General features: G+C 53.7%; 50 protein-coding genes and 1 pseudogene. 13 read left to right on the top strand and 38 right to left on the bottom strand.

Features of this window, described 5'->3' with window-relative positions; genetic code table 11:
- Positions 1–154: 154 nt before the first annotated feature.
- Positions 155–751, bottom strand: a complete 597-nt coding sequence (locus M4I36_RS03140) for a tetratricopeptide repeat protein (protein ID WP_258110207.1) — start codon at positions 749–751, stop codon at positions 155–157.
- 269 nt (positions 752–1,020) lie between these two features.
- On the opposite strand from M4I36_RS03140, the gene M4I36_RS03135 reads away from it, so the two are divergent.
- Positions 1,021–3,690 (top strand): O-antigen ligase family protein, encoded by a 2,670-nt coding sequence (locus M4I36_RS03135; RefSeq protein WP_258110206.1) that lies wholly within the window; start codon positions 1,021–1,023, stop codon positions 3,688–3,690.
- Positions 3,691–3,877: 187 nt separating this feature from the next.
- Here the strand turns inward: M4I36_RS03135 and M4I36_RS03130 are convergent, their stop codons facing one another.
- The gene (locus M4I36_RS03130) at positions 3,878–4,222 is read right to left on the bottom strand and encodes a hypothetical protein (RefSeq protein ID WP_258110205.1); all 345 of its coding nucleotides are present in this window, start codon (positions 4,220–4,222) and stop codon (positions 3,878–3,880) included.
- 151 nt (positions 4,223–4,373) lie between these two features.
- On the opposite strand from M4I36_RS03130, the gene M4I36_RS03125 reads away from it, so the two are divergent.
- On the top strand, positions 4,374–6,011 hold the full coding sequence (locus tag M4I36_RS03125) for an IS1634 family transposase (protein ID WP_258110204.1): 1,638 nt from the start codon (positions 4,374–4,376) through the stop codon (positions 6,009–6,011).
- A 131-nt stretch (positions 6,012–6,142) separates the two neighbouring features.
- Here M4I36_RS03125 and M4I36_RS16780 read toward each other — a convergent pair.
- The 6 genes and pseudogenes from M4I36_RS16780 to M4I36_RS03095 all read right to left on the bottom strand — a co-directional run.
- Positions 6,143–7,645, bottom strand: a pseudogene (locus M4I36_RS16780) (IS701 family transposase); the annotation flags it as partial.
- Between the two features lie 293 nt (positions 7,646–7,938).
- A complete protein-coding gene (locus M4I36_RS03115) occupies positions 7,939–8,787 on the bottom strand; it encodes an RnfABCDGE type electron transport complex subunit D (protein WP_258110203.1) in 849 nt (282 codons plus the stop codon).
- Positions 8,732–9,817 (bottom strand): FAD:protein FMN transferase, encoded by a 1,086-nt coding sequence (locus tag M4I36_RS03110; RefSeq protein ID WP_258110201.1) that lies wholly within the window; start codon positions 9,815–9,817, stop codon positions 8,732–8,734. Before M4I36_RS03110 ends, M4I36_RS03115 begins: the two co-directional genes overlap by 56 nt.
- A 21-nt stretch (positions 9,818–9,838) precedes the next feature.
- Positions 9,839–10,378 carry an FMN-binding protein gene (locus M4I36_RS03105; RefSeq protein WP_258110200.1) on the bottom strand — a complete coding sequence of 180 codons (540 nt, stop codon included), beginning with the start codon at positions 10,376–10,378 and terminating at the stop codon, positions 9,839–9,841.
- A 147-nt stretch (positions 10,379–10,525) separates the two neighbouring features.
- Complete coding sequence (locus M4I36_RS03100; RefSeq protein ID WP_258110199.1) at positions 10,526–12,010, bottom strand: hypothetical protein; 1,485 nt, start codon at positions 12,008–12,010, stop codon at positions 10,526–10,528.
- 29 nt (positions 12,011–12,039) lie between these two features.
- The gene (locus M4I36_RS03095; protein WP_258110198.1) at positions 12,040–12,720 is read right to left on the bottom strand and encodes an HAD family hydrolase; all 681 of its coding nucleotides are present in this window, start codon (positions 12,718–12,720) and stop codon (positions 12,040–12,042) included.
- A gap of 101 nt (positions 12,721–12,821) precedes the next feature.
- Between M4I36_RS03095 and M4I36_RS03090 the strand changes: the two genes are divergently transcribed.
- Positions 12,822–13,880 (top strand): ABC transporter substrate-binding protein, encoded by a 1,059-nt coding sequence (locus tag M4I36_RS03090; RefSeq protein ID WP_258110197.1) that lies wholly within the window; start codon positions 12,822–12,824, stop codon positions 13,878–13,880.
- 121 nt (positions 13,881–14,001) lie between these two features.
- Here the strand turns inward: M4I36_RS03090 and M4I36_RS03085 are convergent, their stop codons facing one another.
- The 3 genes from M4I36_RS03085 to M4I36_RS03075 all read right to left on the bottom strand — a co-directional run bounded on the left by M4I36_RS03085 (position 14,002) and on the right by M4I36_RS03075 (position 18,567).
- The gene (locus M4I36_RS03085) at positions 14,002–14,961 is read right to left on the bottom strand and encodes a sensor domain-containing diguanylate cyclase (RefSeq protein ID WP_258110196.1); all 960 of its coding nucleotides are present in this window, start codon (positions 14,959–14,961) and stop codon (positions 14,002–14,004) included.
- A gap of 24 nt (positions 14,962–14,985) precedes the next feature.
- A complete protein-coding gene (locus M4I36_RS03080; RefSeq protein ID WP_258110195.1) occupies positions 14,986–16,761 on the bottom strand; it encodes a sensor domain-containing protein in 1,776 nt (591 codons plus the stop codon).
- A gap of 345 nt (positions 16,762–17,106) precedes the next feature.
- Entirely contained in the window at positions 17,107–18,567 is a 1,461-nt protein-coding gene (locus tag M4I36_RS03075; RefSeq protein WP_258110194.1) for a hypothetical protein, read from the bottom strand.
- 487 nt (positions 18,568–19,054) lie between these two features.
- Here M4I36_RS03075 and M4I36_RS03070 point away from each other — a divergent pair, with 487 nt between their 5' ends.
- Positions 19,055–22,183, top strand: coding sequence for a peptidoglycan-binding protein (locus tag M4I36_RS03070; RefSeq protein WP_258110193.1), 3,129 nt, complete (start codon positions 19,055–19,057; stop codon positions 22,181–22,183).
- Positions 22,184–22,281: 98 nt separating this feature from the next.
- On the opposite strand, the gene M4I36_RS03065 is transcribed toward M4I36_RS03070, so the two are convergent.
- The 3 genes from M4I36_RS03065 to M4I36_RS03055 all read right to left on the bottom strand — a co-directional run bounded on the left by M4I36_RS03065 (position 22,282) and on the right by M4I36_RS03055 (position 24,450).
- Complete coding sequence (locus tag M4I36_RS03065; RefSeq protein WP_258110192.1) at positions 22,282–22,983, bottom strand: J domain-containing protein; 702 nt, start codon at positions 22,981–22,983, stop codon at positions 22,282–22,284.
- A 127-nt stretch (positions 22,984–23,110) separates the two neighbouring features.
- The gene (locus tag M4I36_RS03060) at positions 23,111–23,872 is read right to left on the bottom strand and encodes a hypothetical protein (RefSeq protein ID WP_258110191.1); all 762 of its coding nucleotides are present in this window, start codon (positions 23,870–23,872) and stop codon (positions 23,111–23,113) included.
- A 38-nt stretch (positions 23,873–23,910) separates the two neighbouring features.
- Positions 23,911–24,450, bottom strand: coding sequence for an NAD(P)H-dependent oxidoreductase (locus M4I36_RS03055; protein WP_258110190.1), 540 nt, complete (start codon positions 24,448–24,450; stop codon positions 23,911–23,913).
- A 213-nt stretch (positions 24,451–24,663) separates the two neighbouring features.
- Here M4I36_RS03055 and M4I36_RS03050 point away from each other — a divergent pair, with 213 nt between their 5' ends.
- The 3 genes from M4I36_RS03050 to tatC all read left to right on the top strand — a co-directional run bounded on the left by M4I36_RS03050 (position 24,664) and on the right by tatC (position 26,913).
- Positions 24,664–25,785, top strand: a complete 1,122-nt coding sequence (locus tag M4I36_RS03050) for a molybdopterin-dependent oxidoreductase (protein ID WP_258110189.1) — start codon at positions 24,664–24,666, stop codon at positions 25,783–25,785.
- A gap of 81 nt (positions 25,786–25,866) precedes the next feature.
- Complete coding sequence (locus tag M4I36_RS16775) at positions 25,867–26,169, top strand: twin-arginine translocase TatA/TatE family subunit (protein ID WP_374985302.1); 303 nt, start codon at positions 25,867–25,869, stop codon at positions 26,167–26,169.
- A gap of 12 nt (positions 26,170–26,181) precedes the next feature.
- On the top strand, positions 26,182–26,913 hold the full coding sequence (gene tatC, locus M4I36_RS03040) for a twin-arginine translocase subunit TatC (RefSeq protein WP_258110188.1): 732 nt from the start codon (positions 26,182–26,184) through the stop codon (positions 26,911–26,913).
- A gap of 153 nt (positions 26,914–27,066) precedes the next feature.
- On the opposite strand, the gene M4I36_RS03035 is transcribed toward tatC, so the two are convergent.
- From M4I36_RS03035 to M4I36_RS02985, 11 genes are all read right to left on the bottom strand, one after another.
- Entirely contained in the window at positions 27,067–27,426 is a 360-nt protein-coding gene (locus M4I36_RS03035; protein WP_258110187.1) for a VOC family protein, read from the bottom strand.
- The gene (locus M4I36_RS03030; protein ID WP_258110185.1) at positions 27,423–28,976 is read right to left on the bottom strand and encodes a sensor domain-containing diguanylate cyclase; all 1,554 of its coding nucleotides are present in this window, start codon (positions 28,974–28,976) and stop codon (positions 27,423–27,425) included. The genes M4I36_RS03035 and M4I36_RS03030 overlap by 4 nt, the downstream gene beginning before the upstream one ends.
- 246 nt (positions 28,977–29,222) lie before the next feature.
- On the bottom strand, positions 29,223–29,555 hold the full coding sequence (locus M4I36_RS03025) for a hypothetical protein (RefSeq protein WP_258110183.1): 333 nt from the start codon (positions 29,553–29,555) through the stop codon (positions 29,223–29,225).
- 98 nt (positions 29,556–29,653) lie between these two features.
- Positions 29,654–30,592 (bottom strand): heme o synthase, encoded by a 939-nt coding sequence (gene cyoE, locus M4I36_RS03020; protein ID WP_258110182.1) that lies wholly within the window; start codon positions 30,590–30,592, stop codon positions 29,654–29,656.
- A gap of 5 nt (positions 30,593–30,597) precedes the next feature.
- Positions 30,598–31,572, bottom strand: coding sequence for a hypothetical protein (locus M4I36_RS03015; protein WP_258110181.1), 975 nt, complete (start codon positions 31,570–31,572; stop codon positions 30,598–30,600).
- Positions 31,573–31,574: 2 nt separating this feature from the next.
- Positions 31,575–31,805, bottom strand: a complete 231-nt coding sequence (locus M4I36_RS03010) for a hypothetical protein (protein WP_258110180.1) — start codon at positions 31,803–31,805, stop codon at positions 31,575–31,577.
- 157 nt (positions 31,806–31,962) lie between these two features.
- On the bottom strand, positions 31,963–32,562 hold the full coding sequence (locus M4I36_RS03005) for a hypothetical protein (RefSeq protein WP_258110179.1): 600 nt from the start codon (positions 32,560–32,562) through the stop codon (positions 31,963–31,965).
- A 30-nt stretch (positions 32,563–32,592) separates the two neighbouring features.
- A complete protein-coding gene (locus M4I36_RS03000; protein ID WP_258110178.1) occupies positions 32,593–34,440 on the bottom strand; it encodes a cytochrome c oxidase subunit I in 1,848 nt (615 codons plus the stop codon).
- Between the two features lie 42 nt (positions 34,441–34,482).
- On the bottom strand, positions 34,483–35,295 hold the full coding sequence (locus M4I36_RS02995; RefSeq protein WP_258110177.1) for a cytochrome c oxidase subunit II: 813 nt from the start codon (positions 35,293–35,295) through the stop codon (positions 34,483–34,485).
- 70 nt (positions 35,296–35,365) lie between these two features.
- Entirely contained in the window at positions 35,366–36,004 is a 639-nt protein-coding gene (locus M4I36_RS02990) for a cupredoxin domain-containing protein (protein WP_258110176.1), read from the bottom strand.
- A gap of 16 nt (positions 36,005–36,020) precedes the next feature.
- Complete coding sequence (locus M4I36_RS02985; RefSeq protein WP_258110175.1) at positions 36,021–36,581, bottom strand: sulfocyanin-like copper-binding protein; 561 nt, start codon at positions 36,579–36,581, stop codon at positions 36,021–36,023.
- A 452-nt stretch (positions 36,582–37,033) separates the two neighbouring features.
- Here M4I36_RS02985 and M4I36_RS02980 point away from each other — a divergent pair, with 452 nt between their 5' ends.
- The gene (locus tag M4I36_RS02980) at positions 37,034–38,167 is read left to right on the top strand and encodes a redoxin domain-containing protein (protein WP_258110173.1); all 1,134 of its coding nucleotides are present in this window, start codon (positions 37,034–37,036) and stop codon (positions 38,165–38,167) included.
- Positions 38,168–38,383: 216 nt separating this feature from the next.
- Here the strand turns inward: M4I36_RS02980 and M4I36_RS02975 are convergent, their stop codons facing one another.
- Together M4I36_RS02975 and M4I36_RS02970 are read right to left on the bottom strand one after the other, a co-directional pair.
- Positions 38,384–39,022 (bottom strand): hypothetical protein, encoded by a 639-nt coding sequence (locus M4I36_RS02975; RefSeq protein ID WP_258110172.1) that lies wholly within the window; start codon positions 39,020–39,022, stop codon positions 38,384–38,386.
- A gap of 83 nt (positions 39,023–39,105) precedes the next feature.
- Positions 39,106–39,573: a hypothetical protein gene (locus M4I36_RS02970; protein WP_258110171.1), complete on the bottom strand. Its 468-nt coding sequence runs from the start codon at positions 39,571–39,573 to the stop codon at positions 39,106–39,108.
- A gap of 262 nt (positions 39,574–39,835) precedes the next feature.
- Here M4I36_RS02970 and M4I36_RS02965 point away from each other — a divergent pair, with 262 nt between their 5' ends.
- Positions 39,836–40,675, top strand: a complete 840-nt coding sequence (locus tag M4I36_RS02965; RefSeq protein ID WP_374985322.1) for an aldo/keto reductase — start codon at positions 39,836–39,838, stop codon at positions 40,673–40,675.
- 353 nt (positions 40,676–41,028) lie between these two features.
- On the opposite strand, the gene M4I36_RS02955 is transcribed toward M4I36_RS02965, so the two are convergent.
- The 8 genes from M4I36_RS02955 to M4I36_RS02920 all read right to left on the bottom strand — a co-directional run bounded on the left by M4I36_RS02955 (position 41,029) and on the right by M4I36_RS02920 (position 51,113).
- Positions 41,029–41,628: a putative iron-sulfur cluster-binding metallochaperone gene (locus tag M4I36_RS02955; RefSeq protein ID WP_483860616.1), complete on the bottom strand. Its 600-nt coding sequence runs from the start codon at positions 41,626–41,628 to the stop codon at positions 41,029–41,031.
- A 109-nt stretch (positions 41,629–41,737) separates the two neighbouring features.
- Complete coding sequence (locus M4I36_RS02950) at positions 41,738–42,457, bottom strand: cytochrome c biogenesis CcdA family protein (RefSeq protein ID WP_258110168.1); 720 nt, start codon at positions 42,455–42,457, stop codon at positions 41,738–41,740.
- Positions 42,458–42,470: 13 nt separating this feature from the next.
- Positions 42,471–42,932: a hypothetical protein gene (locus M4I36_RS02945; protein WP_258110167.1), complete on the bottom strand. Its 462-nt coding sequence runs from the start codon at positions 42,930–42,932 to the stop codon at positions 42,471–42,473.
- A gap of 245 nt (positions 42,933–43,177) precedes the next feature.
- Positions 43,178–46,339, bottom strand: a complete 3,162-nt coding sequence (locus M4I36_RS02940; protein WP_258110166.1) for an efflux RND transporter permease subunit — start codon at positions 46,337–46,339, stop codon at positions 43,178–43,180.
- Between the two features lie 54 nt (positions 46,340–46,393).
- The gene (locus tag M4I36_RS02935) at positions 46,394–48,169 is read right to left on the bottom strand and encodes an efflux RND transporter periplasmic adaptor subunit (protein ID WP_258110165.1); all 1,776 of its coding nucleotides are present in this window, start codon (positions 48,167–48,169) and stop codon (positions 46,394–46,396) included.
- A gap of 29 nt (positions 48,170–48,198) precedes the next feature.
- Positions 48,199–48,669 (bottom strand): MarR family winged helix-turn-helix transcriptional regulator, encoded by a 471-nt coding sequence (locus tag M4I36_RS02930; protein ID WP_258110164.1) that lies wholly within the window; start codon positions 48,667–48,669, stop codon positions 48,199–48,201.
- A 145-nt stretch (positions 48,670–48,814) separates the two neighbouring features.
- Positions 48,815–49,387 carry a hypothetical protein gene (locus M4I36_RS02925; RefSeq protein WP_258110163.1) on the bottom strand — a complete coding sequence of 191 codons (573 nt, stop codon included), beginning with the start codon at positions 49,385–49,387 and terminating at the stop codon, positions 48,815–48,817.
- Positions 49,388–49,604: 217 nt separating this feature from the next.
- Positions 49,605–51,113, bottom strand: coding sequence for an aminotransferase class V-fold PLP-dependent enzyme (locus M4I36_RS02920; RefSeq protein ID WP_258110162.1), 1,509 nt, complete (start codon positions 51,111–51,113; stop codon positions 49,605–49,607).
- A gap of 333 nt (positions 51,114–51,446) precedes the next feature.
- On the opposite strand from M4I36_RS02920, the gene M4I36_RS02915 reads away from it, so the two are divergent.
- The gene (locus tag M4I36_RS02915) at positions 51,447–52,106 is read left to right on the top strand and encodes a SurA N-terminal domain-containing protein (protein WP_258110160.1); all 660 of its coding nucleotides are present in this window, start codon (positions 51,447–51,449) and stop codon (positions 52,104–52,106) included.
- 125 nt (positions 52,107–52,231) lie between these two features.
- On the opposite strand, the gene M4I36_RS02910 is transcribed toward M4I36_RS02915, so the two are convergent.
- A complete protein-coding gene (locus M4I36_RS02910; RefSeq protein WP_258110159.1) occupies positions 52,232–53,593 on the bottom strand; it encodes an outer membrane protein assembly factor BamB family protein in 1,362 nt (453 codons plus the stop codon).
- 273 nt (positions 53,594–53,866) lie between these two features.
- Here M4I36_RS02910 and M4I36_RS02905 point away from each other — a divergent pair, with 273 nt between their 5' ends.
- The gene (locus M4I36_RS02905) at positions 53,867–54,916 is read left to right on the top strand and encodes a hypothetical protein (RefSeq protein ID WP_258110158.1); all 1,050 of its coding nucleotides are present in this window, start codon (positions 53,867–53,869) and stop codon (positions 54,914–54,916) included.
- Between the two features lie 75 nt (positions 54,917–54,991).
- Here M4I36_RS02905 and M4I36_RS02900 read toward each other — a convergent pair whose 3' ends face one another.
- On the bottom strand, positions 54,992–55,558 hold the full coding sequence (locus M4I36_RS02900; protein WP_258110157.1) for a hypothetical protein: 567 nt from the start codon (positions 55,556–55,558) through the stop codon (positions 54,992–54,994).
- A 93-nt stretch (positions 55,559–55,651) separates the two neighbouring features.
- Here M4I36_RS02900 and M4I36_RS02895 point away from each other — a divergent pair, with 93 nt between their 5' ends.
- A complete protein-coding gene (locus M4I36_RS02895; RefSeq protein ID WP_258110156.1) occupies positions 55,652–55,777 on the top strand; it encodes a hypothetical protein in 126 nt (41 codons plus the stop codon).
- Positions 55,774–57,135: a C1 family peptidase gene (locus M4I36_RS02890; protein WP_258110155.1), complete on the top strand. Its 1,362-nt coding sequence runs from the start codon at positions 55,774–55,776 to the stop codon at positions 57,133–57,135. The genes M4I36_RS02895 and M4I36_RS02890 overlap by 4 nt, the downstream gene beginning before the upstream one ends.
- Positions 57,136–57,288: 153 nt before the next feature.
- Here M4I36_RS02890 and M4I36_RS02885 read toward each other — a convergent pair.
- Positions 57,289–57,671 (bottom strand): SDR family oxidoreductase (locus M4I36_RS02885; RefSeq protein WP_258110154.1); only part of this gene is annotated, 383 nt, incomplete at its 5' end.

Here is a 57,671-nt window from a genome sequence, read left to right as displayed (position 1 = left end):
ACACCCTATATCATTTTCATGCGTATCTATTTTTTATTGCTAGTCTCAGCGGGGCTTTCCGATGAATTGGCCAATGCTCTTGGACAGACTCTCCGTCGGAACGTTGCAAAGGAGGCCTCACCCTAAGGTGAGGCCTCCTTTCGATTTCTGGAGTTCATTTCATCTTCTTTAGGGCTGTTTGCAGCGACGAATAGTATGCATTCGACTTCGGCACGACTTTCAGTGCTTCGACCGCATATGATTTGGCGGCACTGTTGTGTCCCAGTGTCCCTTCTACGTCAACCAGATTCAGCCACGCTACGCCTTCTTTAGGATTGATTTTGACGGCTTTTTGATAGTAGGGAAGTGCTTTCGCCGGCAACTTCATGGCCCGGTAATAAACATTCCCAATATTGTTGACTGGCGTAGCCGCGGATGGCTTGAGCTTCGCCGCTTTTTCGTAATAGTGAATCGCGAGTGTCAATTTGCCATTGTCAAATGCACTCACTCCGGCATCCAACTGGGCTTTGTAGTCTGTTGAGTGTGCCTTCGCCTGTTTCTCGAATTTGTCCAAGTTGCCAAGACCAGAATACCCGCTGGCCCCAACCATAACGGTATGGTCTGGTGTCGTCGTCTTGGTCGATTGGGTCGACGCTGTGTTCGACGTATTCGCACTGCTATTTCCCGTCGAGGTGGCATGATTGGCGGAACCGCACCCGGTCGCCAACAACATACTCGCGGCAACTGCTGCAATCAGAAGTCCTTGCTTCACATTCATCACCTCATCCTGAGTTCGTTACCCCCACCCCAAACGCATGTCCACTATACAGGACAAGTCGTCCCTTGACAATCCAATTCATGGCATGCGGTAGACAAATTACAGCAAATTTCGATGCTCCCCGAGCGTGGCCATGCTAGAATACTAATGTTCGGAGTTGGCTCCCAAGAGAAGCCATGAATCCATTCGCCGAGTAAATACGCAAGACGCGAACCACGAACGGATACACGATGGATTGATTATTCATTTGGAGGAGTTGTCACTTGACACGTACATCCACTTCACGTCTGTGGACCAACATCGCCTGGATTCTCTTTGCCGGGCTCATCAGTTGGTTGCCGTTTTATAACAACGGAGTCTTCTTCCCACACGGACAAACGATTGCCGACCTCATCTTACTGTCACTCCTTGCTTTTTACGCGATTGTCCGCGCCATCACCGTATTCACGGCGCGCTCGGCGGACAGGACTACGCAGACACCTGTGGCCTCTTTTGCAGCACCTACCGCCGCGTCCACGGCCGATGCGTCTGAGGCCGATGAGATGGACCGAGGCATGCCGACCGCTGGAGGAGACGTTTCCTCCATCCCATCTCGTCTGCTGGCCGAATTCACATGGTTTGATGCAGCGTTTTCCGTTTATGTCATCTTGTACGCCTTGTCCCTGTTTTATGCGGCGAGTTTACCGCTTGCCGTGGAAGGAGCGCTCAACACCGTCGCCCTGCTCTTCCCGTTCGGGATCGTCCGCCTTTACGGCACAAGCTCGGACGGTCTTTTCTGGGTCGTCTTAGGCCTCGCTGCCTCGTCGCTGTACATGACCGCCATCGGCGTGGCCAATGGCTGGGGGCAGCTGACCTTCCCAAGTGCCATCGTAACCTCACCGCACATCCAAGTCTCTTCCGTGTTCCAATATCACAACGCCTATGCCGCTTACGCCGCTGCCATCACCATCGGCATGCTAGTATTCGTCAGCCTCTACCCCCGCTGGCCTGTGTTGCGCGCGCTGCTCACGGGCGTAGCAGGGTTGAACATGGCTGGGTTGTTTTTATCGGGATCTCGCGGGGCATTGCTTTTTTGGGTGGTCGTCCTCGTGCTCGTGATGATTGGGCTGCGCGGACACGTCCCAACGGGTCACGAGTCGGTGCCGGGTGCGGTAGAAACGTCCTCCGGGGAGCATAGCCAGCCTGCCTCGTGGAACAGCCCCTATGCTTCGCGTAGTCGCTTTCTACTCTACTTCGGGGCGGCTGCAATTGGCGCTGCCTTTTCCTATTTATTGTTGCATCTCGCCATCGTCAATCATTCCGCAACCACCGGCTGGGCTGGTTTTGCTCTCGGATTTCTAATCCCTACAGTGGCCGTCTTGGCACTGTCTCTATCGTTTGGTAGCGTCGCTCCCGTTTTCTTCGGCGCACGGCGCACGTTTCCTACCCTCCTCATCGTCTATGCCATACTGTTCTTGCTCGCTGCTCTCGCCAAATCGCACAGCCTGCTCGCCAAGTTACACAGCTACCACATTCACCAAATGTCGGTCATTCAGCGCTTCATCTTCTGGCTCGACGGCCTTCGAATTGTGGCCCGCAACCCCGTCACCGGGAACGGATTTGGCGCTTGGGCTGCCATGTTTAAGAAAATCGAATCGTATCCTTACTACAGTACTCAAGTTCACTCATTCTTGGTGGATACGTTGATGGACATCGGCATCCTCGGTACCATCGCCTTGCTTCTCATGGTTTGGCCCATGGTTCGCAGCGTGGTGTGGCCATGGAAGTCGATTCTCACGCCAAACCCGCGCTACGCCACTTTGCGAAGCGTGGCCGCTTTTGGCCTGATGCTGTTTGCGCACTCTCTGATGGACTGGGACTTTGCCTTTTTAGCTCTGCTCATCCTCTTTTTCGTGGGTATGGGCAGCGGCTTTGCGCTGCGCAAAGAGGCCCTCTGGCAATCGGCTCAGGCAAAAGCCGCCGCCAGCATATCCGAGGACACAGACACTCCGGCTGTAGGCAATGCTCGCGAACCCCTCGACGCAACCACCGTCGACCGTCCGCGTAAAATCGAGCGGGTCGATCCCGCTGTCGTCCACGCACCTTTCCTGCGCCCGTCGGTGCTGACGCGCGTAGTCCTTGCGGCAACCGTGGTGACGTCCCTAGCTGCGCTCTACTTCGATGCGAATGCCGTTCGCGGCGAGCGTATCGTTGCTGCCGCCAATGCGACCTCGTCGTTCTCTACTCGACTAGCCTTGTTCAAAGAGGCGCACCAAGTGGTGCCGTACAATCCGAATTATTTGGTGGACGAAGCCAACACCGTACTCGACAGCCCGAGCGGTAACGCAAAAGAACACTTTGACCAAGGCGTGCACCTCTTGCAGCAAGCCATCGCGCTCGACCCATACAACGCCACTCTAGAAGCGCAAATGGCCACCATTGCGTTTGATGCCAGCCGGTATCATCTCGCTTACGTGACGGCCCTCGAGGCTTATCACAATGCACCTTACTTCCCAACAAATTTGAGCCTCGCCATCAATGCAGCCGTCATTGACGGAATGCAGACGGCAAAGACCAACTCCGCCACGGCGGTGAGCAAGTTCAAGCGTGTACTCCGCCTATACGCGGACTATCAACAGCGGTTGAAAGTGGTGCATAGCTTGCCATCCTACTTGCCGCCCATCGGCCCATATAAGCTGCAAGCCTTTTGCTACGATTCCGTCGCGACCGCAGAACTCGCGCTCGGCCACAACGCCAAGGCAGAACAGTTTGCGGGCACCGTGCTGAACAATCCGAACGCCCACACAGCGCAAGTCGCGAAGATGCTGACTCTCATCGCCAAGGATGGAGGATTGTCAGCACTGTCTGCCGCAAACGTTCGACAGTACGTGTCCTCGCATCCATCAGTGGGTAGCAGCTACCAGCTGTTGCTCAACTTGCAGAACCTAACTTAGCACTACAACGTAGTTTGGTCTTGAAAGCAATTAGCTTAAGCAGCATTTTTCAGGCGTCGTTTCTTGTGTGAACGATAAGCCTTGGCATTGGATTTTTGGTAGTATGCGACGTTCCGCACGGCTCTTTGGATAGTGTAAGGTTGTGGTGGCATTGCGGCTTTGATCAAAATGAGTGCTTGGGGCATTGTTAGGACGGCAGTACGATCTCCGCGTTCGTTTTTTTTTGAAATCGAAGTCGAACTTCCAAAACGAACAGGTGCGAGACCATCACGAGTAGCATGTGCCGACGCCATCCTATGTAAGAGCGGGTTTCATAGTCGGCCATACCCAGGAAACTCTTACACTCTTGAAAACTTTGCTCGATGGGCCAACGCAAAGTGGCTGCATGATGAAGGTCTTGGATGTCAGCGCTCCCCGGCGCGTTGCTCACCGCATATTTGATCCGGCCATCTTCATATTTGCGGATGTAAAGCCACACTTCGTCTCCATCGCGGTCACCCTGCTGTTCCACGACACGGCAATTCTTCACCATGGTGTGCACGGGCCCCTTGGAACCGTCCATTAACCGGAAGTTCACTGAGCGTTGAGCCCTTGATGCCTTGAATGACAGGGCATCAAGGGTGTTTTCTACCATATTTTGTAGCCACTAAAATATTATTTGTAGAGAAGGACTTTTGTTATGAATGTCGAATATGAATGCTATGAAAACTCACTCAAAAGCAATGCACGTAGCCATAACCAATCGAACCTATAAAGGCAAGACCTACTCCTCCACCCTCCTGCGCCAAACCTACCGCGAAGACGGTAAGGTGAAGCACCGGACTTTGGCCAATTTGTCTGCTCTTCCTGAGGATGTTGTTGACATCATTCGACGGGCACTGAAAGGGGAAGCCTTCATCTCCGCTACGGACGTGTTGAAAATTACATCGTCTAAGTCTCACGGCGCTGTGTGTGCGATACTTTCCGTGATCCGTAAGATTGGTTTAGATAAAATGCTTGGCGGTGATGCGTTGTGGCGTTCCATCGTACTTGGGATGATGACAGCCCGTTTGGTTGAACCAGGTTCAAAACGATTTACTGCCGCGTATTGGCAACAGACGACCCTTGGCTCCCTGCTATCACTGCCGGAATCTATATCTCCCAATGCCTTGTATGAAGCCATGGATACACTGTTTGCTCGCCAATCAATCCTTGAGAAAAAGCTGGCGAAGAAACATCTGGAAGAAGGCGCGTTGGTTCTGTATGATTTATCGTCGTCTTACCTGGAAGGTACACACTGTCCCCTCGCGGCCTTTGGATACAGCAGGGACAAGAAGCGCAGTAAGAAGCAATTCACATATGGACTGATGACGAATAAAGACGGATGCCCAGTTGCTGTCGAAGTCTTTCCGGGGAATCGTACGGATGCAAAAACCCTGGAAGACCAGATGACTCGCCTGCGTGAGAAGTACGGGCTGCGCAGGGTGGTATTGGTCGGCGACCGAGGAATGATCACCAAGACTCGAATCATTGACCTGAAGAATGTGGGCTACGACTGGATTACGGCACTTCGGGCCAGGGACATCCAACATCTATATGAGGATGGCGCGTTTCAGTTGTCGCTGTTTGATGAGCGGGATGTTGCTGAAATTGAGCATCCTGATTACGAGGGAGAACGGTTGGTGCTCAATCGCAATCCACTGATGACAGAGGAACGACGTCGTAACCGTCAAGACCTCCTGTTGGCCACGGAGCGAAACTTGGAAAAGATCCGCGTTCGCGTTGAGACTGGTAAGTTGGTTACTGCCGATAAAATCGGACTGGCGGTTGGCAAGGTCATTGACAAGCACAAAATGGCGAAACACTTCATCCTGGAAATCTCAGACGGGACATTCCAATACAGACGAGACGAAGCACGAATCGAGAAAGAATCACGACTGGATGGGATCTACATCGTCCGCACGGATGTTCCTCACGAGGAGATGTCCATGGACGAAGTGGTGAAAACCTACAAAGGGTTGCAACAAGTGGAGCAGGCATTTCGGAATATGAAGAGTCTGCAATTGGAGTTGCGTCCGGTGTTTCATCGCCTGGAAGATCGGGTTCGAGCGCATGTATTCTTGTGCATGTTGGCGTATTACGTGCAATGGCATATGGTAAGGAGTCTCCGTACATTGAAGGAACAGGATGCAGAAACATACGGTAGTTTCCGGCTGGTGATGGAGCGTTTAAAATCGCTCCAGCGGAACACCGTGGAATGTGCGGGGAAAACATTTGAACAAGTCACACAGCCGGACGCGTACCAGCAAAAAATCTTGGATGCACTGGGTGTGGTTTTGTAAAGTAGCCAGAATCGCTTTGTTCCACAGGGACCAAAACCCTTGCTGGGACTGCGATCCTGGCTGTTTTTAAACAGTGAACTTCCGATTAACACAATTTCTTCCCACGGTGCAGATTCGTCCTCTGCGATTGCGGACACCGGCTCAGCTGGAACAGAAGGTACCATCTTGGTTGGTCGTCGGCCACGCCCCTTTCGTTCTGGCAGTATCCAATTGGGGCGTTCCCGGAAGACACGTTGAGTACTATGGACATCCGCGAAGAATAACAAAGATTCAGGTAGACCCTTGCGGAATTCTGCGTCACAACCAAATGCGCCGTCGCAGCCGACCCATTTGAACCGAAAATCGTGCTCTCTGACGACTTCCTGAATCATCTCGAGCGCCAACTGTGGTTTGGTGCGAAATTCCGTGGTTTCGGGAATGTCGCATTTCGGCCAGAGTTCTTTGTGCTCCTCGTCGAACCATACTTGGGGAAGATAGAGTTTGGAATCCAGCAATCCGTAACCACTCGCTCCGGCGTAACCAATGAATACGCCCGCCTGGCAGTTTTCAACCTTCCCTTTACTTCCGCAATACTGGCGGTGAACGCCGGCAGAGTTTTTTCCCTTCTTTGCAAAATCGGAGCCGTCTACCGTAATCATGCCATTTGGATCATTGGCCAGCATGCGAACCCGGTTCTGATAGCACTGTTTCATCTGCTGTTCATCCCACGGCGCATCTTTCAGAAAGAGTTGCATCGTACGAACTGCCTTTTCGTCCCGATACCGCAGGGCAATTGGTTCGATACTCTTGCGATCCAAATCGCAAAGCAATCCCTTGATATACGTTTCACCGTTTTCTTGCTGTTCACTACGAGAATAACAGGACGAATAGGTGTTCAGGTAATCAGCCAGAGCGGGCCCCAGTTCGGCAACGGATTGCTCATTCAATCCAATTTCGTCAAACAATTCTGGACTCCAGTCCGGTGCGCTAAGCATCATATCCCATGACCTCACACGAACCAAATTGGGATTCGGTCGCTCTGGTTTTGGGAGTCGGGAAATCATCCGTAGCAGCTTACGGTTCAATATGTAAAGAAATACGCCCTTGCGGTTTCCATGGTACACAAAGACTTTTCCAACCTTACCAAATCCGCGGGTCTCGCCGAGATAGCTCCAGTTGGCAGCTGTATAGCAAATCCCCTGATAACGATTGAAATCTACGAAGGTCTCAACCGCATATGGCTCTACATCGTACAGTCTGGTCCAATCGTTCTTGAGCATTCGAAGGGACTTCGCCAAAATATGAGAAGCCAGGTTCTTGATGCGAACCCATGGCAAAATGAGAAATCGGTTGTTATTGACCACATGGGGAAGGAGTTCTTTCCTACCTTCTTCCTGCCATTCTAACCAAGCATCCCGCACACCTACACGAAATGCGGCCCGGTTAAAGCTGATAGCAGCAATAGGAACGTTTCGAGAATACACCAAATATTTTAGCCTTTGACCAATCATCCTGTCGTAGCCAAGATAATGCCACGTGCGAACCATATGATCCCAAACCCCTTCATCTTTGGTGCCATTCACCAAGACAAAAGAAAGAGGTTGGAAGTCGCTTAAGGTGCCGACAAAAGACTGGTCAGTCCATAAGACGTCCATTCGATGCTCATCCTATCTCCCAAAAGTGCCCAACAACCGAATCCCACCTTCACTGTACCACGACTTTTCGTCCACGTCCAGCGTTATTTTATACTACGTTGTAGTGTTAGTCGAGACCAGAGATTTCGTTACTTCACCCGCAAGGATGCCTAGGTTCGGCTGGACGAGTCTTCTCAACTAGCCAACCTTGGCACCTTTCACGGACGCCCGAAATCCGGATGTGTGTCCTACAGCCACGTCCACTCAACCAGCCAACCTTGCCCCATTCTGCCCGGGAAAGAGACCTTCATTCGTCAACGGGTTGGACTCTTCGGCCTCCTACTCACCCACGCTTTCCAAACATTGGCGGCCAGCAGTCCAATGAGCAGGTACGAAAGTCCCCCGTGGACAGCGAAGAAAGTAACACCCACCGCGGCCGCAAAGAAACCAAAGAACACCTGGTGGCGAAGAGTGGGGGGAGACGTCGGCGGATCGGTCAACATAAAAAACGCGAGGTAGAGCGCCGAATTCACAAACGGAGCGCGCAGTGCATCGCCGGGTGAATCGGACGGCAAGCCAATGTGCAGCATTGCAAAGAGAAGCAACAGCGTGAAGTAGGTACCTAGGAATGCGAGTGTCTGCGGCACCTTCTTTACACGCTGAGCCACTAACAGCCCCCCAACTAGAAGAAAGATAGCGCACCACCAAGGAAGCATGGACAAACTTCCCCACCAACTCTGACCGCTATGAAAAAGCATTAATGCAAATAACAATCCAACAGCCGCCGGATTGAAAATCGGCTTACGACCCACTTTCAGGACATGTTTCGAGGTGAGCGCCAGTGCAGTGATGACCACAACCTCGTACCACGCCGTGTTCGAGTTGAGAATATCGGCCACGAGCAACCCTGTGACAAGACCGCCGTCCGAGAACCACTTCTTTCTCCGCTGGAGTATGGCGACCGTGCCGTCCACCACCACAGCGGTGCCCATACCTATCAACACATTGCGCAGTCCACCAGCGTCTTGACGATGCAGCATGGCGAGCAAAGTCAAGACAGACAATACAGCAAAGACATATCTCTTTGGCGTCTTCAGATAGGAAAATTTAAGGGGTCTGGTAGTCGTTCTTTTGTCGATCCGCTGCCGAAACTGCACGCCCATGTTCGATTCTCTCCTTCATTGCCTCAGTCCATTGAAGAGTTCCTGTCTCACTGACGAGAATGCCCGGTATACCCTGTTCCCCAAGCAAGCGCGTTCCGTCGGCCATACCGAGCAGCAAGGCCGCCGTGGAAAACGCATCCGACATCATGCAGTACGGACTGAGCACGGTACTGCTCACCACTTCCGAGCAACATTCTCGTCGATGCCCGTGAACCAGATGATGCCCTCTGGGATGGACGGGGCTACGCCGTTCGTACGTGCCCGAGGTGCACATGGACTCGTCGTGTAGCTGCACCGTGAACAGGGGTCCGCCCGCGGGGTCAAAGGGATTTCGCACGCCTACCCGCCACGGTTTTCCACAGGCATTTTGCCCCAACGCAGCGATGTCCCCGCCCGCATTGACGAGAACGCCCGGAAGCGACCTCAACTCGCGCAAGGCCAAATCCACCGCGAGCCCTTTCGCCACTGCCCCGAGGTCGAGCAGCAGCGGCTTGTGGAGCCGCACCGATTGCGCTTCATGGTCCAACTCCACATCTCGATAGGTCGCACAATCCACCGATGCGTCGGATGCGTCGATGGAAGCGCACATCCCGCCGAATGGCCGGCCTTCATCCATGGAACCCGCGAGCCCCGAGGGTTGACACGCATTCTCTCCGAGACTTTCGCCGTGTGAATCTCGCTCGAGGCGCACGTCTTGACCCGTCAGATAATGCGTAGTGAAGCCTAGTTGCTCTAAGGTCTGGCCCACGGTCGGATCGAACACGCCATCCGTGGCCATGGCCATCTCCAAAGCGAAGTGGAGCGCACTAAACAGCAGGGGGGAAACGCGCACAGAGTCTCCCACGCGATGCGTCAGTTGAGAGAGCTCACTTTTTGCATCAAATCGACTGCACGCGCGCTCCACATCTCGGATGGCCTGCCAGGCACTGAGCATGCGCTCCTTCGTCGCACGCGACGATGCGTCCGTGACCACTGTCAGGGTGACCATCGTCCCCATCGCCAACTCCGACTGCACCATCGTCCTTTGCATCCTCGTCTTCCTCTCTTCCCGTTAGGCGACCGTCGCAGCTTGCAAAGCTTGGTAAACGGCCATAGCAAAGTCCATCGAACTTTCGGTCGCGCCGGACACCGCGTCGATTTGATAACTTTGGAGAGAGAGGACTTCGTTTGGCAAGACCGGATCGATAAACGATTGTGGATAATGCGTAGAGCACTGTGTGATTTGAACAGAAGTAATTTTGCCGCGCACGATGGTCAACTGAACCGCCACGGTGCCGAAGGCATTCGTACCATATCCATGGAACGTCCCATCTTTATATTTTTGCTGGGCTGTGGTTGATGATTTTGCCGTTTGTGGTGCGGACGTGAAACCGGATGGTTTCGAGGAAGTGGATGGCTTTGTCTGGTGGAGCGTGCTGTTCTTTGCAACGGCATTCGCGGCCGCAGAATGGGTCTGTGGCGCCAATGGGTTGTTGGATGAGGCTGCCTGTGCAGAGACTTCCGGCCGGGTGACCGCATATCCGGCCGCATAGATCATTCCGATGGCAACACTGCAGAGTGCCACCCAGTGTTGATTGCGTTTCGCAGACACCGTCAGTCTCCTCTCTCGCGTGGAACTAGAGAGATTGTACTGATGAGTGGAGCCTGAGACGTCAATGTTTCATGTAGACATTGTGGCAAAGTGGTGGAGACGAGAGTGGATTCCCGAGGCACCGAATATCGGGTGGGAACCCACGCCTCATCGCCGACGCACAAAGCGGGCAATGAGGTAGAAGATAGCCGCGCCGAAGAGAGCGAGGAGGACCAGAGCGAGAATCAGCGGATCGAACCCGCCTTCCGGGCGCATCCAAGCGCGCAGTTCCGGGGATGCTTCGGCAAATTGGAGCACCAGACTGATGGGCAAAAAGACCAACGTGATGAAACTGAACAGGGCCATATTTCGATTGTCGCGAGCAAGGGAGGCGTTTCGCAATTCGCGCTCGCGCGCACGCTCGACGTCAGCCAAATAGTTGTCGATGTCATGGACTTCTTCTTTTAACTCATTGTACATCTGGGTGATATTGAAGGCGCTCTGCCAGCGGCGGTAGAGTCTGTCGCGCTCCTCGCTGACCGATGCTTGGCTGAAGTAGCAGCGGGACGTGAAGTCGTAAATCTCTTCCCGCAGTTGGCGCAACATGGCACCGCGCGTCTCGGCCAAGGCAGCGTCTGCAGCCTCCATGGCATAGCGCAAAATACTCGTTCGCTGATGATACGGGATGAGCATCATGTAAAAATAATTGGTCCGAAACGAGTCCATGGACGGTGGATGTTCACCGGAAAAGTGACGCAAGCCGTTGTCATACGCCAAGACAAAGCCGCCATCTAAAGACTGGGTGTGAATGACGTTGTGATACGGCATGTAATGATGCTCCATGTCATTGAGGTGAATCTGCGAAAAGTGGCTGATGTTGTTCGGAGTGAACGTTTTCCGCAGAATCGTCAAATGACTTTGGGCAAACTGAAAAAACTCTTCGTCCATCGCCTCCATGGAATCCCGTTCCGGCACGTTCTGGTCTTTTGCACGTAGAAGAATCGCCCCGTAGACTGGAAGAAACCGGTCTACCATAGGAATATACGTCGGACAGCTGGTGCAATTCTGGAGGGGGCTGAGAATTTCTTTCAACATCTCCCCAACCGTCTGCCGACGACCTCGGGGCCCCACGAAAATCTCCCCCCGCGACAGCGAGGCGACTCTCGAATTGAGTCGTTCGATGTCTTCCACGGTCCACTCTGCCGGGGATACGCTCGAAGTCACAGCCGCAGCGTGGGGCGAGCCGTCCGACAAAACGGAGGACGATGGTGGGCGGACTTCAATCGAGACAAATCCGACGCCATTAAAGAACAGATACAGTTCTATGCTCGACATAGAAAAACGGATGGTCTCTGTCTCGGATTCGCAATCAGCTTCAAAGAAAAAGACATCGTCTGGAGCTACCACGCGGGCATCCAAAACAAAGCGGCTATGATTGCTTGGTAACCGCAAGTACTGCTTGACGTAGGGGAGCATGTTGTCCAGTTCATGCGCCTCAAACGCTTTCTCCACCCATGGCTGATGCTCTCCTTGATTTCGAACCAAATATTCAATCAATTTGTTGTACTGCGCTTGACAGCTTTCTGCTGGATTCGCCGGGAAAATAAACGGGTACACAAACTTGGACCACGTTTTCGCTATTGTCCACTCCATCGCCGCATGCCCTCCCCGACTTCACTAAGCTACAACAAATCAGACCGCCCGGCAAGCAAGGAATCATCGAGCAACGCCGACGCCGGTAGGTCCGAGAGAGAGCGAAGGCGAATCAGAGCAGGTGGAAAAGTAAGAGAACGGGTCACCTCATTCGGTGCCACGACACAACGCAGACCAGCGGCAATCGCCGCTTGGGCTCCATTCGGAGAGTCCTCGATGGCCATCGCCTCGTGTGCAGACACCTGCAAACACGCCACAGTCTTCTCGTAGAGTTCCGGACTCGGTTTGACGCGAGCGACGTCTTCGGATGTCCGAATGCACTCAAACTCTTGCAACAAGCCGGCCTGCTTTAGGTGCTTTTCAACCCATGCACGATTTGAACTAGAGGCGACTCCAAGTTTTAGTCCTCTTTTCTTCGCCTCACAGAGAAGCGGCACCACGCCGGCGCGAATTTCCACATGGTTCATGAGTTCTGCGTGGCGCGCCGCAACGCTCTGCCGGAGTTCCTCGAGATTTATCGCCGACTGTAACTTATTCACCAAATACTCGTACGGATGAAACACCCGCCAATCTGTGCCGATACACTCGGCATATTGTTCGAGTGTCAACTCTACTCCATACTTGGCGTAAACTTCACGAAAAGCTGTGTACCAAGCGGTCTCCGTATCGAGAATCGTACCATCAAAATCAAAGACAAGTGCTTTAAACATGCAGAAAGTTCTCCTTTCACTGGCTGCCAATCCACTCTTACCACAAAAACATCGACAATGAAATCAAATACCTTGGGACGGAAGCCTCGAATCCGTCTTTTGTGAAAATTGTGGACGGACCGTTCCGACTGGTAAAAGCTGTACCGTATCAATCTTGGACGCTTGTGCCCAACAAGAATTACGACGGTCATAAAAGCACTTTGAAAAAAATCGTGTTTGACTATGAGTCGTCCAACGCGTCGGAGTTTGCCGGGCTAAAGACAGGGGCTATCAATGTGGGCTACCTTGACTTGAGCCAATACACTGCGAGAAGCGAGTTGACGTCTATGGGAGACACCATCACGCCCGAATATGCCTTTGGGTATTCGGATACGCAGTTGAACATGTTTCCTGGGGCCAAAACCGCAAAAATATTCGACCACTTGTATGTCCGCCAAGCAATGCAAATGGGAATCGATGAAGACGCTATCAACAAAGACATCTACCACGGATATGCACCACCAACTTATGGTCCCATCCCGACCGTGCCCGCCACACAATTTCTCGACCCTGAGTTGTCCAAGCCTATCTATCCTTACAATCCGTCGAAAGGCTTGGCGCTCATGGAATCTCACGGATGGAAGATGCAGAATGGCATTCTCGTCAAAGGATCGGAAAAAATGAAATTCGTCATGCTCTACGTCAGTGGCGTGCAGGCGGGACAAGACGAGGCGGAACTGATGAAACAAGACTGGGCCGCCGAAGGCATATCCGTGACGTTGAAACCGATGCCCATCAGCACGTTTATCACCATTACGAGCAATCCGAAACAGCCGAACTCCTGGCAAATGGCGACGGGACTCGGGTGGGACTACAACGGTCCAGGATACTACCCAACCGGAGGCGAATTGTTCGGGACGGGTGCACCTTCCGGCTTTGGATACAGCAACTCGGAGGAAGATAAACTCATCGCGGCTACGCACCAGCCCTACACGAGTGATACTGCCAACTTGCACGCTTTCTGGAGATACGAAAATTTCACCGCAGAACATTTGCCCGTGCTATGGAACAACAATGCGGCCACGCTCATCGTCAACTCGGCCAATGTTCATGGCGTGGCCAAGAATTATGATGGTCCGGACGGCAATGTGGACATGCAGTACTGGAGTCTCGCTAAGTAGCCACTCACAGCGGTTTCTCGGCAGTTAGCAACTCCTGCCGGGGGGCGGTCCATACGATGGGGTATCTTGGATTCACGAAGATCCTTGAAAGCTAGCGTTGCGTGCCCCAGGTCTCGACCCGTCAGGGGATTTCTGGGGCTTCTCTTGGCACAATCTCGAGGTCATTTTTGCCCTTGGACTTAACTCGGTACATTGCGGCATCCGCCATGCGCATCCACTTGCCGAATTGGCGCAAGGGACCCCCCGCAACTCCTACGGAAAATTGCAGCGGTCGGCGCGGAAACCTGGCCAACTGCGATGCTACGCGAGCGACGGAGGTGCGAATCGCCACTTCATCAGCCTCGTCGGTCAGCACACAGAACTCATCTCCGCCGAGCCGCAACACTAACTGTCCAGCGTATTCGTCTGTCAGCGTATGCCCAATCCAGGCAATGGCTTCATCCCCCGCTTCGTGTCCAAAGTCGTCATTGACCGACTTGAAGTCATCAATGTCGTAGAGAATGAGCGTGTATTCGCGGTCATCCGACCAGTGCTCGAGCAGTATGTGGAGAAAATTGCGGTTGTAACAAGCGGACGTCTCATCGCGGATAGCCAACTCTTCCATTTGAAGAAAACGCGATAGAAGGCCAGCAAAGCTCTTCAACGCCGACTCCGTCTCAACACCAAATTGTCCCGGCTGCGAGTGGACTGCGCAGATGGTTCCACTCACTGCCCCATCCATGAGCGATAGCGGAGCCCCGACATACGAGCGAACCGCACCTTTCTGCGTTGCGGGCAAGGCGCTGAAATAAGGATGTTTCGCGGAGTCTGGCAGGCTCAGAATATCCAATCCGGGACGGTCATAGAGGTACTTGCAGTAACTCTCTTCGGCTGGAATGCCAGAACGAGCAACCGCCAAGGGACTGTTTTCATCACTGACTTGCCACATTCGAAACCAGTCATCATCAATGCTTGCGATGAAAATGAGCTCGGCGTGAGGAATGAGCCTCTTGGCCAACTCCATCACATCTGCCAAATGCTTGTGGTCGTGCATCCGCCACCAATAGAGTTCATTCAGCCCAATCGACTTCTGAAATCCCACCGTGTCACCTCAACTTATATGGGTTTAACCGAGTGCTAAATCATCCAGTGCAGCTGCCGCATGCACCCGGAAGAAGGTACTCGCCTCGACTGGACGGCCAAGCAGGTATCCTTGGAAACCATCACATCCTTGTTGCTTCAACCACTCCAATTGTTGCTCTGTTTCCACGCCTTCTGCAACGGTCTGAATGTGCAGACATTTTGCTAACTGTATCAACGATGCGACAATTTGCGGATTGCTCACCTGTGCCGGGTCTGGCAGTATGCTCGAATCACTCGGCAATTTATGGGTTGATGGGCTCCGGGCCGATCCGCTGATAAAAGACTTATCAATCTTCACGACATGAGGGGCGATGTCCTGGAGATACTGCAGCGAGGAATATCCCGTTCCAAAGTCGTCAATGGCGATGTGCATGCCGAGGTCCTTGAGTCTCGACAACACCGGCAGATGACGCCATCGGTCCAGCATGACCGTTTCGGTGACTTCCACCTTCAAACACTCCGGACTCACATCGGTACGACGTAAGATATCCACCATACGCTCGACGACGCCATCGCGCCCAAGTTCATGAACCGACATGTTGACCATCAGCTTAAAGTCATATCCTGGCCATCGTTTGAGCCAGGCGGAAAACTCGGCGCACGCGTGACGCAGGACGTATTCGCCGACTAAGTGAATCGTACCCGTCTGCTCAGCCATCGGAATAAACACATCTGGGGGGATGAAGCCGTCCGCTATCGGCCAGCGCAACAACGCCTCGGCGCCAAACAGCCGATTGTCTGCCGCAAACAGAGGTTGATAGACGAGCTTCAGTTTCTCGTGTTCTAAGGCATCGAGAAATTCGCTGTAGAGCCGCTGTCTATCGCGCACTGCATCAGCGATTTGTGGCGTGTAATAGTGTTCCTCCAAAGTATTTGCTTTCTCCGCTGCATGGAGGGCAATAAAGGCCGCCTCTACCGCCTCAGCCGATCCGTTCTCTTTCAACCACTTCCTTGTGGCCTCGTGTACGCCGAGATGGCCGCGCAGGCGCAGCAGTCCGTGGTCTGCCACCATGGCTCGATTTAAGATATTGCGAACCGTGTGGAGAGATTGTGCAGACAAATGCTGCTCGCAGACTGGCAAGACCATCAACATCTCATCCCGGTCGGTCTGCCCAATCCAAGCGTTCGGGACCTCTAGTTGAATGCGGCGTAACGTCTTGAACATCACTCTTTGCGCAATCTCTGAGCCGTAGGAATCGGAAATGACATAGTAATTTTCAATCGACGCTGCAATCAGCAGCAGCATCTCTCCTTCTTTGAGAGAGGACGCGAGTCGGTCTGCGTGCCGACGAATCCAGCACTCGTTTGGAAACCCCGTGTTAGCCTCAAAATTCGCTTGCACATAGAGCCTACGTTCGTAACATTTTCGTTCCGTGATGTCGCGACAAATGGACATCACATAACGCAACGCGCCAAACTCAACGGCTCGCATGGACACTTCAAATGGAATGGGTGGGCCAGATTTCGGTTGATGCAGAGACTCAAACGTCACAGCCTGTCCGCCTCTCAAGGCGGCGTACCATTCCTCGACGCGACGGTGCATCGACTTGTCCACAATGTCGAGCATCGTGCACTGGAGCAACTCTTCCCGAGTATATCCGAGTTTCTGGCACGCCGTCTCGTTGACATCCTCGACCTTGCCTGGGTATCCATGCTCGTCCAACGGGTATATGTAGATAGCGTCTTGCGCTTCGTGGAACAGATGGGCCAACCTCGCGTCACAGGCGTGTCGGTCAAACCAAGATGAAGTCGTCGCCAAGCAGTCCATCTCCTTCGGCGAATGCGGAAATATCGTTTCTCTTCATGCCTCTCGTCAATTCCATCTCGGCTGAGAAGCTCCGCAGAAAATCCGCCATCTTTCGACAAATTTCAACTTCTCTTGATTATACGAGTTTTCATGATTTGTACAAGGTTTTTCCTGATGTTGCACTTGTGTTTTCTGCAGGCCGAACGCTCGTTTGCATGACACAGACATGCAAAGTCAGGCGGATTGGCGGGAACTTTCGCCAACCAGCCTAACTTTTGTCCACTACGAGCCCACGAGCACAGCCTCGACCCCGCTCACCTGAAGCCGAGACGCGCTCGAGAACAGCGATTCAAGCCACTAATCGATCGTCTTGCTGCTGATAGCGTAATTCTTCGTACTCCAGTGAAACCAGCGAATGCTGATACTTTTTGCAACACCATCCGAAGGATTGTCGACAATGAACCGAGATGGCACAGGGGTGTTGCCTATCTCAATGACCGTTTCCGCCGGATTGGTTGTATAAAACGTCAACCCTCGGACGTCCGACAACTTCGGTTTATACGTGCCATCCACCGAGTCGTGAATGTTTTCAATATGAATGTACGCCTTGCCATTCTGATAGGTGGTCGTGTAATGCACGTATTGCTGCGTCACATTGTAGTTGAGAAGTTGACTGGTGGTCGCTACCAATATCTTTTTTTGGCGATACTGCTCTGCTAGAAGCTGCAGGGCGTTTATGGCGTTGGGCGGTAACGGATACTTGTCATTCAGCGCCTCTAAGTGCTGCGCCACAATACTGTAGTCGTGATGCCTTTCCAGCCAGAGGAGATGCGCACGGTTGATTTGCATGCCGAGGTCTCCCACCGTCCAGTCCCACTCGGTATAACCCCGTTTTGATACCCCCACACTCGTATACCGCCAAAATCCCCAAACCTTGTCTCCATTCGGAAGCTTCAAAGGATAAATCATGGACGGCAAGCCCACAGAAGAATCCGGTTTGTCCGACCAAACGAAACGGACTCCGTATGGGATAGTGATGTTGGCGTGATAGTACTTCGACCAAGGATTGGCGCCTTGTTGATACCAGAAAAATGGCTTGGTTCCGTACGAGCCCATATCATCCACATTCGATTGATTCCCATGGTCCGTCCACACGGTCAGGTAATCTCCATCCGCCTCCAAAGCCCGCACGCCTTGTTCCGCCAACTGTCTGCGAAACTTTGTCTTATACGGGTCCTTTCCCGTAAAATCCCCCCAAGAGTGCAGTGTGTCAATCCAGCCTACGTGGATATAGTGATTGAGAATGGCCGCAGCGTAAGGTACCTGGCTCGTCCCTTTAAACCAGCTTAATTCATGTGGCTTGCGGACCCCCCCGGCATCAATCAGTTTGTCTGTATTACTGCCGTTATACATAAAAAACGAGTCTGCAAACGGTAAGCCCACACCGTAATATCCAGAAGGCGTTAATTGCTCTGTATTGATAAACTGATGAACGAGATTAAACTTTCGCAATGTTTCATGATCTGCATCCGAAGAGAGCGCAAGCATCGCTTCGTAGGGGTAAGGAAACTTGCGCAGGCCAAGCACTCGAGGCACTACGTAAAATTGCGGTTTGGCTGTCGAAGAAAGCGAACTGCTGTTATTTGACCAATGAACCGACGAATCCCCCGTACCGGACACAACTTCTTTTTGCTGGGTAGGAGACAGTTCTCCTCTGTGACTTCCCAGTCGTGCATGCAATCCATAGGCACCCGCACCCACGACGATCACGGCTGCAACCCCAAGCCACCGCTTCCATACTTTTCTCCCCTGATTCAATCAGCGACCCTCCTGGACTCCCATGCCCCTTGGCAACGCAAATATAGCCTCTAGTATCTCGTAACAATGGCGCCATTTCCCAAGCGCAACTGAAGCTTATCATGCCCTCATCGGTCTTACAATAACGCAAAAGATAAACTTTCTCTTAAAGAAATGCCTTTAAGAAATTGACACGAATCGACCTCTCCTGCTACAGTTTGACTTAGAAATAAGCAAACTGCCATTGTAACCTTTTTGACGTTCCTCTACCAAATCAAACACTTACCGCTCGTGGACTCCTTGACGCTCCCTTATACAGGTGGAATTCCTCCCTGATTCAATCTACCACGGCCGTTTGAGCCGTTTCATGAAGCCTTTGGGGAGAACTCCGATAAAGACTCTCGCGACACTTGCGGGTAAGGAAGTAGCGCGAGAAGGGACAAGCTTCGGGCGGGACACTCACCCTCGTCCTGTCCGATAGCCGCAATCACCTTACCGGAGGTTGGTTATGAAAAAATCCAGCGTATTGATGGCTTTACCGATTCTCGTCTCTCTCACCGCCTCGCCGACCGTGGCGCTCGCAGCATCTCCACCAGCCAAGACTGCGTCGGCGGCCATTTCGTCGCACCTAAAGCCGATTTACTATAACGGCAAGCTGACGCTACGCGTGTACAGCGTGGTTCATGATGGCACCACCTACATGCCAGTCTGGTACATTCAACAAATCCTCAAAGGCCTAGGCGTGACGTCCACGTGGCGCCCTGGGATATGGCGCTTGACGGTTCCCGCACTGGTACCGGTCAGTTACAGCGGCTTGCCCAGTGCCCCTAAGAAGGCCAGCAAGGGCACCGTATCCATCTCCATCAATGGGACCGCCGTGGAATATGCCCCTGGGATAACCCGTGTCAATCCGCTGGCAGGTCCGCACGCCATGACCGAATTCCTGCCCATCTGGTATGTGCAACAAGTGTTGGCGCGGTTCGGCGTTCAAGGAAAGTGGACAGGAGACGCGTGGCATCTAACCGATGGTAAAGCAGGCGAAAGCGCCTCCAGTGGGAGCGGCGTTACCGTCAGCACAGTCAAAGGGTCCTCGTCCCAAGGAAGCTCCACCACAACGAGCGGTGCCGGTACCTCGGCCAAAACTTCGTCTCATACAAGCACCGCCTCCACTTCAACCTCCGGCAAAACCGGGTCCGTGACGGTGACCGCAAGTTCATCAGGAAATGCATCGACGAGTACAGCAAAATCCTCCACTTCGACTCAGACCGCAGCGAGTTCGAGTGGCGCAAAAGGAAGCAGCAAGGGCAACGGTCAAACTACCGTGGCCGCTGCGGATGTGGTGACCATGTCCAAGAAAACCATCTTGGTCAACGGCAGGGCTACCAATCTAAAACCCTATGGATTTGTCCTGCACGCAACGACCTACATGTCCCTGTGGTACGTAGAGCAGGCTCTCTTGCAAGTCGGCATTGGTACAGTGTGGCGTCCGGGAAGTTGGATGTTGACTGCGCCCAAAGCAAGCACGGTCGATTACAGCAACCTACCTGCCATGCGTTACGACCCACCAAAAGACTTTGCCAATGTGACCTTGGATGGCCACTTAGTGGCACAGGTGCCAACCTCCGTGCAAGTTGACCCAGATTCCAATCAACCGACGGTCTTCATTCCCATTTGGTATGTTCAACAAGTCCTGCTACGCATGGGAGTTCAATCCACCTGGAACGGAACCACCTGGAACTTGCAATTCACTCCACCGTCCGCCTCGAGCACATCGACGCCTACAACGACAAGCAGTACATCGGCGGGAAGTACGTCAGGCAGTTCCGGGAGCTCAGGCACCACTGGCAGCACCAGTTCCAGTTCTGGTAGCAGCGGAACGAGCAGCGCCAGCGGAGACGGCGGCAGTTCCAGTTCTGGCAGCACGACCAGTGACGGCAGTTCCGGAGCGACATCCGGTACTGGTTCCAGCGCTTCGAGCAGCGGCTCTGGCAGCAGCGGAACCAGTAGCGCTAGCGGAGGCGGCGGCAACTCGAGCGGATCGACCAGTTCCAGTGCGGCAACTCAACCTTCCTCCCCCCCGATTGCAGAGTACGGAGACACGGGTGAGTCCGTCGCGCTCTTGGAGAATGACCTCAATATAGTGGGAGATCCGGTAGGTAGTGCAGACGGTATCTTCGGCCCGATGACCTTGGCGGGTGTAAAAGAATTCCAACAACAAGAGGGACTCCCGGTCACGGGTGTGGTCGACCAGACCACGTGGACGGACCTTCAGGAAGCCACGTTGCAAGTGGAAGAGAAGTCCGGATTCCAACTGGCCAGCCAAGGAGCACCACCGAGTGGTCAGTCGAGTTCCTCAGGGCAGACCGGGTCTTCTTCAGGGACCGCCAACAACTCCGGTTCCTCTGGCAGTCAATCGTCCGTGCCGTCCGGGCCGAGTTTCACAAACGTCGATTTGCGCTTCCCGGCACCGAGCGACATCAACGCGTCGTCCATCGACTCGTACTTATCGGCCAATTCTTCGCCGCTGACCGGGCTCGGGTCCGTGTTCATGCAAGCCCAAAGCACGTACGGAGTGGACGCCAACTACTTGGTCTCCCACGCTATTCTCGAGAGCTACTGGGGCAAGAGTCAGATTGCACTAGAGAAAAACAATCTCTACGGTTATGGTGCGTACAACAGCAACCCCGGAAACGATGCCGGCATGTACCCCAGTGACGCCTACGCCATCCGCTTCCAGGCTTGGGAAGTGCGCAATAATTATCTCGATCCGTCCGGTTCCCTGTACGTCTCTCCAACGCTGACGGGCATGAACGTCAACTATGCCACGGACCCCAACTGGGCGACCGATATCGGCGGGCTGATGAACCAGTTTGCGACGTCTGTCGGCGGATCGGTCAGTCAATATCAGCAGTACACGCCGAACGACTCGCCGCCGCAACCGGAATCCACCAACGAACCAGTGTTCTTGATGGATGGAGCGACGGGTGTCATCACACAGAATTCAGACTACAATGGACTCCCTTACTATCCAACGGCGGGAGACGGGATGTCCGAGATGTTCTTCGGCACTCTGCAGAACGGTTCCATCGGGTCGAACGTCGCGGCCGTTCAGGCGTACTTAAACCAAGTGGACAACGCCAATCTGGCCGTCGATGGGCAATACGGACCAGATACGGAAGCGGCCGTGAAGCAGTTCCAGCAACAGAACAATCTTCCAGTCACAGGCGAATGGACGTATCAGATGTGGCAAAAATTTAATCCGTCTCCAGCTCAGTTACTTCCCGCTGGTACGGGTGTAGAAATTGATGAAATGATGCAAGGCATGGCGGGTGGATTGGTCGTCGAGTGGTATCACTTGGTTGGATACGGGTGGGTGGATTCGCAATATGTGCAGATGACGAATGTCTATCGGGTTACGGTGCCGGATCCAACGTCGACGGACACCACAGTGAACGTATACAGTCCGTCCAATCCGTCACAAGTCTTGACAACCCTTCACGCCGGGAATTTTGTGGTATCGACGAGTCCCAATGGGCAGAATGGGATGATTCCAATTCAGTTTATGGACCAAACCACTGGCCAGCCGGTGGATGGTCTGATATCGAGCACACAAGCGACCTTGACGCAACAACAGTAGGTCAAGTGCCAGCGCTGCAAGATAGAACATCGGGCGGATGCGCACGGTGTCAATAAGGGAAGGCAACGTAGGGAACCGTGTGCTGGTTCCCTGTTTCTTTACGATGGACCGCCGGGCCGCAGGCTATCTTCCGCCACATGCAGTGCAAATCGAATGCCTCCGGCTACCCCCAACACGCCTGCGGACCACAACATCCACCGAACGTCGTGACGCCCCATGGAATTCAGGACTATCCACAGAGTAAAGAGAGCAGAGCCAGCTCCAAGTGTGGCCAAGGTGGTCTGTAACGAAAGCGGGCGGGGGCTTGCTTTAGGTGCCTTGTTGTCGGGTACGGATGCAGCAGCCCACGAGCGACCGGAAACAGGTTGCTGGTCTTTTTCTTCGTGCTGAGGCGTCCACGAAGAACTCCCTGAGGTGTTCTCCGATGCATGGGCACGAGACTTCCCTAGGGGCGCCAGCGACTCGTCGTAGCGTCCACGGGAGACGGGATTGGAGAGAATTTGATAAGCTCGCAGGAGACGCTGAAAGTCTGCATCGGCAGTCTTTTCGCCTCTTCGCTTGTCTGGATGCCAAATGAGGATTTGCCGACGATAAGCGCGCTTCAACTGTTCTGGGGTGACGTCTGGCGCCACTTCGAACAGGGTGTACAGTGTGTCCGTCAGCGGCGCCTTGCACTGGCCACAGTGAGCAGAGTCCATCTCTCCCGCTTGCAGTCGATTGCGGGCACCGCAGTATATGCAATTTGTATAGACATCCGCTTCGGCTATCGCCATCGCTTCTATCCACTCCGTCCTTTGCATAAAACACGGCTCAACATTTCTCTATCACTGTAACACAGGTACCGCATCTTGCCACCTAGGCAGGCGCGAAATCAATTGGGTACACGAGACATTCCTGGTGTCGGGAGAAGGGGCGGCCCGCACGATGCTACTCCCGATGTTCCCCTTTCGATCCGCTCCTTTTCTCTGCCATCGAGCGCAGTGCCGCGCGGTAAAACGAGTCGCCCGTTTCCGCTCCATAAGGGGTGCGACTGTTCGTTTGCGGACGGTCATCCCTCAGACCATTTTGCCGCATGGTGAGGTCCACATCCGCTTTATCAGCCGTATCGGCTTCATCGGTCCCAATGGTGCGGTCCACATCCGCTTTATCAGCCGTATCGGCTTCATCGGTCCCATCGGATTCGACCGCGACATCCGTCGATGGACTCCTCAATTTTGAATTTGAGTGACCGTCACTTGGTAAGGAACCGGACTTGCCGTTTGCCAACCGCTCTACGTCCTCTGGCACGTACCCTAAATCAAGCAGCGTCTCCTCGACAAACGCTTTTTCGGCCTCGCGGGTAATCAGAGACGCGGTCGAAGACGGACGAGAGGTCGTTTTAACCGTCGACGATGAGCTGCCTTCCGCCGCGTGCGACGCGAGTGCGTCTTCTAAAGGACGGGTGGAATGCCCTGTCTCCGCTCGGTCTACAATCTCCTCCGTGATGTGCGTCACGCTCCCGTGGCGGCTGTCTTCCACTCTCGAAACCGCCTCGCCGCGCGCTCCTTCAGGTCCTGGCAAAACAGTGGAAGTCGACGGCGGTGGACTTCCCGAATGGCTATCTTCCTTCGGAAGCGCCCGCATGTTAATAAAAATGAGCAAAGTCCCCACCACCACTACGGCGAGAATGAAAATGACCAAAAATCCCACGATGACGTCTCCTCCCTAGCCGTTCCAATGCGCCCCTGCTAAACGCTCAGTTTACCGGCCACATCCGCAACGCGACGGCCTAAAGCGCGACCCAAGGCAAGGTGTTCTGCGCTCGGCATGTTGAGTGGGGCTGTAGCGTCCAATTCCACAGGACACGTCACGCCAACCCCATAGTAACTTCCATAGAGCACGTTCTCGGGGACATTTCCCGGAAGGCCGACGATAATCATCCCATTGTGGAGCATCGGTGTAATGAGATTCCACAATGTCATTTCGATCCCGCCGTGCACGGTAGCAGTCGTACAGAATGCGGCGCCAACTTTGCCGACGAGTTTCCCAGTCGCCCAAAGGTATCCGAGTTGGTCAATCCACGACTTGAGTCCTGAGGAAATGGTGCCAAAGTGTCCGGGGCAGCCCCAGATGATGGCGTCCATGGCCACTAAGTCGCGTGGATTGGCGTCCTGCACATGATGCAAAAAGACTTCTGCACCCTCATGGTTTCTGGCGCCTTCCGCCACGGACTTGGCAAGCATCTCTGTATGTCCGTTCTCGCTATCATAGACGATGTAAACTTTCACCGTAGACCCCCTCCTGCATCAGAACGTCCATGTCCTCGCAGCTCTCCGTCATTTTTGACTATGTTTCATCGGTGAATATTTTATCATCCTAAAGTGTTTCATTCTACCGTTCCTCAAATTGTCACACAGTATGCGGAACAACAGACGCCAGCAGAAAACCGCGTGACCAGTCCTGCCGTATAATCAAGTGTACGGGAGGAAAGGTGGGTCAGTATGCGGATTCAATGGTTTCGCCACGGCAAGTGGCCTAAATTCCTAGTCACCTTGCACTACTACACCATTGTCTCCTTCATCTTACTTGTCATCACAGGTGTAGCACTCTTTTGGGCACCAGTCCACACGGTTCTTATCCCCTATTTGCCTTGGATATTGCGAATTCACATTTTACTCGGCATTGTCTTCACAGTCACTTTGCTCGCACCTTTGACGAAATTATTGCCAAAAGGCAAACCTATCTCGCGCCTTGATTGGTGGTTTCCGACAGTCATTGGCAGCGCCATTGTCCTCACGGGCATCTTACTTTGGGGCGTCTCCATTTTTCCCGACAGTTGGCGTGCCCCAGCATTTCGTTGGCATGGATGGTTCACCATCATTCTCGGGTCGTGGTTGATTGTGCACGCATTTTACAAGACGCTTGGCCTCCGCTACCCATCTGGCAGTCTCACACGCAGGTACGAACCTGAGCGGCGTCAATTTTTGCGTTGGCTCGGCGCCGGGGTGGGAGTCACCGCGCTTGTGACGGTGGTCGATCCGCTCGCTATCCTCCGTTCTCTCGTCTCTGACTCGCCAGGCATCAAACCTGGTGAAGTCGCAAAGGGCATTCCACAATTCGCAGAATACTACACGGTCACGGGTCAATACCCGGCCATGAAAGCGGAAGACTATCGACTCCGCGTAGAAGGTGAAGTGAATGCTCCTCAGACCTTGACGCTCGCCCAACTGGAACAGGTCTCCAAAACGAGCGAGACGGTCAATTTTCAATGTGTCACGGGCTGGAGCGTGCACAATGTCCGCTGGTCTGGTGTACGCATCCGCGACTTAGCCCGCCACGTTGGCATGCAATCGACGGCCAAGTACGTGCACTTCTACTCGTTCGATGGAGTCTATACCGAGTGTCTGACTCTGGCTCAGGCAGACTTTCCCGAAGTCTTGCTGGCTACGCATATTGATGGCTATCCACTTCCAGTTCCGCAAGGTTATCCAGTGAGATTGGTCGTGCCCGACATGTACGGATACAAATCCATTAAGTGGGTTTCACGCGTCGTGTTTTCAAGCAAACCCATCACCGGATACTGGGAACAACGTGGATATCCGACGAATGCGTATTTTTCGTGAGCAAACACTTGGACCTTCCGCCTTCCTGATGTACACTTGTAAGAAGGCGTGTTGCGCAATTTTCTAGAAAGGGGTAACCATATGCTATCGAACATTGGTCTGTCCGGCATCATCTTCATCCTCGTTATGGTTTTGATAGTTTTCGGTCCCAAAAAACTGCCGGAAATCGGTCGTTCTATTGGCAAGTCACTTCGCGAATTCCGGGACGCCACCAACCACCCTGGGGATTCGGTCATGCATCAAAGTACGCCGAGCGACACTTCTCCCATGACAAACCACGTGAGCCAAGTGAATGTTGTCCCCGCGCAGACAGAGCCCGTTCCTCCGGTCGATGCTTCCTATACGGTCGCAGAACACTCTGAGGGCCCTCGTCAAGGTAACTAATTCATGTGGTGGATGAGCCATCTCACCGCTCTTCGGGTTCGCCTTGTGCGAACCCTTGTCGTCTTCGGAATTCTGCTGATTGCCAGCCTTGTTTTTGTGTCAAAAATCTTTCATTACCTGACTTCCCCGTTGAAGTCGATGCACGTACACCTAATCGCGACGAGTCCAGGCGAGATTGTGTTAGTCTACATGACCCTCGGAGCAGCAGTCGCCATTGGATTGACCATCCCTTACGCAATGTATGAAGTTTGGGCATTTGTGTCGCCGGGGCTGACTTCATTTGAGCGACGTCTCGCGATATCCATGCTACCGGGCATCGTGTTGACGTTCATCGCAGGCGTGGTGTTCGCTTGGTTTGTGACCTTCCCGCTTGTGGTTCACTTTCTCATTCGCCTGACAGAGTCTCAAGGTCTGCTCGTGTTACTTCAGGCCAATTCCTATTTTTCGTTTTTGGCACTCATCTGCCTGCCTTTTGGGCTCGCCTGCGAACTCCCTGTGGTGGTTTTTGCGTTGGCGCGAATCGGCCTCGTGACAGCAAAAGCGATGCGGCGAGTGCGCAAATATGCATACTTGATTATCGTTATCGTCGGAGTCCTCATCAGCCCGCCTGAACTCATTTCGCACTTGAGTGTGACCGTGCCCATTATGCTGATTTACGAAGGAAGCATCGGTCTTGCTTGGGTCGCAGAAAAACGGCGAAAAGCGCGCCGCTCTGCAGATGATGCCGCCAACCACCTCAGTTAACGTAACACACATCAGGTCGATGCGCGGCAAAGACTAAAGGCTCAGGTCCGAACAGCGTGACGAAGATTTCGTACGTGAGAGAGACGAATGCCCTATGCCAGCGAACGCCATCTGACACAGCAAAAAATAACCAGAAAACCTAAGTGCGCACGCTCAGGATTCGCTTGGCAATCCATCAACCTCTTCAAATTCTAAGGAATACCCATCAGGGTCGGCAACGACGAAGGTCCGCTCGCCGTGCGGTCTCATCTTGGGTGCCCCTGTGATGGGTATACCCGACATTTTCAGTGTCTCGAAGAGCGCATCTAAATTGGCCGATTCCAGCTCCAAGTGAAAGCCGCGATGCGAGCCTGTTTGGAGTAATCCGAGTCGTGCTTGGCCCATTCGAAGGATGGAAATGCGCCCAGGAATGAACACCTCTTCGACTACCCCAGGAATGGTTTTGTAGAATTCACGAGAAACCTCTAAGTCAGTTACCTGAATGGTGATACCTCCCAACGATACGCCCATCATTCAAGCTCCCTTCCCGATACCTTAGCCAAGCCCAGTTTATCGTATCCGCTGAACGTAATCATTTGCTGATGGGGACCCACCAAAATGTTTTTTCCCGCACGCTTCCCAATGTACATTCGCTCGTCGGCCAGCCGATAACAGTCCCCAAAATTTGCGCACTCCTTTGGAACCAACACCGCTCCCATGGTCCAGCACAGCCCCGTGAGTTGTAAGGGTACGGCCGACAGCGTCTGAGCGATGCGCCGGACGAACGCATCATTCCATGGGCGATCCGGTAAAAACAGCATAAACTCATCTCCGCCGATTCGTGCAACCCAGTCTCCGGGGCGAAGGGTGCGGTGCAAATATTGTACCAAGGAGCGCAGAATGTCATCTCCACGCTGATGGCCGTAGGAGTCGTTGAAGGATTTGAAATTATCGAGATCTGCCATCATAAAGATGGAATCCTGGATGAGCCCGCGCTCCCGAATCTCCTCCATGCGCCGCTCCATACCGTAGCGGTTCAGCGCTCCGGTCAGGAGGTCTCGTTCGAGTTGGTCCGCCATCTGACTCCTCTGCTCAATCACCCGAAAGGCGAGGGAGAAAGAGTGCAGCATGGAGGGAATGGTCCGCTCGAGCGCCGTCACGTCGGCATGAGCATAAAGGGTGATGGCTGCAAGTGGATTGCCATCGTCTGCAATGAGGTAGAACAGTCCACGGATATCGGTCGGCGCCGGTTGCACGTACGGTGGTAGCGGATTGACTCCCGCTGGAGTCCAGAGCAATCGCTGTCCGCGGGCAAGCATGCGCGGCGCGCGTGTATCCATCCAGAGCGGGAGGTCTTCAGCAATTTGCCGCGAATACGGCTCGACTAGCTCTCCGAAGACATCTTGAACCAGCCAGCGCCCGTCCACCCGCACACAGTAGGTTCCACCGCGCACGCCGCCTTCTTGAATGAGGAGATTGCGATAAGTCTGCCAGAGACTTTCCATGTCCGTGCCAAAAAGGTGGTCGTCGGTCCACTCCTGCACCACCCTCAGTGCTTGATTTTCCGAGTCCAGCGCCTCGAGAAGGGACTGTCGCTGAAGCATTGCGGCCACAATCGGCGCAACCATCTCCACCACCTCAATCGCCACACTATCACCCTTTGCAGGTCCGTCGGCACAGAGAATGGCCCCCCACGCAGTACCCGCGTAGATGAGCGGCACCGCAAAGATGGTGTCAATGTTCAGATGGCGGACCCACTGACGGGACAGGTGGCCCAGTCCATGAGCGGCTTCCCCAGAGGCCTGGTCCAAGCGAACACTTTTCTTGGCGACGAAAGCTCGCGTCGCCATGGTGTCATCCTTCTTTATTGAGAACGATACCGAACCCCCAGCAACTTCGCCATAACCTTTGATGGCGACGGAGTTCAATCTCTGGCCGTCTGCTGTCACCCGATAAATTCCTACAACTCGCCAGGGCAACAACTCAACGAGGTGTCTTCCCATCTCTTCGAATGTGGCGTCTTCTTGAAGCGCCTGTATCCATTCGAGCGCTTTCGCGCTACAATCGCGTGGATGAGCAGCCATCTGCATGCGCCCCTATCTCTCTTAATCCCATTGTCCAAGAGATTATCACGTTTTGCGGCGTCTGTGTTAAAAATTTGCCGACGAATCTGAGGCTCTGGACAAACAACGAGCACCGGCCTCGTTGGGAGGTCATCGGTGCTCCATTCTTCTGCCCTTCGCTTGGCACCCACGGATACGCGGCGGGAGCCATGCCGTTGATTCGTTGCATCATGCAATGTTGGGTGCTGTCTCGCATTCCGAGTCACACTAATGGGTCGACTTGCCTGGTTTGTCTTGAAAGACCCCAGATTTGATGGTGAAATTCATCAAGGCTGCCACGAGAAAGAAGCTACCTGCGCCTTCCCACAAGGTGGAGTCGGGGATGGCTCCAACAAACGTGATGAGCAAGAGACCCCAGGGTCCCATCCTCACGCCGCGCCAACTGAGAATGCCAAAGACCAACCCTCCGAGGGCGATGGCTGCTGTCAGCGACGGCCAACCAAAGTGAACGCCTTGGCCAAATTCACCATACTGCAAATACGCGCAGAGCAAGCCTACGATGCTACCTGCCGCTGCAATGCCGAGTGCAATGTGCCGCATCCTCTCGTCTCCTTTATCGGTTCGTGTGGTTCGTATAGCCAATTTGTCAACGCACCCTTGAGGACTCGGGTCCTAGACGCCTCAAACTGCGCTCGATGCTAGAGAACACTGACCAAGGCGGCCAAAGTGAAAATGGCGGTCAAAAAGAGCAATGAAAAGAAAAACGAACGCCGAGCCCAGACGAAGACATGGTCCTGTTCTCGGAGGGCTCGCCAGAGAAAGAACAGAAACACTGCGCAGAGAAGTCCGGCAATGGGTAGGAAAAGAGCCGTATTGTGCAGCTGAAAGCCAAGCCACACGACACATGCAGTCAGCAACCATGCATACGAAAAGCTTTGCCATTTCGTTGATCTCGCTCCGCGCACGGTGGGCATCATCGGAATGTTGGCGGCTTGGTAGTCCGAGTTTCGATACAGCGCCAGAGACCAAAAGTGCGGCGGCGTCCACAAAAAGACAGTCAAGAAGAGAAGTATCGCGGACACAGGGATGTATCCAACCACCGCAGCCGCACCAATCAGAGGCGGAAATGCTCCTGCACCACCACCTATGACAATATTTTGAGGTGTTTTTCGCTTCAGCCAAAATGTGTAGATGACCACGTAGTAGACCGCACCGAGGAACGTTAGGAAGCAGGTCAGTGGGTTGACCAAGACGTACAATCCAACGCACCCAATCACGATGAGCGAAATACCAAAAATCAATGCTGAACGAGGGTGCACTAAGCCCATCGGCAAGGGACGACGCTTGGTCCGTTGCATGAGAACGTCAATGTCACGGTCATACCACATGTTTAATGCCGCAGACCCACCCGTGGTCAGCGCCAACAAGACGATGCACTCCACCGCTTTCACGAAAGGAGGTAAGTGACCCAGCGCTACCATCATCCCGCAAAGAGCCGTGAAGACCAGCATGACGAGAATGCGAGGCTTGGTCAGGTCTACATAGGCTCGCACGCGGGTCCAAGCACTGACAGACGACAGTGCAAGTTCTGATGCGGCGCTCGTCTCCAGGCTGCTTTCCAATTGATCAAAAGCCACTCCATTCACCCCTTTGCTTTCGTTGACTGTGCAGAATGGTGTTCCGACTTGAGAAGTTCACCACGCCAAATAAAGAGACCGAGAATAAAGAGTAGCGGCGGCGTGCCAACGTCTGTACTGAGACCGGTAAAGATTCCGCCAAACGCGAAGGCAAACCACCAAGTCCAGAGCAGTATGGCTGCAAATATATAGAAGGAAAAGATCCGTCTGCGATAGAGGACACATCCGCCCGCGAGGAGCAGCAACAAAATCAAGAGCACATTCGCGAATACGGGATGTAACCCAGCCCATTCACCATATGCGGCAATTGGATTGCTAAGAATCGTCGGCAGAGAAGAATAGACTGTGTTGCCGTAAATATTCTGTTGACCTACAACTGTCCAGTAGCCTGTACCAGGAAGCATCTGGAGGACAGCCATAGAGCCGAAATAAGCGATGAGGAGCCAAGCTACACCTTGCTGGAGCATGGCCACTGGCTTCTTGGACAGCAGAAGATAGCTGAGAATGGCATAGAACGGGGCGCCGCCTGGAAACGCCGCATAATAGGTCGTACCTTGTAGAGACAGGAGTCCTCCTCCACCTTCGCCAAAAACCCAGATGGCCACCGAGAGCACAAAGCTCACCCAGAGGGTAGTCCTAGTCAGGCGGCACGAGGTAGAAAAACCGAGAGATAAGGCCAACAGCAGTTCCACACACACCAGCGAACCGTTCGCTGCATACGGCGCACGATTCCAAAGACTCTGCATCATCGCGACCGCCACACGGAATACGCCATGTGACGATTCGAGAGTCTCTGTCAGCATGCTCGGCATGAGCGTGTGGGGCAGGTGACCATAGAAGGCTTTGCTCCAAACACCAGGCATGGCTTCCAAAACCGCGTCCGCTAACCACAACCAAGCGAGCCAGAGACGCAGCGCGCGCATTTTCGGATGCATCGCCACGCGCCGCGGTTCTCTGACCAAAGCCACCTTTGTCGACATTATTAGACGTCGATGGACCGACCGCCATCGGTCGTCGTCTTTTTCTTTTCATGCGGTTTTGTCTTACCGTCGAGATTCAGTTCCCGGTCCACCCGGAGTGCCCAACGAGTGACAATCCAGAGCAAAGTGGACATAATGGCAATTTGGAAAATCCACCACAAGATACTCCACCAGAGCGGCAGACCTTGAGACGTTGGGATGATATAGGGAAGTGTGGGCCAGAAATGTTCCATTGTCTGTGCTCCCTCCTTTACGTTTGCCAATCTGCTCTAAAAGCGCTTGCTTCCATCCTTCACCCGCATGTGTAAAGTGAACACGCTCGCGCATGTGTCGCCTATTCCGTCTGGTTGTGCACCGACGGAGCGCTCCCCCGTCGATGCACGCCACGTACTATAGCCAGTATATCAGTAAATAGAGCAGAGCCCAGAATACGCAGACGTACCAGACAAAAGCGTTGGTTGCAGAAGCGCCCCAATAATTCTTGATGCTCCCGGCCAACCTCTTCACGCGCCCGCGCAGTGCCAGTACCGCAATGATGGTAGTGAGAATATAGAAAGCACCGGTACCCTGGCAGACGAAGAACATCTCACCAAAGTGACTGATGGGATTGATGGTACGGTCGCACACCTGCCAACCGACCAAAACCATCGCCGCAAGGGCAAACCAGAACGCCCAACCCGTCTGAATGAGGATGGCTCGCTGGTTGTGTCTCTTTGCAGAACGAACGGCGGCGCTCGTCAGCAACCCAGCTATCACCATAGCGACGAGACCAAGCAACCCGAGCAGCCAGTTGGCGTTCGGGGCAACGTATTTCCCCGAAATAACATAGCGCAGCTCGTACAGAAGGACCATAGGAATACTCATGCTGATGAGCCACAAGGTCAGTCCGCCGCGCAGACGCATCTGTTCCTCTTTGTCCAACTCATATTGCATAGGATACAAGACGCGTTCGGTTGGGTTTTCGAAATTTGGCTCGATGTTCGTGCTCATTGATTCTCCTCCTTTCCTCAGAAGCGTGGCTTATGACTCCGTAGAAACGCCATCACTGTAATCGTAGAATCCCTCGGTAACCGTGGGAATTTCTTCGAAACTAATGTCCGCTGGCGGGGATGAAGTCGTCCATTCCAGCGTCTTCGACTGCCACGGATTTTCGTCGACTTTCTCTCCTCTACGCCATACATAGATGATGTAGATGATATTGTAGAGAAAGCCAAACCCTAATAGGAAAGCAAAGATTGAGACTTCGAAGTTCTGAGCGCGCAGGTAAGCCGGATAAACTGGCACCCAACGGTTCATACCACGAAGTCCGAGGATAAAGAATTGGAAGAACGTCGCGTTGAACGCGAGGAAAATCCAATATACCCCCAACTGCGCCCACTTCTCGTTGTACATGCGGCCCGAGAACTTCGGTAGATAGTAGTACATCGCTGCAAACGAGGAGAACACCATGCCGCCGATGATTGTGTAGTGGAAGTGACCCACTACGAAAAACGTGTCGTGAAGTTGCATGTTGACAGCGGGATCCGCCAAGAACACGCCCGTCAATCCACCAATTAAGAAGTTGAACATGCTCATCATGATAAGAATGGATGGCGTGTTCAGTCGCATCTTCGACTTCCACATGGTTCCGATAGACACCATGAACGCAAATCCGGTCGGAATGGAAATCATCTCGGTAAAGAAGGAGAACGGGAGAATGGTCGCATTTTGCTGCGTCGGGAATAAGTGATGCGCCCAAACCATACCGGATAAGAGCATGACGAACACCAAGCCAATGACGCCCCACTGACGAGCAAAGAGCGTCTTTCTGCCCATGACTGGAATGATTTCCATCCACAGAGCTAGTGCTGGAACAACGACAATGTAGACCTCCGGATGACCAAAGAGCCAAAACATCTGGAGATAGACCAGCGGGCTACCCGTCGATTGAAACATCGGCAAGGGGACTATCTTATCCAGTAGTGCCATGACGAACGTCATCATGATTTCGGGAATCCAGATGAGGTTCAAGAACGAGACAGCCAACATGCCCCATGCGTACATCGGCAAGCGGTTCCAGGTGAGTCCTGGGGCTCGACGAAAGACGATGGTGGCAACAAGATTCGCCGCCACAATCAAGGACGACATGAGGAGAATGAAGACTCCGAGATAGTAGTAGATGATGCCTGACCCATCCTGAGACGCGAGTGGTTCATACCCACGCCAGCCAGTCGTCCATGCACCGAGGAGAGGGCTGAAGGCGACCGTCAAGATACCAGCCGGGACAAACCAGACACTGACTCCCGACAGGCGAGAGAACGCGCTCGTATTGGAGCCGACCATCATGGGGATAAGGTAGTTGCCAAGTCCACCGACCATGAACACGGTGGCCACTGAGAACATCATGATGGTACCGTGAATACCAACTGTCACCAAGTAGTATTTACTGTAGGGGAAGAACCACATGCGGTCGTCCATGAGCTGCAAGCGCATGAGCATGGCTGCGGTTCCGGCAATGATGAAACCGCCGAGCGAAGACACCATGTACTGAATGCCGATGACCTTGTGATTCGTACTGTACTCAAAATACCGCCGCCAGCCAACCGTTTCTTTCCATTTCATTGGATATCCGAAAGCAGGACGGACGACAGACTCCCATGTACCGATTCCTAGTGTCCAACCAACCACGCCACCAACCCAGGCGAATGTCAGAGAAACTAAGTTGAATAGGCTGTGTGTCGGGCCTGGATCGAGAAATGCAACAATCATGTCCACGACCATGTAGCCAATCAGCGCCCACAACAATCCGCGCAGGACCGGGGCCATTCTTTTGTATCGGCGCGTCAGCGGTCGACCCGTATCAACGCCCGTTTGGGGAATGGAACTCAACGAATTTCCCTCCAATCTCTACAGTGAAGTAAGCGGCAAGTGTCAGGATGAAGACTGCAGTTTTTTCTGTTTCTGAATCCAGGCGCTGAACTGCGATGCTGTAACCACTTTCATCCCGGTGTACATATACGGGTGACCTGGCCCACAGACTTCTGCGCACTGCACGCGGAACATTTGATTCTCTGCGGTGCTTCCTAGTTCCGTTGGATACGCGTACTCGTAGCGAGTTTCGCCAGGAATAACGTCCGTCTTCCAGCCAAAGGCAGGAATCCAGAAGGAGTGGATAACATCCGCTTCCACGTCGTAATAATGATTGAAGTCATAGGAGCGAAGTACAAACTGGACAGGGCGGTCAACAGGCAAAACCAATTCGCCGTTGCCAGCACTGTTCACTGCATTCGCGATGCCGTACTGTGGATAAGAGTACATCCACTGCCATTGCCGCGCGTAAACATCGACTACGAGAAGATTCGGGCTCTTTTGATACTCGACGGATTGATTCCAATAGTTCTCCATAGCAGAAGCCGTCGGATGAACAAACAGAAAGAGGTTGACGACGAGCGACACACCAATCCAAATCCCTACAAAGGCACGATTGGTCCGGAACTGGTGCGGGCTATTACCGCCTTTGTCGTTGCGGCGCCGACGAAACTGCGTAAAGCCAAAAATCAGCATCAGTACCACGAAAGCAAAGATGGGTGTCACTACGTAGAAAATGAAATCTGCGGCGTGTTGTCCATCGACGGCTTGTATCGTTGCTGTGGTATAGAACATGTGCCGAACGAGATAGACGCACCATTCTAAAATGGCACTCAAAATAACCCAGATAACTCCGAATTTCACGGCGTCTTTCACAATTCCGCCCTCCTTTACGCCTCACAAATTAGCAATACCGCTCTGCGACGAAATTCATGTGGAAGGCGATTTATGCAGGCAGAATGTGAATCGTGCCTTTCATGCCTTCCTCGTAATGAATATAGCCTTGCACGAAGCATCCATAGTGCCAGATACCCGGCTTGTCAGGAACGGTGAATTCATACATCACCCAGCCGCCCGGCTCCAAGGTTGGGCTGAAATTACCTAAACCAGGTCCCGTCAAAAGCCACGGATGAGGTGATACATCACATTTGACGATAGCGTGGTGAGTTACTAAATTATCGACTGCGTGTGCATCGAGAATGGTCACGTGAACACCATCCCAGAAGTCGGTCTTGAACTGCTGCCGCTGCGTGCCGAGCAAGGTTTGAACGGAATCAAATCCGCGGCCAATTTGCATCTCGTGATAACGAGAGACGCTCTCATTGTGCTGCTTGATGGTAATGCGGTCGCCGACTCGCCAAGTCATTTTGTTCGGTAAGAAGTAAAAGTCCGCTTCATGAACATGAATCAAGCCTTTTTGCACTGCTGGCATCGAGAGGTTGTAAAAAAATCGACCGATATGCGAGTTGACCGCTAACGCCGCTGCGCCTACCGCCAATGCTCCTCCCGCACCTATCAAAAACTGTCGGCGACTCCAATCCTCTACTTCCGGGTCTTCAGGTTGGTTCACAAGATTATCTGACATTGCGAGTCCTCCTTTCTCACGACACCGAGATACTCGGCGTAGCGCCGTTGACGACTTTCAGCGTGGCCCACATCCCCAAATCGTCGTAAGGATGAGTTTGGAACATTTGGTATCTACTTAGATAATTCGCGATTTTGAACGTGCCGGACCGGTCTGCCGTAAACTTGATGTTCTCCGATGTTCCCGGAGCGATGGCCGACGGAATAGAATCCGGGTTGAGCATGATGTCTCGAATCGAATCTCCGGCCTTGGCAAATGCCAATTTTCCGTATTTCGACCCGTATACCCCAATATCAACCGGGATGCCGGCATTGTTGTAGTAGTCAAAGTTCACCTTGTATCCGGTTGGAACGGTGACCACCAACTGACCATGCGCAAACCCGTCAAAATTGAGATAGTCGTTTTCCGGCGTGTATCCGGCAATCAGTTCGACGTTCACTGTGTGAGCACTGGTATTGACGGTCAAAAACTTCGACAGCGTGTTCGGGTTAGTTGTGGAACACCCGGTCGCCAGTGCACTCACGCCAAGGGCCACAACCATGACCCCGGCAACATTCAATCTGGAACGCCATGTCATCGACTCTTCACCCCCTAACAATCTTTCACCCTGTCAGCGATGGCTGGGACACAAAAAAGGCACACCGCCCCACCACCATGCATCCGACGCAAAAAACGCAGACTTCATGTACTGTAAGTGGAAAGTGGCTGCTCCGAAAGAAAAGCAGTCGCTGAAGGGCCAACGGCCAACAAACCAGAAGGGGTAAAGCCTTGTACGTAGACAATGCGAGAGAAAATTAATAGTGAAGCTATGTACAGCACTTCTCTCTCGATAGTGGGACACAAAAAACGCATCTCTAGTGTATCGTCTTTGCCACGAATGTCAAATGTTCGACATACATTTGTGTCTCAAATGTGAACACACATTGGCTTTTTGACCGTTATGATTGGATTGTAATTCATGAGGGAGCATGATATACCGAAGAGTAAATGCTAGCCGTTGGCACTAACAGAAAGATTGGGTGAAACAGTGTGTCAGAATCTAAAGGACTAAAAGAGTGGAGTCTTCCTGTCATCAGCGTCGTTCTCGGTATAGGCATAATCTATGGACTATACCACACCTTTTCTGAGTCTGCTCCTTCTACCGTAGCGATAGCTCCCGCACCAGCGGGTACAGCATCCATCGCCATGGATGCAGGGACCAAATTAAACAACCAACCAGCTCCAGCCTTCCAGTTGCACAATCAACTGCATCAAATGGTCGGTCCGAGCCAGTGGCAGGGGAAAGTCGTTCTCTTGACATTCGTCAATCCAGACGACACCACAGCCACCCCTTTGCTCTTAAACGAGATGTCCCACGCCGTGAAGCTACTGAATCCATCCGCACGAAGCCAGGTTGTACTTGCTGCTGTCACCGCCAATCCAACCCAACAAGCAAACCAGGTTCTCATGCACTACCAGACGTCTCATCAGTTGCAAGGTAACTGGGAGATGCTTAGTGGGCCAGACCAAACCCTCAAGACGGTCTGGCGCAAGTACGGAGTGGCAACCTCCATTCGTACTGGCGAAGTAGAAGAGTCGCCAGTGGTCTACGTGCTCAACGAAAAAGGCCAGGAAACTCGCAAATACACGGTAGCACCCGACTACGTCACAGGTCAGTCGCAGACGGACGAATTTGCTGAGAGTTTAGTGCAACTTTTGCCCAGTGCGTCGCTGAAAAGTTCCGTGGCAGTGACTCCGCCCACCGCCGGACCACCTCCATCCAAGTTGCCAGTGTACGAAAACGGGAGACCTATGGGAGAACTGGCTTACCAGAGCGGCAAGCCCCAAATTGATGTTTTCCTCGCATCATGGGCGACCGGCCTTGGAGCGGAAATGCGCACTCTGGAGAAACTACACCAAAACGACCCGACATTACCCATCCGGCTCATTGACGTACTGCCTGTTGAGTCAAGTCTCAAACATGTTGCTACCTGGGACGCAAAAAAACTCCCGGCCAAGTGGCCACTCTTCGTCGACACCAAAGGAGAGGTCAGTGAAGCATACGCTGTCAACAGTGTTCCCACAGTTGCCATCATTGACGAAGAAGGCGACGTAGCGTGGTCGCGAAATTCATTTACCCCCTATAAAACACTACAAAAAGCCATTCGCACCCAACTTGGATGAGCGTTCTCCAAGTTGGAATGTGGATGGAGAACCTCAAATCACTTTAACCCATTTTATGTAGACTCAACATGACGTCAACGAGGCACGATGATATGTCCGGGTATGCGAGGCAGGGGACGGAACATACACCCCCCTTGCCCGCAGACCCCGCAATACCGGGTGAAATAAAGTGGACCGTTTGTTGATTCTTGAGCCGAGAACACTTCTGCAGTCAGCTCAGGAAGATTTTTTGACAGACATCAATCGGACCAAAGCGGCAGGAGTTTGCCCCGGTTGGCACTGCGCCAGCTTGTTGCCCCCCGCGGTCGTGTCAATTTGCAGTTCACCGCTCGGTAGCGAAGCAATCGGCACACTGCCAGGGACAATGTTGGGTCCCCCAAATTCTTTCGGATTGACATCATTTTTTTGCAAGACCCGAAGGAGGGCCGCACTGTAGGCCACCGGACTTTCAGCAAACGGATGAAACGGACGTGGAGCATTGTTACTTGTTCCGAGCAGATAAGACAACTCCGAGGGATTGGCCTGTTCCGCCCAGCGAATCGACTGAACGCTGTCGGTCGGAGTCACCCACTCCGTCGCACTCACGTGCTGACTGAAGTCGGCCGGATTTTCAGTTCCGAGCGTGATGTTGGCGTATGTCCCATTGTTGTAGAGCAACTCAAAGGTTGTCCGATGAGATGCAGGGCGATAGGCTCCACGCCAGCCAATCACCACATGGTCGGTGACACCTTGTCCCAGAGACGTCTGCATCGGCACCATATAGGCCCCAACAAGCAACAGAACCGCAACGCCTACAACAAATACCATCGACCGAGTCGATGACCGACGTTTGCCGGGCTTACCACTGACACTCATGAAAATATCCTCCAGTACTCAAATCAGTTCTATCGCTATTCTAGCGAAAGTTCAGGACGTGTGCACGTAAACAACACACCCTCCTAGTGAATGTGGTGGAATTGCTCGTATTTGTGGACTTCGTACCGATTGGGTCCGTAGAGCGTGTGTGCAGGCACGGTAGGTTTTACGAGTGCTATCGTCCCCGATGTCACAAAAATAAACGTCACTCCCGCCATGACGAGATGTGTTGCGATGAGATGCTGACGCATTCCCTTCCGTTTGGCATCAAAACGAATGAAGAACGTCAGGCCAGTTATGTACGTGGCTAGCAGCACAACATCGGCAAAAAGAATCAGCAATCGAAATCCAAAGCTGACCGATGGGTGCAAGAATACCTGGATAGTAGAGAGAGTATAGAGGACGACCGTGACTGAGGCCAGCGCCACATGCAAACTCACCAGCGTCAGTGGATACTGAATGCGAATGCGAAACGTATACCCGACAAACAGAATGAGTCCAAACACTGAAGTGACTGCCAAGCTCAAAAAAGAAACCTGCCACAACGACAAAACCCCACCACCTTCAGATTATTTGTTTTACTCTCTACGGACCGTCACCCGACCGATACAACAGCGGTCCATCGAACAGTCCATCGAACGGCAAAGCAAGCGCCCCGCTCTGAGCTGCAAACACACCAAGCTAAGGACAGCCTATGCGCATTTTGACATTAAATTAGAGACTGGTAAAGTGTAAGAGCACGGACTGCGAATGACCGCCACTCTCTGTTTCTAGATGGCGGGAACTTTTTGAGGAGGTATACGAGTGGCTGAAATCACGAGCTTGACGAGTTGCACCACGCTCAACAACGGCGTAAAGATGCCCTGGGTAGGACTCGGTGTATGGGAATCAAAAGAAGGCGGAGAAGTTGAACACGCCGTCCGTTCTGCGATTGAACTGGGTTATCGCCACATTGATACCGCAGCGGCTTACGGCAATGAGCGCGGTGTTGGACAAGCCATCAAAGAGAGCGGCGTGCGTCGAGAAGACTTATTTCTGACCACGAAACTTTGGAACAACAGCAACGGCTATGAACCAGCCCTGCGCGCCTTTGAGGAAAGCCGCAAGAAGCTAGGAGTAGACTACATCGACCTCTATCTCATCCACTGGGTGATTGGTGAAAAATATCTTGAGTCCTGGCGCGCTTTTGAAAAATTACTGCACGATGGATACGTGCGCGCCATCGGCGTCAGCAACTTTGAACCACACCATCTGCAGCGCATTATCGACCAGTTTGAAACCAAGCCTGCTGTCAATCAGATTGAGTTCCACCCCTACTTGACGCAGCGCGAATTGTATCAGTACTGCCGCAGCCATCAAATACAAGTGGAGGCTTGGTCCCCGCTGATGCGTGGAGCTATGCTCACGGAGCCAACCATTCATCGCATGGCAGAGAAGTACGGCAAAACTCCCGCGCAAGTCATTTTACGGTGGGATCTCGACCAAGAAGTCGTGACCATACCAAAGTCTGTGCATCGGGATCGGATTGAGGAAAATTCCAAAGTATTCGACTTTCATCTGACGGAAGACGAAATCGCGCAAATCAACGGACTGCATCGGAATCAGCGGAGTTTCTCGTACGACCCGAACCACGTAGATTGGGGTTTGAACTAAAACCCATGGAACCCACCCGAGGACAGGAACAAGGCGCAGCACGTTACCACTGCTGCGCCACCTGTAAACACTTTCGAGTCCGCCGCACAGACAGCGGAGTCCATGCCCAATGTGCAAGACTCGGATACGAGACGAAGGCAAGCTATCGATTCAACTGTTGGGACCCCCGACCGGACATACGAGAACGCATTGAAAAGGATGGTGAGCGGCGCTCCTAACACTGGCGCCGACCATGCCAATGAGGCCAAGATGTGAACGAGGCTCTCCTGCCGATGGAGACGGAGCAGACGAAGACGGCCTCGGCGCGGTGCCATGGGCAACTGCTACCTCTCTCTTGTCGCCGTCCGCCACGCTCAATGCACCTCCTGTGCTTCGAAAACGCCTCTCGGGGCAGTTTGGGCCGAGTTCACCGAGACATGCGTGAGTTGCTGACGCGCCTCTTTGACCGATGATGCCACATTCCCGAGACAACATGCCCCTTGCGGATTATTCACTTCGCACGCGCAACGGCCCGCTTTGATGTGCGCAGAAATCGATGCAGCTGCTGTGCTGGTTCCTGTGGAGGACAGTTCTTCGCGAATGCGAGCCCGCGTCCAACCGAAACAATAGCAGACAGGTACGCTCGGGCGAGTGTCTTTTTGGAAGACGGGTATCGACATATCCTCTATCAAAAACTGCTGGCCCGTGTGGCCGAAATAGACCACTTTGCAAGCAGGATGTGAGCAAAACCGAAAGCGTTGGCTGATGTCGAGAGTCGCCAGAGCTGATGGCGTGAGCATGCTTTTGACGGTCAACACATCGACCTCGCGTCCTTTTTGACCACAAGAGGCACAAAGCGCCGCGTCTGCATCAGAAGAGGTCGATACCACTCCCGGCGCAACACCCAAACTTTCCTGCCCTGTATCCGCACACGAAGCGTCTAGTGTTTGCTGTGTCGAACAACACGAAGACATATTCCCACCTCGCAATTCTCATTTTGTTTTTATGTTAAGCTGATGGACCACCACCGATAACACGGGTGCGAAGACCCCATATCCCTTTGTATCGAATATCGATGGCGGGTTAGATGAGCTTCCCAACAATCAACGTGTAGTACATGACGTAGAGACCTGCGGCGATAATAATGACTGCGCTGGCCTTCGTCACAAACGGCATAATCTGGCGCAATTTGGCTGTCACCAACGCTCTCGACATCATGGCGAGCATGGATATCGCTATCACCACAAGGCCCATGCCCAGCGCGTAAGCGATAAAGTTCAGCACGCCTACGACATACTGCCCAAACAACATGGCCTGCGAGACCAACATAAGGAAAATAGGCAACGTACAACCGAGTGAGACAATCGCGTAAAAAACACCATAGACAAACATCGACGACTTGGAGTCCACGCGAATCCACTTCGTTAGACGATGGGCGTATCGCGAAGTGTTCCATTCCAACGACTTACCCGCCAACATCCGACCTCCTAAGATGACGAGCAGGAGGCCGATGGCCACGGACAAATAGGGAACGAACGCCTCAAGCGCTTGGCCAGTTCCGGTGAGGCCTATTCCAATCACCACAAATACGGCGAGAAAACCGAGCGTCATCCAAAGACCGACTGCGGCACCGCGCATGCCGTTTTCCACAAACGAGCGACTTTCCGCGGCAGTACCCTCGGGACCCTCATCGGATCCGCCGACTAGATATGAGACATAGGATGGTAACATGGCAACGCCGCAAGGATTGAACGCTGCAGCAACACCCGCAACAAAGACGAGACTCAAGTCCGCGAAATTCATTCAGGCTCCCCCGTCACTTCGTCACCACATACCCGGAAGCTTGAAGGACTTCATTGGAAATCACGTTCGGGTTGGTCGCGGCCGCATTGTACCAAATGGACAAATTCACATCGTCCGTGGCAGAACTCGCTGCGGCAGGCGCCGCCTCAACTTTCGTAACTCCCGGCAATTTCTCAAGAAAACTTGCAAACGTCGACGCTGGAATCAAGCCACAACAAGCAGCACCCGGTTTGAGATGAAGCGAAGTCTCTTGTACATTCTCATTAGACGCCGCAACCACGCCACTCCCGGTGGTGCTGTCGCCCGTCGATGCGGCACCCAACGATGTTGAAGCAGATGCAGCCGCCGGAACCGTTGCAGATGTAGATGTGGACGCAGGAACCGAAGCAGACGTGGACGCAGATGCGGCCGCCGTCCCACACCCGGTCACCAGAAGCGCACTGAGAACCACCCATCCAACGATCCTCTTCTTCATGACTGTCCCCCTTCACAAAGCTCCCTCCGACGTCTCATGAGAGAGACGGGGAGTGGATGACTCAATAACATATTTAAATTATATGATATGAAATGGCTCTGTCAAGCCCCCAATGCCCATGAGAGCGCCCGGCTCCACTTCTTTGTGAAGAAGGCAACCGTGACGCTCTCATTCAAGTTTTCATTCAAAACCTTGCACACCGACGAGACTCCGTTGTCTGTGCTGCATCCAATGCCGCTGGTGCGCTACATCTCCAAATGAGGACCGGAGTCTCCTTGGGGAATGGAGGAACTCGTCGTTCGACCGCCAAAACGGCGCCGAAAACGGGAAATCCAGTTGTCCGAAATGACGTATATGACCGGTACAAGCACCAGCGTGACCAACGTGGAGAACAGGAGGCCAAACGCGATGACCGTCGCCATCGAAGTGAGCGTCGACGCACCCTGTCCAAAGCCGATGACCAACGGGAGCATGGCGAGCACCGTCGTCAAAGTGGACATTAAGATGGGGCGCAATCGAATCGGTCCGGCTTGCAGCAACGCCTCGCGGAGAGGTAATCCTTTGCGGCGCAGTTGATTCGTGTAGTCAACCAAGACAATGGCATTGTTGGCGATTAGACCCATGACCATGATGACACCAATAGCCGAGTCGATGTTGAGACTGCGATGCGTCAGAAACAACCCCAGCGCACTTCCGACAAACGTCGGCGGCAAGCAGAACATGATGACAAACGGCGTCAACAAGTTCTCAAACAGGCTCGCCATCACCATGTAGAGCAAGACGATGGAGAACAGAACGGCGAGTCCCAAGTCCTTGAACGCGGACGAGAGGAACTTCCCATTTTGACCAAATCCAATTGTGTAGCCCGCAGGAATGCGCAAATCTTTGAACTCGGAGGTCAATTGAGACTCAATTCGGCCCGACGTCACCCCGTAAGGCGTGGCCGACACCGTGACGTCGCGAACACCGTTGATGTGTTGGATTTGGGGCGGATCGACCGATGTCGTCAACGACGCCACCTCCGTTACAGGAACAAACGTACCACGCGCATTCTCGATGGTGATTTGCGATAAATTATCGAGGTTTTGCGTGAACGACTGCGGCAACTGAACCATGATGGGATACTTGGCGGTGCCCCGATAGAGCGTGGAGGCTTTAGTCCCGCCAAAGGCCGTTCCCAGCGCATTTTCGACCTCTTGCTCAGTCAACCCGTACTGTGCGAGCGCCGTCTGTGAAATGTTCAAATCGTAGCTCGGAGTGCCTGTGGACGCTTGGTTGTCCACATACTCCAGCCCGGGCGTCTTGTTCATCAAATCGGCAACTTGAGCGGCCAAAATTTGCAAGGTGCGTCCGTCCGGACCTTGAATTTGCACACTGACGGAATTCCCGCCGATCCCGCTGCCATTCGCGCTACCTGGTGTGGCGATAATCTCGGCTCCTGGGATATCGGCCGTGACGTACTGAAACTCGTGTGCATATTTGCTGATAGTCGTGGGGCTCGTCTGCTTGTTGAACGTCAGCGTCAACGACGATTTATTGGTGCTACCACCGCCACCACCACCTGAGCTTCCACCAATCTGCGCATCCACTTCGGAGATGCCCGGCATGTGCGACTTGGCGAGTTGAATGATTTCCTGGGTGACCGCGTTCGTCCGCGCTAAGTCCGTGCCGTCCGCCAGAGTAACGGCGACCGACATCTGCTGGTTGGGTACGTTCGGGACCAATTCAAAACCAATCACGGGAACCAAGAAGAGCGAGAGCAGCATCAACACCGTCGAAGATAGAACGATGGTCTTGCGATGATTCATGCTCCAGTTCAATACCCGGCGATAAGCGTTGTTGAGGTCATGCATGCCCCGACCAAACCAGTCGAAGGGCGCATACCAACGAAGCGGCGCATCCACACCGGGGATGGTCTCTTCCATTTCAAAACGACGGCCGCGAAGGAAGCGGGACGCCAGCATCGGTGTAAACGTCAGCGCCACGAATAGAGCAGCAATGTGTGAAAAGGACACAGTCAAAGAGATTGGCCGGAAAAATTGCCCGGCGATGCCTGGAACGAAAATAGACGGTGCAAAGACGCAAATCTGCGCGAGCGCAGCCACGACCACGGCCAGTCCAACTTCTTTTGTCCCTTGAGACGCGGCCTCGCGAGCGGGCAAGCCGCTGATGCGAGCGCGAAAAATGCTTTCCAGAACAACAATGGAAAAGTCGACGAGACTACCTAACCCGACCGCCAAACTACCGAGTGTCGTCGTATTCAAAGAGATTCCGGCCAAGTACATCAACAAAAAGGTCGACAAAACGGCAATCGGGATGGCGACCGCAATGACGAAGGTGGTGCGGACGCTGCGCAACAACAAGAGGATAATCAGCACGCCGAAAATGAATCCGAGCACCGTATGCGTGACAACTGTGCTGAGCGTGCTGGTAATCGTGTTGGCACTGTCTGACTCGACGATAAGTCGTACTCCTGCCGGAAGTTGGGACTGGAGGCTAGTGACTTCGCCCTTAACCTCATTGGAAACAGCTACGGTATTTGCACCTGTCGCCTCCGTGATGGAGAACGAGACGGCTGGCTCTCCATTGACGGTGGAGATGAGCGTGACGTCGGCAAAACCGTTATCGACCTTCGCCACTTCTGACAGCGGAATGGTTCCGCCGCTACTCAGAGGTATGGGAATTTGCTCAATTTGAGACGGTGACGTGAATTGTCCGTCCACATGCAAGGGGACAAGCAGACTACCTTTTTGCACTTGACCCGCATCAGCAGACAGATTATTGGTCTCGATAGCCTGCATCACTTGCGTGATGGACAGATGATAGAGGGCGAGTTTCGTCGGCGACACATTGACGGTGATTTGGCGACTCAATGCGCCAGAGGTGTCAGCAGCCGCCACGCCATTCAAATGCGCCAGCGCGGGTTGGACCACATTCTTGGCTAAATCCGAAAGTTGCGCCTGCGTCTCTTTTCCATAGAGAGACAGATGCATAATAGGTTCTTCATTCGGATTGAACTGTTCCACTGCCGGGCGACTCGCTGCGCTAGGCAGTTGATTCGCCACTTGAGAGACATCACTTCGCATCTGATTGATTTCTTGGTCGATGTTCGTACCATAGTTGAACTCGACGATGACCAGAGAAGCGCCGGCAGTGGACGTGGAATCAATTTCTGAGACACCCGGCAGACTCTGCAATTCCTGCTCAATAGGAGAAGTGACCTGTTGTTCAACTTCTTCGGGCGTCGAGTTTGTCCACGAGGTCGTGACCGCCGCAACAGGCAAATTGAGTGTTGGAAACAAGTCTTCAGGCAACTGCAGGACAGCGAACAATCCGACCAAAACCACTGCCACCATGACCATCGTGATAGTGACCGGCCGCCGAATGGACAAATCAGTGATTTTCACCGTCAAAGCTCCTTTCTGGAGAGCGTACGTCGCGTTTTTGCCGCACTGCCTTCATCACGACACCACCTTGACGGTCTCCCCGTTCGACAGCAAATTTTGCCCTTCGACGACGATTTTCTGGCCTACCGACAGCCCGCTCGTGATTTGGATGTCATTGCTTGACACACTGCCGATTTCGACCATCTGACTGTGGACTTTGTCCCCTTGCAGAACAAAGACTTCGTTCGCACCACTCTGAAGACTGAGCACCGCATCTGCGGGCACGAGAATGACCGGCTTGGACGCCGTGTTGACCATTTTGGCCTCGACCTCGAGACCGGGTAGCAGACCGGATGTCCCGAGCGAGTCTGGCTTTGAAAAGACCAGATTGACCGGGTACTCTTCAGTGGTCGAATCAAGCTTCGGCTGGATGGAGAGCACATGGGCGGTCATCGTGCGGTCGAGCGATGGCACATAGACCCGCATGGTGGCACCTGGCCGCACTTTCGCAACATCTCCCACAGGCACGTCGACCGTCGCCATCACTGGCGACGAACTCGCCACGGTCACGAGCGAAGTCTGTGGCCCAACCTGTTCACCGACCTGTGCGCCGACCGCCTGAACCATGCCGCTGATGGGCGAAATAATCTCCCCGTCCCGAATCTGCATTTGCAGCGAAGCCGATGCGGCGCTGGCACTCGCCTCATCGGCGTGCAGTGCATTGGCCGCCTGAGTCAAGGAAGCCTGCGCCGTGGTCCGGTCAGCCGCCGACGCCTCGGCCAGTTTCAAACTCTCTTGTGCCGCCTGTAACTGCACCTCCGATTGGTGCACCGCATCTTTCGCTGATTCCACACCAGCCTGAATCTGCATGGCCGCATTGCTGCCCGGTGCTGGGACACTGTCAGTCATGTCTTTCTCCGCATTGGCGAGCGACGCCTCATCTCCAGCCACCTGCGCTTTGGCCGCCGACACTTCACTGGCGACGGATGTTACCGTCTGCTCCGCCTGTTGCAGCGTCTGATAGCCACTGGAGAGCCCTTGATAAATACTGTCATCCTCTTCCACCACGGCAGAGTACGGATTTTGCCCCGTGTACCCGCCTTGCTGCCAGGATTGTTCGTAGGAGAGTTCAGTTTGATAATTTTGAGCCGCCGTCTGAACCTGCGCCTCGGTAATGGTTCCAAATTGAGCTTTTGCTTGGCTGAGCGCCGCACTGTCTGTGGCATACGTCTGCTCATCCGCGGCGAGTTCCGCTTTGGCCGCCTTCAGAGCCGTCTCCTGCGCCGCCACAGCGCTTTTCAGCGCAGCCACGCCCGATTGACCGCCTCCATCGAGAGAGGCCGTCGCACTCAACTCTGCCTTTTGCAAATTCGCTTGAGCCGAAAGCAACGCTGCTTTCTCCTCTGCCACCTGAGATTGAGCGCTTTCCACCTGCTGCTCGGACGATAGACGGTCATTGTATACGTTTAATTCATTTTGATACGCCGCCTCTGCGCCAGCCAGCGCCACAGACGCTTGATTGGCGGAATTTTCAGCAGGCACACTGACGGACGAACTGAGCCTTGCCAAAACTTCTCCTTTCGTCACCGTCTGACCCACGCGGACCGCCAGAGACGCCAACCGGCCGCTCGCCCCCGGTGCCAGCGTGGAGGTCACATAAGGCGTAATTTGCCCCAAGTAACGGTTGCCAATCGACTGCTCCGTCAAACGCACGGTCTGCACTTGCACCGCCTCTGGCGGCAGCGGTTTTGAAGCCGCTGCTGGTTTCAAACTGCAACCAACCACCGCCCCAGCGCCGAGTACCCCCGTCAATGCATACAGGGACGATTTAACCCATCGCCTTGTTGCCATTCCTATTGCCCCTCCCCCAAAATCTCCGTTCACTTCATCTCCTGCAAATTCTTCACCAAAGGCCGCAAAGCGACCACCAACTGCAGTTTTTCCGCCTCCGACAACCCACTCACCGCCCGCAGGAAGACCGACTCAAGTGCCGGCCGCACGCGCGACTCCATGAGTTCTCGCGCACCGGGTGCAATGTGGAGTTGAATCACGCGCCGATCCCGCTCGTCCACACGCCGCTCCACATGTCCGAGCCGCTCGTAGCGCTTAATCATGCTCGACACGCTCGTCTGCGTCAGGCCCAAAGCGGCGGCGAGCTCTGTGATGGAAATTCCTGGCCTGCGACCAATCGTCATCAGCGCTACCCCATCGATGGGCTTGAAATCAAACTCTCCTAACTGGTCGTGCAGCGTGTGTTGCACCAAGCGGCGCAAGTGCCGCTGAACGTTGCCGAGCAGTTCCGGCAACGCATCCAAATCCGCCTCTTCACGAGACTTCTCCTCATCCAACATGGCATCATGGCACCTTTCCCTGAGGCGGCTGAGTCCAACAAGTATCACATTACTACGATTTCGTTATATTTGCGACCCGCGGACACGACTCTTGGAGTACTGTTGTGACCAATTTGTGAACAGCGGCTCCCGGTCGCTTCCTGCGTCACGGAGAGAGGGATGTTTGAACACCAGCGGGATCGCCAAACTTAGGAAGCCCCGCTTGATTCACCCAGTCTTCGATATGGCGGTCAAAATGGCTCAGGAGCATCCCCTCAGCCTGTGCCGACAGGGCGCCGGACTGCGTCAATCGGTGCAGATGTTGGCGATAACTCGAACGCAGCGCTGCAATCAAGCGCGTCTTGGTCACATGCTGCTCCGTCGCCAAGGAAGCGAGTGATGCACCAGCGCGCACTTTCGCCAAGACGGTGGGTGCGGACAGGTGCAGAGTGGCCGCAATGGAAGCGTAGAGTGCCGCTGGGCCAAAATCGGCCGAGGTCGTGGAGGAGGAGCGCAACCCAGCCGATTTTTTTGAGCCATGTGCCTCACTACCATTCGCCTCACTGCCATGCCCTTTGTGAGCATGAACAGGCGCGACGGTCGAGATGGGCTGGCTGTGCGCGGCAGAGGTATGCGGCGGAAACGGAATGGACTGGCCACTGGCGGAACTGCCACAACCCGCCGCGAGGGCGGTGGACAAAACCGAGATGGCGACCACGGTGAACAGCTTCGTAGGCACAAACAGACCTCCTTCCGGCGGGCCCACACGGCTGCGTGGACGAACGAGACAACCCGACCTCCAGACGTCGCCCTGGTGCGACGTGTCTGCGATTCTGATGATGCATCTAGGATGCAATACGAAGCTTTAAATTCCCTTGAAGAGCGACGTGGTGAATCCTGGCGCGGACAGGAAATGACCGGATGAACTGCCGCGCGAGAACCCATTCATCCCGCCATCACTTGCGGAACCAATGCCGCCAAGGCTCGTCTGGGCTTGCCGATGCCGATGCCATCGAGCGATGCGTGAACGTCGCCAGCGCCACCTCATGATGGTAGTCTCGCGCATAATGTTGCCCATTGCCTGCGATGTCTCGAACCGCACCAATCATCGTGTCGATGTCAGTGAGCGTCATCGTGGGATGGAGCGACATCCGCACCCATCCTGGCTTATCCGCCAAATTCCCATAGCCAATTTTACTGACGATGGAGCGCGAAGTGTCCGCATCAATGCCGAGCAAAAAATGTCCATACGTGCCCGCGCAGGAACACCCCCCACGCGTTTGAATGCCGTACAAGTCATTAAGCAACTGCACCACCAAATGATAATGCAGGTCCTCGATGTAAAATGAAACAATACCGAGCCGGTCCGTCTGTTCTCCTGCCAGGACGTGCACGCCAGAGAGAGCAGAAAGTCCCGTCAAAAGACGCTCGGTCAGCACGGATTCGCGACGGTGTATCGCCTCCACGCCCATCGTCTCTTTCAACTGAACCGCCAGAGCGGCCCGAATCAACTGGAGAAATCCGGGCGTACCGCCATCTTCGCGAACGGAGATTTCTGAAATGTAGCTGCGGCCACCCCAGGGGTTGGTCCAATCGACCGTACCACCGCCTGGCTCATCCGGCACGCGATTGTGGTAGAGATCTTTACGGAAGACTAAAACTCCGGCCGATCCCGGTCCGCCGAGAAACTTATGTGGCGAAAAGAAAATAGCATCCAAAGCCTGGTCACCGTTGGATGGGTGCATAACGATGGGATCGTAAGGGGCAGAGGCCGCAAAATCAACGAAGCACACACCGCCATGCCGATGCATAATCTCCGCCAAAAGCGGGTACGGAGAACGAATTCCAGTGACATTGGAACAGGCTGTAAAACTTCCGATTTTGACGGGACGGTGCTCATAGCGAACGAGCTCTGCTTCGAGGTGCGCAGGGTCAACCAGCCCATCCTCTCCCGGCGGAACGACGATGACCTCAGCAACCGTTTCCAACCACGAAATATGATTGGAATGATGCTCCATGTGCGTCACAAAGACCACGGGTCGCTCGGTCTCGGGAATGTTGGCGACCGATTGCCAGCGCTCGGGCAGACGGAGTCCGAGCATTCTCTGCAATTTGTTGATAGCCCCGGTTGCGCCCGTCCCGCACGCGAGCAGCACATCGTCTTCATTGGCACCCACATGCTGGCGGATGACGGCAGATGCGTAGTGGTAGGCGCGCGTCATCCACCGCCCCGTCGTGCTGGACTCACTGTGCGTATTGGCGACATAAGGCCCAATTTCCTCGACCATGCGCGACTCGATGTCTCGGTAGAGTCGCCCAGACGCTGTCCAATCCGCATAAAGTAACGGCTTGATACCATAAGGCGTCTCCAGAGTGGCGTCATAACCGATGGTTTGCTCGCGAATCGCTTGAAAGCGGCGCTCCACGTCCAATTCCCCAACATTCGCCGTAGACTGCGAAAGCATATAAATCATCTCCTCGACATTCGGCAAAGCACCCACGCCTGACCGAGTAGCCTATCTTTCGACATTTTATCAGACCCCCGCCCATCGGTGCGGGTGAAGTCGTCTTCCTCTTCAAGGGAATTTCGAGATTCGTCCGTTACGATACTCCCATGCCAGCGACGGTGCGGCGATTCGCCCGGCGCGGCTGGATGAATGGAATTGGCAACCCCAACAACCCCCTAACCCCTTTTCTTGCCGCTGCAGAGATGTGGCGGCACTTTTTTGCTCGAATGGGATGGAGTCGAGACGACCGTTGTTCCCATGGTAGAATAGACTGGACAAGGAGTGAATCCAATGAGCTCATTTTTTCAAAATATCTGGGTGACAGGTGGCATCGGTGTGGTGGTCGGCGCACTGATCGTCGGTGGCATCTGGGATGTGCATGCACAAAGTGGCGGTGCGAGTAGCGGCATTGTGGCGAAAGTCGGTTCCACCACCATCTCTGCCAGCGATTTTTCGAAGCGAGTCGAGAAACTGTCCGGTCAGCAGACACTGGAACAGATGATTTCCGACGATTTGATTCAAGACGGCGCGAAAGAGTACGGCCTGACGGCCAGTAAAAAAGAACTGGCTGGTGCACTACAGAGTTTCGAGCAACAAAACAATGTAACCAACAGTTCCGCCCTTTCCAACCTGCTCTCACAAAACGGCATGACCATGGCCGACCTTCAAGACACGCTGAAGATGGACGTTCTCGAACAGAAGCTGGCAGAACGAAACGTCACCGTGACCAAAGCCGAGGTCGAGGCATACTACAAACAGAACGCCAGCCAATTCAAAATGAGCACGGGCAAAGTGGCTCCATTAAAAACGGTCGAACCGCTCATTGAAGAGGAATTGAAGCAGTCGAAAGCCATGACTCCACAACAGCTATTTGCAAGCCTCGCCAAAAAGTACCCCGTGACTGTCGTCGACACGAAATACTCGGGAGTCAAGCAAGCCATTCTCGGTTAAATGGGACTCCCATCATCCCGCCCCTGACGCCCCTGAGCACGCATCCTGCCCCTGAGCACGCTTGAAGTGCCTGCTCAGGGATGCCCTACGGGCCCACTCATGTCAGTCCCGAACCACGCACCGCACTACTTCCCGGAAAACCGGCTGAGCGGGATGGCCCGCACATAGGCCTGAGGGGAGCCAGACGCAGACCTCGATGCCATGGGGACAAAAAGGACCCCGTTGCAATAGACCGGATCGGCATTCAAAAAAATCTGCCCCTGATAAGACTTCATTCCAATAGGAAAGCCCGTGAGTTGGTCAAGCGCGTACAGATTCCCCTGAACGTCCCCAATCAGCACGTTGTTGGTGGTCAAAACGGGTGTCTCATTGGCAGCACTACTGAGCTGATAATTCCAGAGCAACTGCCCATTTGAGGCGCTGATGGCGTACAACTGCTTGTGAAATGAACTCCCAAAATACAAAATCCCTTTATTGTAGACGGGCGCCGCAGCTTCGTAGTCTTGTGGCGTCTGTTTTACCCCATACGGTTCGTAATAAGTCCAGACCACATGCCCATTGGTCGCATTGATGGCCGTCAGATTTTGCCGATATTCGGTTTTCGATCCCGCTTTACGCTCGACCCACTGCTGATACACTTTTCCATCGCCGTAGACGATGGATGCGTCATCCACTGCGGCTACGGCTTTCGGAAACGGTGTCTGGAACGCGAGTCGATGCGTCTCCAAGTTCACGGCAACCGTCCGATAAGGAGAAGACATCCCCGCAAACAACAGATGGTGCACGATGACGGGCGAAGACATGCTGTCCACTCCGCCAAGCGACAGCGTCCACAGCACCTGACCACTACTCGGGCGCAAAGCGCGCAGTACCCCGTCACCGCCAAGGGCATAAAGAACGTTTTGGTGGACGATAAAAGTAGGCATGTCCTCCCCGCTCGTCTTCACCGTCCAAAGAATACGTCCGGTCTTCTCCGACAGCGCGACGATTTCATTCACGCCTGTGCCGCGAATGAGATGCCCTGGTTGAAACTGATTGTTGCCAACCCCCACAAACACTCTTCCTTGATATACCAAAGGAACCGTCATGATGTTATTGTCGGCAACGTGCGTGACCCACCTAGCCTTCCCCGTGGTGACCTGAATAGCCGTCACGTCTCCGCTGTTGTCGCCAATAAAGTAAGTTCCATCGACGATGGAACCACCCCCGTGGCTCTCGCCTTTAAGCGTATATATCCAGTTCTCGTGTTCCGTGGAATGATACCAACTCGATGTGTGGTGAGCGTTCAATCCGTACTGCTGCCACTGCCGCGGATATGCGTTCAGAAGCGGCGAATTAAGAATCTCATTTCGCAATGAAATCAGCGCAATGAGGACTGCGGCCACGACCGCCGCAAGAAGAATCCACCATTTTTTCGCCTTCGATTTCTTGCTCGGCCCGTCCGGAGGACCGCTTCCAAAGAAATCAAAATCCATATCGGTCGTCAACTGTCTATCCGCTCCCAAGTGGCCACAGCCGTTCTATCTACTTAGTCCAAAGTATAAGGCCGTTCCAGGCAGTCGTACAAACGTTCTTGCCTTCCGAAACATACGAGTGTATCACAGTTCGAAAATTGTCCACGAACCCACTCGGCAACTCCGTCCCCGAGAGAGCGAAGCTCGCGCAATCTCTACACGACACAAGCAGTACACAAGAGGGCTGTCGTCATCCCTGGAAGTGGAGTCATTCTGTCGGGAGATCCCGTTGAAGGAGGGTTATTCATGACCTTCGGAGCCTATTGTTCGCTCCCTAATTCTGGTTCCATATCTGCGTACTACGACGATACTTCTGCCGTTTGCACGCCCACTCTCGCGTCCTATTATGCCAACGCCGGAGACAACCCAACCGCGCGCATGCGTGACCATTTAGTCGGCGCAGCATCGCAGTTCCAGCTCCCATCGCGGATTCTGTTGGCCCAATCGGTGCAGGAGAACGGCGGTCCATTTGGAAATTGGCTGCAGATGGAGGATGCGGATTGCCAGGCGTTCCTTGACGAATTTGTGACTCCGCGAAACACCACGGGCCAAAATCTGTCTATCGCCACCGTACAACATGCGGACGCCATCAACGCAGCAGCGGCCGCTTGGTATCTACAAACGCAATGTTTGCCTGTCCTTCGCTATGGAAGCCGTTGGGAAACGTTGTCTGCGGCACTGTCCGTATACAATGCCGGATTTTCGAATACGGGTGACAACGAAGGATACGGCCTGTCCGTGCTGTTTCTCGCCTACGGCGACGCTTATTCCCAATTGAGCCACCTCCATTACGATGGCCCACAGGTAGCCACTGGACCCACGGGCACCCAGTCTCGCTTCAATACGGGTCCAACATACGGGCCTATTGCTACACCAGGGTTTTCCGTGACGTCTGAAGCAGCGTATCTGCCTTTTGGCACCAATGCTGCTGGGCGGCGCATCCTTCTCTTCGTGGGAGATGAGCGGGACTATGTGAATGGACTCATCCTGCAACAGTACCTGTACGCAGAACCCACATATATTCAGGCATATCTGACGGCGGATCCGCTCGTAGCCGCTACCTCTGCTAACGCTGGTGGGGATTTTTGCGTCATTGCCATCGGGGGTGCGGCAGTGTCTAAGTTGGAGGCAGCCGCTCAAAGGCACGGCGATACATTAGAGGAGTTCCTCAACTTTTCTTCGTGGGATTCCTCGCCAAACAACGGATATATTGACGCATCTTCCTCCACCTATGCGGGCAATTTCCAAAAAGCACTCAAAGCGGTTGAAGACGCATCACAGGCCGGCTGGAGCTAAGCCAAAAAAGGCGAGAAAAGACGAGGGACGAGAGGAATCGCGCAATCCGCGTAACCTCTCGCCCGCTGCCTTCGCTCATTTCTTGAGGGACACCGTCATAGCAATAACTTTTTGATGCGAACGGCTATGCGGTTCGGTCGGCGCAAAACCCAATTGCAAAAGCGAATGGCCCTTGGGAGACGTGGCCGTTAAATTGGCATAGCCGTTTTTGTAATGCACGGTAAACGGGACAGACTCTCCGTGCAGAATGGATTTGACTTGGTTGAGCGTATCCCCCAAACCAATGCCATCGCGCAGCGTCACGCCAGGAGAATTCACCTCGAAGGACTCTAGAACCGTGTTGGTCCGATTGAAGCGCAAAGTCAAGCCTTTGCTGAAATACCCCCAGACATCCTCGACGCTACCATAATAATCGCTACTCGGCTTGCCAAGATGTTTAGCGACAATCATCTTCGTGGAACGGAGATATACGCCTGGGAGGGACGACTGAAAACCTTGGAAGGTCAAGGTCGGCGACGCTTCGTTATTCGCTTGAACCGATGTTGGTTGCTGTGCCGCGCTGACCGTCCCACACCCGGCGACCATCGTCAACAAAGCGGCGGTACACGCGGTCATCCCGAACATCTTCGTCACAGTCTTCATGGATAACGCCTCCTCAGTGCAATTCCTAGTCTATATATAGACTATCGAAGTAGCGCCGCCATGACAACTAAGCGCCCAGGGGTGGGCCAGAAGGTGTATGATAAGAAGGTGCAAACATTTCTGATGACGGTGGCGATTCGGACATTCGCACAGAAGGACTCGAATCTGCAGCGAGACGGTCCAAACACCGCCAACATCGGGTCAGGAGGTTCGCGATGAGTGTACGATTGACGGACGACACAGCGATTACACCAGAGATGATGGAGCGTTTCCAAGCTAGTTTCCGGTCTCTTCCGCAACACCGTGTCTTGATGAATGCCATTAAGAAAAACGGTATCCAGTCCGTGGCGATGAACCAAGATGTCTTAGTGGAAATGCAATATACATTTTCCACGGAGTTGGAAACAGGGGACATAACCAACCAGAAAAATAGTGGCCGTTGCTGGATGTTTGCCGGATTGAACGTACTGCGCGGACATGTGGCGAAAAAGTGTCAATTAAAATCCTTCGAACTATCGCAGAGCTACCAGATGTTCTGGGATAAATTCGAGAAATCGAATTACTTTCTGGAAAGCATCCTGGAGACTCTTGACGAACCAACGGACGGACGCCTCATCTCGTGGCTGCTCATGCAACCCGTGAATGACGGCGGGCAATGGGATATGTTCGTCAACCTGGTCGAAAAATACGGTGTGGTACCAAAGCACGTCATGCCGGAGACGCACCACAGCAGCAAGTCGCGCGAGATGAATCGCCTCATCACGCGCAAACTGCGCGAGTACGCCGTCACTTTGAGACACGCTTATCAGACCAAACAGAGCACGGCAGAATCCCTCAGGGCCGAGAAACAGAGCATGCTCGGCGAGATTTATCGCATGCTCTGTTTCTTCCTCGGTGAGCCACCGAAGACGTTTGACTTCGAGTACCGCAACGAAGAGAAAGAATTTCACCGCGACGAACACCTGACACCACAAGATTTCTATAAAAAGTACGTGGATGTGAACTTGGACGACTATGTCAGCGTGATTCATGCGCCAACCGCCGACAAACCGTTTGGCCACACCTATACCGTCCAATATTTAGGCAATGTCAAAGGCGGCAAAGCAGTCAAGTATCTGAATGTGGAGATGAGCACGTTCCGCTCGCTCGCCCTCCAGCAACTGGAAGCAGGAGAACCTGTGTGGTTTGGCTGCGACGTTGGGCAGATGTTGGACCGAGACGCTGGCATCATGGACATGAATCTGTACGACTACGAAAGTGCGCTGTCCGTAACGTTTCAAATGAGCAAGGAAGACCGGCTCAATTATGGCGAAAGTCTCATGACGCACGCCATGGTCTTCACAGGCGTCAATGTGGTAGACGGCCAGCCGAATCGTTGGAAAGTAGAAAACAGTTGGGGACCAGAACCGGGCAACAAGGGATTTTTCATCATGAGTGACGAATGGTTTGACGAATACATGTACCAAATCGTCGTGCGCCGCGACTATTTGTCCGCAGAGCTTCAAGCCGCTTTGGACACTCCGCCGATGGAATTGAAACCGTGGGACCCGATGGGTTCTCTGGCAACACTGCGGTAAACCGTCACAAGCCGAGAAACAGCACCTCTAGGCCGCGAAAGCTAAGCGCCTAAAGGTGCTGTTTTGTTGCCACGCATGCAGTTGACACATAGCGAAGCCTACGGATAGCATCCCAATAGCAGACCGATAGAAACAAGACGTGCTGAGCTGCGACTACCGGGCCAACCAACCACCGTCCACGGCGAGCACATGCCCGGTTACGTAGTTCGACGCAGCGGACGCCAAAAAGACTGTGGCCCCTTGAAGGTCGGCTGGCTGCCCCCAACGCCCTGCCGGAATGCGCTCCGTGATAGCGCGGTTGCGGTCAGGGTGGTGACGCAGTGCTTCCGTGTTGTCCGTCTCAATGTACCCCGGCGCAATGGCATTGACTTGCACCCCAAACGGAGCCCACTCATTGGCGAGTGCTTTCGTCAATTGCGCAATCCCACCCTTGCTGGCAGCGTACCCCGGCACCTGAATCAATGCTGTCAACTTAAGCGATCCGAATTCAATTTGGGACAAAAAGGAAGATTGATGAGCATTGTCCGTCTGCCTTT

Origin of the sequence: Alicyclobacillus sp. SP_1, assembly GCF_024706985.1 — a bacterium.
GTDB lineage: Bacteria > Bacillota > Bacilli > Alicyclobacillales > Alicyclobacillaceae > Alicyclobacillus_I.
Note: the sequence above shows the minus strand (reverse complement) of the source record. Positions and strands in the feature narration are given on the sequence as shown.

Coding starts and splice junctions, on each gene's coding strand:
- M4I36_RS02915 (WP_258110160.1), top strand. CDS start 51,447: ATGAGCTCATTTTTTCAAAATATCTGGGTGACAGGTGGCATCGGTGTG.
- M4I36_RS03015 (WP_258110181.1), bottom strand. CDS start 31,572: ATGTCGACAAAGGTGGCTTTGGTCAGAGAACCGCGGCGCGTGGCGATG.
- M4I36_RS02935 (WP_258110165.1), bottom strand. CDS start 48,169: ATGGCAACAAGGCGATGGGTTAAATCGTCCCTGTATGCATTGACGGGG.
- M4I36_RS03050 (WP_258110189.1), top strand. CDS start 24,664: ATGCGGATTCAATGGTTTCGCCACGGCAAGTGGCCTAAATTCCTAGTC.
- M4I36_RS02985 (WP_258110175.1), bottom strand. CDS start 36,581: ATGACATGGCGTTCCAGATTGAATGTTGCCGGGGTCATGGTTGTGGCC.
- M4I36_RS03125 (WP_258110204.1), top strand. CDS start 4,374: ATGTCGAATATGAATGCTATGAAAACTCACTCAAAAGCAATGCACGTA.
- M4I36_RS03100 (WP_258110199.1), bottom strand. CDS start 12,010: ATGGAGTGGACAATAGCGAAAACGTGGTCCAAGTTTGTGTACCCGTTT.
- M4I36_RS02955 (WP_483860616.1), bottom strand. CDS start 41,628: ATGTCTTCGTGTTGTTCGACACAGCAAACACTAGACGCTTCGTGTGCG.
- M4I36_RS03130 (WP_258110205.1), bottom strand. CDS start 4,222: ATGGTGAAGAATTGCCGTGTCGTGGAACAGCAGGGTGACCGCGATGGA.
- M4I36_RS02975 (WP_258110172.1), bottom strand. CDS start 39,022: ATGAGTGTCAGTGGTAAGCCCGGCAAACGTCGGTCATCGACTCGGTCG.
- M4I36_RS03025 (WP_258110183.1), bottom strand. CDS start 29,555: ATGCGGCACATTGCACTCGGCATTGCAGCGGCAGGTAGCATCGTAGGC.
- M4I36_RS03065 (WP_258110192.1), bottom strand. CDS start 22,983: ATGCAAAGGACGGAGTGGATAGAAGCGATGGCGATAGCCGAAGCGGAT.
- M4I36_RS03035 (WP_258110187.1), bottom strand. CDS start 27,426: ATGATGGGCGTATCGTTGGGAGGTATCACCATTCAGGTAACTGACTTA.
- M4I36_RS02930 (WP_258110164.1), bottom strand. CDS start 48,669: ATGTTGGATGAGGAGAAGTCTCGTGAAGAGGCGGATTTGGATGCGTTG.
- M4I36_RS02905 (WP_258110158.1), top strand. CDS start 53,867: ATGACCTTCGGAGCCTATTGTTCGCTCCCTAATTCTGGTTCCATATCT.
- M4I36_RS02890 (WP_258110155.1), top strand. CDS start 55,774: ATGAGTGTACGATTGACGGACGACACAGCGATTACACCAGAGATGATG.
- M4I36_RS03070 (WP_258110193.1), top strand. CDS start 19,055: ATGAAAAAATCCAGCGTATTGATGGCTTTACCGATTCTCGTCTCTCTC.
- M4I36_RS02990 (WP_258110176.1), bottom strand. CDS start 36,004: ATGTCAGATAATCTTGTGAACCAACCTGAAGACCCGGAAGTAGAGGAT.
- M4I36_RS16775 (WP_374985302.1), top strand. CDS start 25,867: ATGCTATCGAACATTGGTCTGTCCGGCATCATCTTCATCCTCGTTATG.
- M4I36_RS02920 (WP_258110162.1), bottom strand. CDS start 51,113: ATGCTTTCGCAGTCTACGGCGAATGTTGGGGAATTGGACGTGGAGCGC.
- M4I36_RS02945 (WP_258110167.1), bottom strand. CDS start 42,932: ATGAAGAAGAGGATCGTTGGATGGGTGGTTCTCAGTGCGCTTCTGGTG.
- M4I36_RS03110 (WP_258110201.1), bottom strand. CDS start 9,817: ATGCAAAGGACGATGGTGCAGTCGGAGTTGGCGATGGGGACGATGGTC.
- M4I36_RS03010 (WP_258110180.1), bottom strand. CDS start 31,805: ATGGAACATTTCTGGCCCACACTTCCCTATATCATCCCAACGTCTCAA.
- M4I36_RS02950 (WP_258110168.1), bottom strand. CDS start 42,457: ATGAATTTCGCGGACTTGAGTCTCGTCTTTGTTGCGGGTGTTGCTGCA.
- M4I36_RS03030 (WP_258110185.1), bottom strand. CDS start 28,976: ATGGCTGCTCATCCACGCGATTGTAGCGCGAAAGCGCTCGAATGGATA.
- M4I36_RS02900 (WP_258110157.1), bottom strand. CDS start 55,558: ATGAAGACTGTGACGAAGATGTTCGGGATGACCGCGTGTACCGCCGCT.
- M4I36_RS03095 (WP_258110198.1), bottom strand. CDS start 12,720: ATGTTTAAAGCACTTGTCTTTGATTTTGATGGTACGATTCTCGATACG.
- M4I36_RS03115 (WP_258110203.1), bottom strand. CDS start 8,787: ATGGGCGTGCAGTTTCGGCAGCGGATCGACAAAAGAACGACTACCAGA.
- M4I36_RS03005 (WP_258110179.1), bottom strand. CDS start 32,562: ATGAGCACGAACATCGAGCCAAATTTCGAAAACCCAACCGAACGCGTC.
- tatC (WP_258110188.1), top strand. CDS start 26,182: ATGAGCCATCTCACCGCTCTTCGGGTTCGCCTTGTGCGAACCCTTGTC.